This is a genomic window from Cellulomonas iranensis NBRC 101100 = JCM 18110 (assembly GCF_001552375.1).
In the GTDB taxonomy this organism is placed as follows: Bacteria; Actinomycetota; Actinomycetes; order Actinomycetales; family Cellulomonadaceae; genus Cellulomonas; species Cellulomonas iranensis.
The window spans coordinates 1-57671 of sequence record NZ_BCRB01000013.1 but is presented as its reverse complement, the minus strand read 5'-3'; the positions used below and the strand labels follow the sequence as shown (position 1 = coordinate 57671).

At 75.0% G+C, this 57671-nt stretch carries 50 protein-coding genes (1 of these 50 running past the window's edge); 32 read left to right on the top strand and 18 right to left on the bottom strand.

Translation table 11 applies throughout. From position 1 onward, the window contains the following. The 5 genes from trxB to CS2_RS04345 all read right to left on the bottom strand — a co-directional run. Positions 1-397, bottom strand: the 5' portion of a protein-coding gene (gene trxB / locus CS2_RS04365) for a thioredoxin-disulfide reductase (protein WP_070319032.1). It extends 620 nt beyond the left edge of the window; the window shows 397 of its 1017 coding nt (coding positions 1-397); the start codon lies at positions 395-397; its stop codon lies beyond the left edge, outside the window. A 148-nt stretch (positions 398-545) separates the two neighbouring features. Continuing rightward, the gene (locus tag CS2_RS04360) at positions 546-2342 is read right to left on the bottom strand and encodes a protein kinase family protein (RefSeq protein WP_070319031.1); all 1797 of its coding nucleotides are present in this window, start codon (positions 2340-2342) and stop codon (positions 546-548) included. Between the two features lie 73 nt (positions 2343-2415). Next, positions 2416-4104, bottom strand: coding sequence for a murein biosynthesis integral membrane protein MurJ (gene murJ, locus CS2_RS04355; RefSeq protein ID WP_082739860.1), 1689 nt, complete (start codon positions 4102-4104; stop codon positions 2416-2418). Continuing rightward, positions 4101-6239, bottom strand: coding sequence for a DUF6049 family protein (locus tag CS2_RS04350; protein WP_156441989.1), 2139 nt, complete (start codon positions 6237-6239; stop codon positions 4101-4103). The genes murJ and CS2_RS04350 overlap by 4 nt, the downstream gene beginning before the upstream one ends. Next, positions 6236-6787: an NUDIX hydrolase gene (locus CS2_RS04345; protein WP_082739858.1), complete on the bottom strand. Its 552-nt coding sequence runs from the start codon at positions 6785-6787 to the stop codon at positions 6236-6238. The genes CS2_RS04350 and CS2_RS04345 overlap by 4 nt, the downstream gene beginning before the upstream one ends. Positions 6788-6929: 142 nt before the next feature. Between CS2_RS04345 and CS2_RS04340 the strand changes: the two genes are divergently transcribed. Further along, a complete protein-coding gene (locus CS2_RS04340) occupies positions 6930-8423 on the top strand; it encodes a CCA tRNA nucleotidyltransferase (RefSeq protein ID WP_070319029.1) in 1494 nt (497 codons plus the stop codon). Positions 8424-8469: 46 nt separating this feature from the next. Here the strand turns inward: CS2_RS04340 and CS2_RS04335 are convergent, their stop codons facing one another. Beyond that, a complete protein-coding gene (locus tag CS2_RS04335; protein ID WP_233421062.1) occupies positions 8470-10230 on the bottom strand; it encodes a SpoIIE family protein phosphatase in 1761 nt (586 codons plus the stop codon). After that, entirely contained in the window at positions 10227-11537 is a 1311-nt protein-coding gene (locus tag CS2_RS04330; protein WP_070319028.1) for an MFS transporter, read from the bottom strand. The genes CS2_RS04335 and CS2_RS04330 overlap by 4 nt, the downstream gene beginning before the upstream one ends. A gap of 153 nt (positions 11538-11690) precedes the next feature. On the opposite strand from CS2_RS04330, the gene CS2_RS04325 reads away from it, so the two are divergent. Continuing rightward, positions 11691-12257, top strand: a complete 567-nt coding sequence (locus tag CS2_RS04325; RefSeq protein WP_070319027.1) for a sigma-70 family RNA polymerase sigma factor — start codon at positions 11691-11693, stop codon at positions 12255-12257. Then, a complete protein-coding gene (locus tag CS2_RS04320; protein WP_070319026.1) occupies positions 12247-13698 on the top strand; it encodes a hypothetical protein in 1452 nt (483 codons plus the stop codon). Before CS2_RS04325 ends, CS2_RS04320 begins: the two co-directional genes overlap by 11 nt. Positions 13699-13852: 154 nt before the next feature. Here CS2_RS04320 and CS2_RS04315 read toward each other — a convergent pair whose 3' ends face one another. The 3 genes from CS2_RS04315 to CS2_RS04305 all read right to left on the bottom strand — a co-directional run bounded on the left by CS2_RS04315 (position 13853) and on the right by CS2_RS04305 (position 16839). Next, positions 13853-14782, bottom strand: a complete 930-nt coding sequence (locus CS2_RS04315; RefSeq protein WP_369691417.1) for a type IV toxin-antitoxin system AbiEi family antitoxin domain-containing protein — start codon at positions 14780-14782, stop codon at positions 13853-13855. 327 nt (positions 14783-15109) lie between these two features. Beyond that, positions 15110-16204: an inositol-3-phosphate synthase gene (locus tag CS2_RS04310; RefSeq protein WP_070319024.1), complete on the bottom strand. Its 1095-nt coding sequence runs from the start codon at positions 16202-16204 to the stop codon at positions 15110-15112. Further along, positions 16201-16839: a PadR family transcriptional regulator gene (locus tag CS2_RS04305; protein ID WP_046529661.1), complete on the bottom strand. Its 639-nt coding sequence runs from the start codon at positions 16837-16839 to the stop codon at positions 16201-16203. Before CS2_RS04305 ends, CS2_RS04310 begins: the two co-directional genes overlap by 4 nt. 328 nt (positions 16840-17167) lie before the next feature. Here CS2_RS04305 and CS2_RS04300 point away from each other — a divergent pair, with 328 nt between their 5' ends. The 7 genes from CS2_RS04300 (at position 17168) to CS2_RS04270 (ending at position 22402) form a co-directional block, all read left to right on the top strand. Next, entirely contained in the window at positions 17168-19618 is a 2451-nt protein-coding gene (locus tag CS2_RS04300; protein ID WP_070319023.1) for a transglycosylase domain-containing protein, read from the top strand. A 215-nt stretch (positions 19619-19833) separates the two neighbouring features. Next, positions 19834-20127: a 30S ribosomal protein S6 gene (gene rpsF / locus CS2_RS04295; RefSeq protein ID WP_046529659.1), complete on the top strand. Its 294-nt coding sequence runs from the start codon at positions 19834-19836 to the stop codon at positions 20125-20127. A gap of 94 nt (positions 20128-20221) precedes the next feature. Then, a complete protein-coding gene (locus CS2_RS04290; protein WP_046529658.1) occupies positions 20222-20755 on the top strand; it encodes a single-stranded DNA-binding protein in 534 nt (177 codons plus the stop codon). Between the two features lie 74 nt (positions 20756-20829). Beyond that, positions 20830-21066 carry a 30S ribosomal protein S18 gene (gene rpsR / locus CS2_RS04285; protein WP_013118893.1) on the top strand — a complete coding sequence of 79 codons (237 nt, stop codon included), beginning with the start codon at positions 20830-20832 and terminating at the stop codon, positions 21064-21066. A gap of 14 nt (positions 21067-21080) precedes the next feature. Beyond that, positions 21081-21530, top strand: coding sequence for a 50S ribosomal protein L9 (gene rplI / locus CS2_RS04280; RefSeq protein ID WP_046529657.1), 450 nt, complete (start codon positions 21081-21083; stop codon positions 21528-21530). Between the two features lie 246 nt (positions 21531-21776). Beyond that, entirely contained in the window at positions 21777-22052 is a 276-nt protein-coding gene (locus tag CS2_RS04275) for a hypothetical protein (RefSeq protein ID WP_046529656.1), read from the top strand. After that, positions 22049-22402: a hypothetical protein gene (locus CS2_RS04270; RefSeq protein ID WP_070319022.1), complete on the top strand. Its 354-nt coding sequence runs from the start codon at positions 22049-22051 to the stop codon at positions 22400-22402. The genes CS2_RS04275 and CS2_RS04270 overlap by 4 nt, the downstream gene beginning before the upstream one ends. A 20-nt stretch (positions 22403-22422) precedes the next feature. Here CS2_RS04270 and CS2_RS04265 read toward each other — a convergent pair whose 3' ends face one another. Next, on the bottom strand, positions 22423-23775 hold the full coding sequence (locus CS2_RS04265) for an MATE family efflux transporter (RefSeq protein WP_070319021.1): 1353 nt from the start codon (positions 23773-23775) through the stop codon (positions 22423-22425). Positions 23776-24122: 347 nt separating this feature from the next. Between CS2_RS04265 and CS2_RS04260 the strand changes: the two genes are divergently transcribed. From CS2_RS04260 to CS2_RS04245, 3 genes are all read left to right on the top strand, one after another. After that, positions 24123-26780, top strand: coding sequence for a replicative DNA helicase (locus CS2_RS04260; protein WP_082739872.1), 2658 nt, complete (start codon positions 24123-24125; stop codon positions 26778-26780). Positions 26781-27157: 377 nt separating this feature from the next. Further along, positions 27158-28753, top strand: a complete 1596-nt coding sequence (locus CS2_RS04255) for a TROVE domain-containing protein (protein ID WP_070319020.1) — start codon at positions 27158-27160, stop codon at positions 28751-28753. A 470-nt stretch (positions 28754-29223) separates the two neighbouring features. Continuing rightward, positions 29224-30057, top strand: a complete 834-nt coding sequence (locus CS2_RS04245) for a hypothetical protein (RefSeq protein WP_070319018.1) — start codon at positions 29224-29226, stop codon at positions 30055-30057. Between the two features lie 66 nt (positions 30058-30123). Here the strand turns inward: CS2_RS04245 and CS2_RS04240 are convergent, their stop codons facing one another. Genes CS2_RS04240 through CS2_RS04225 form a run of 4 tightly spaced genes read right to left on the bottom strand, consistent with a single transcriptional unit; the run spans position 30124 to position 33252 of the window. Next, a complete protein-coding gene (locus tag CS2_RS04240; protein WP_070319017.1) occupies positions 30124-30570 on the bottom strand; it encodes a YkvA family protein in 447 nt (148 codons plus the stop codon). 37 nt (positions 30571-30607) lie between these two features. Next, on the bottom strand, positions 30608-31363 hold the full coding sequence (locus tag CS2_RS04235) for a phosphotransferase (RefSeq protein ID WP_070319016.1): 756 nt from the start codon (positions 31361-31363) through the stop codon (positions 30608-30610). Between the two features lie 60 nt (positions 31364-31423). Continuing rightward, the gene (locus tag CS2_RS04230; protein WP_070319015.1) at positions 31424-32026 is read right to left on the bottom strand and encodes a response regulator transcription factor; all 603 of its coding nucleotides are present in this window, start codon (positions 32024-32026) and stop codon (positions 31424-31426) included. Then, on the bottom strand, positions 32023-33252 hold the full coding sequence (locus CS2_RS04225; RefSeq protein ID WP_167748887.1) for a sensor histidine kinase: 1230 nt from the start codon (positions 33250-33252) through the stop codon (positions 32023-32025). The genes CS2_RS04230 and CS2_RS04225 overlap by 4 nt, the downstream gene beginning before the upstream one ends. A 91-nt stretch (positions 33253-33343) precedes the next feature. Here CS2_RS04225 and CS2_RS04220 point away from each other — a divergent pair, with 91 nt between their 5' ends. The 18 genes from CS2_RS04220 to CS2_RS04135 all read left to right on the top strand — a co-directional run bounded on the left by CS2_RS04220 (position 33344) and on the right by CS2_RS04135 (position 54837). Then, the gene (locus tag CS2_RS04220; protein ID WP_046529646.1) at positions 33344-34432 is read left to right on the top strand and encodes a serine hydrolase domain-containing protein; all 1089 of its coding nucleotides are present in this window, start codon (positions 33344-33346) and stop codon (positions 34430-34432) included. Further along, positions 34429-34794, top strand: coding sequence for a hypothetical protein (locus tag CS2_RS04215; RefSeq protein WP_070319013.1), 366 nt, complete (start codon positions 34429-34431; stop codon positions 34792-34794). Before CS2_RS04220 ends, CS2_RS04215 begins: the two co-directional genes overlap by 4 nt. 401 nt (positions 34795-35195) lie before the next feature. Further along, positions 35196-37070: an ABC transporter ATP-binding protein gene (locus CS2_RS04210; RefSeq protein ID WP_152667320.1), complete on the top strand. Its 1875-nt coding sequence runs from the start codon at positions 35196-35198 to the stop codon at positions 37068-37070. Next, entirely contained in the window at positions 37067-38848 is a 1782-nt protein-coding gene (locus tag CS2_RS04205) for an ABC transporter ATP-binding protein (RefSeq protein ID WP_046529644.1), read from the top strand. The genes CS2_RS04210 and CS2_RS04205 overlap by 4 nt, the downstream gene beginning before the upstream one ends. Before the next feature lie 309 nt (positions 38849-39157). Continuing rightward, on the top strand, positions 39158-40519 hold the full coding sequence (locus CS2_RS04200; protein ID WP_070319012.1) for a condensation domain-containing protein: 1362 nt from the start codon (positions 39158-39160) through the stop codon (positions 40517-40519). Between the two features lie 46 nt (positions 40520-40565). Continuing rightward, complete coding sequence (locus CS2_RS04195) at positions 40566-41042, top strand: hypothetical protein (RefSeq protein WP_046529642.1); 477 nt, start codon at positions 40566-40568, stop codon at positions 41040-41042. Continuing rightward, on the top strand, positions 41039-41512 hold the full coding sequence (locus CS2_RS04190; protein ID WP_070319011.1) for a GNAT family N-acetyltransferase: 474 nt from the start codon (positions 41039-41041) through the stop codon (positions 41510-41512). Before CS2_RS04195 ends, CS2_RS04190 begins: the two co-directional genes overlap by 4 nt. After that, complete coding sequence (locus tag CS2_RS04185) at positions 41509-43149, top strand: amino acid adenylation domain-containing protein (RefSeq protein WP_070319010.1); 1641 nt, start codon at positions 41509-41511, stop codon at positions 43147-43149. Before CS2_RS04190 ends, CS2_RS04185 begins: the two co-directional genes overlap by 4 nt. Further along, the gene (locus tag CS2_RS04180) at positions 43142-44098 is read left to right on the top strand and encodes an alpha/beta hydrolase fold domain-containing protein (protein WP_217997357.1); all 957 of its coding nucleotides are present in this window, start codon (positions 43142-43144) and stop codon (positions 44096-44098) included. Before CS2_RS04185 ends, CS2_RS04180 begins: the two co-directional genes overlap by 8 nt. After that, positions 44095-44808 (top strand): rhodanese-like domain-containing protein, encoded by a 714-nt coding sequence (locus CS2_RS18445; RefSeq protein ID WP_082739852.1) that lies wholly within the window; start codon positions 44095-44097, stop codon positions 44806-44808. The genes CS2_RS04180 and CS2_RS18445 overlap by 4 nt, the downstream gene beginning before the upstream one ends. Before the next feature lie 73 nt (positions 44809-44881). Then, on the top strand, positions 44882-46135 hold the full coding sequence (locus CS2_RS04170; protein WP_070319009.1) for an NAD(P)/FAD-dependent oxidoreductase: 1254 nt from the start codon (positions 44882-44884) through the stop codon (positions 46133-46135). Positions 46136-46217: 82 nt separating this feature from the next. Then, the gene (locus tag CS2_RS04165) at positions 46218-46772 is read left to right on the top strand and encodes a DUF3291 domain-containing protein (RefSeq protein ID WP_046529638.1); all 555 of its coding nucleotides are present in this window, start codon (positions 46218-46220) and stop codon (positions 46770-46772) included. Between the two features lie 69 nt (positions 46773-46841). Then, on the top strand, positions 46842-48809 hold the full coding sequence (locus CS2_RS04160; RefSeq protein WP_217997356.1) for a class I tRNA ligase family protein: 1968 nt from the start codon (positions 46842-46844) through the stop codon (positions 48807-48809). Continuing rightward, positions 48806-49981 (top strand): FAD-dependent oxidoreductase, encoded by a 1176-nt coding sequence (locus CS2_RS04155; RefSeq protein WP_082739848.1) that lies wholly within the window; start codon positions 48806-48808, stop codon positions 49979-49981. Before CS2_RS04160 ends, CS2_RS04155 begins: the two co-directional genes overlap by 4 nt. Beyond that, positions 49960-51261: a lysine N(6)-hydroxylase/L-ornithine N(5)-oxygenase family protein gene (locus CS2_RS04150; RefSeq protein ID WP_046529636.1), complete on the top strand. Its 1302-nt coding sequence runs from the start codon at positions 49960-49962 to the stop codon at positions 51259-51261. The genes CS2_RS04155 and CS2_RS04150 overlap by 22 nt, the downstream gene beginning before the upstream one ends. Next, positions 51261-52451: a hypothetical protein gene (locus CS2_RS04145; RefSeq protein WP_070319008.1), complete on the top strand. Its 1191-nt coding sequence runs from the start codon at positions 51261-51263 to the stop codon at positions 52449-52451. The genes CS2_RS04150 and CS2_RS04145 overlap by 1 nt, the downstream gene beginning before the upstream one ends. Before the next feature lie 73 nt (positions 52452-52524). After that, on the top strand, positions 52525-53781 hold the full coding sequence (gene ectB, locus CS2_RS04140; protein ID WP_070319007.1) for a diaminobutyrate--2-oxoglutarate transaminase: 1257 nt from the start codon (positions 52525-52527) through the stop codon (positions 53779-53781). An 81-nt stretch (positions 53782-53862) separates the two neighbouring features. Beyond that, positions 53863-54837 carry a DMT family transporter gene (locus CS2_RS04135; protein WP_046529634.1) on the top strand — a complete coding sequence of 325 codons (975 nt, stop codon included), beginning with the start codon at positions 53863-53865 and terminating at the stop codon, positions 54835-54837. Between the two features lie 32 nt (positions 54838-54869). Here CS2_RS04135 and CS2_RS04130 read toward each other — a convergent pair whose 3' ends face one another. After that, complete coding sequence (locus CS2_RS04130; RefSeq protein ID WP_134851594.1) at positions 54870-55079, bottom strand: hypothetical protein; 210 nt, start codon at positions 55077-55079, stop codon at positions 54870-54872. A 170-nt stretch (positions 55080-55249) separates the two neighbouring features. On the opposite strand from CS2_RS04130, the gene CS2_RS04125 reads away from it, so the two are divergent. Then, a complete protein-coding gene (locus CS2_RS04125; protein ID WP_156441986.1) occupies positions 55250-55798 on the top strand; it encodes a hypothetical protein in 549 nt (182 codons plus the stop codon). A 12-nt stretch (positions 55799-55810) separates the two neighbouring features. On the opposite strand, the gene CS2_RS04120 is transcribed toward CS2_RS04125, so the two are convergent. Beyond that, on the bottom strand, positions 55811-56758 hold the full coding sequence (locus tag CS2_RS04120; protein WP_070319038.1) for a pseudouridine synthase: 948 nt from the start codon (positions 56756-56758) through the stop codon (positions 55811-55813). Positions 56759-56897: 139 nt separating this feature from the next. Continuing rightward, a partial coding sequence (locus tag CS2_RS04115) for an endo-1,4-beta-xylanase (RefSeq protein ID WP_176573218.1) occupies positions 56898-57671 on the bottom strand: 774 nt, incomplete at its 5' end.

The window sequence follows — 57671 nt, the reverse complement described above, 5'->3', positions numbered from 1 at the left end:
CGTCGGGCAGCCCCAGCTCGCGGTACGCGGAGCCGGTCGCGAGGATCACCGCGCGGGCCCGGAACACGTCGCCGCTGCCGGTCGTGACGACCTTGACGTCACCCGTGAGGTCGAGCGACGTCGCGTCGTCCCACAGCACCTCGGCGCCGAACTTCTCGGCCTGCTTCTGCATCGAGTCCATGAGCTCGGGGCCCTGGATCCCGTCGGGGAAGCCGGGGAAGTTCTCGACCTCGGTGGTGTTCATGAGGGCGCCGCCCGCGGTCACGGAGCCGGCGACGACGACGGGCGACAGGCCCGCGCGCGCGGCGTAGATCGCGGCGGTGTACCCGGCCGGGCCGGACCCCACGATGACGAGGTCGCGCACGTCGGAGATGGGCTGGGCGGCGGGTTCGGTCACGGGGTGCCTCGCTGTGTCGGTCGGCGTCGCGGGCGGGCGACGGGGCCGCTGGGCGGCCCTGATGACGGCTCGTGCAACCGATCGTAGGGCGCGGTTGTTCCCGTCGCGCCGCGTGTCCGCACCGGGGGCGGCCCGGGCGCGGACCCGGTCAGGAGACGGTGATCTCGGTGATCTCGAGCCGGAACTGCCCGGCCGCGTTGGTGGGCAGCTCGGTGAACCACAGCACGAGCGAGCCCGTGCGGACCGGCTCGGCGAACGTCAGGTCGGTGGTGGGGCCGAGCGTCCCGGACGCGAGGACGTCGCCCTGCGTCGGGGCGTCCCCGGTGGTCGACCGGACCTCCACGCCGCCGCCGGTGCCGTTCACGGCGAGGGTCACGCCGCTGACGGTGGTCTCCTCGGCGAGGCGGACCTCGATGCCGATGCCCTCCTTCAGACCGCCGAAGTCGGGGCGGTTGTACGTGTAGGAGAACCAGAACGTCGACGGGTCGCCGTCGATCGCGCGCTCGGTGTTCTCGACGCGCTCGCCCTCGGGGTTGGTCGGGTCGAGCGTGCGGATGCCGGCGATCGCGGGCGGCGGACCGGCCGGGGGTTCCTCCGCGGGCGGCTCCTCGGGAGCCGCGGCCCCGCCGTCGGACGGGTCGCCACCGGGGGTGGGCGTCGCCTCGGTCTGCGTCCCCGTGCCGGCCTCGCCGCGGTCCGGCTGGACGAACAGCGCGCGTGCGGCGACGACGAGCCCGACGAGGACGGCCACGCCGACGACCACGAGCACGAGCGCGGTCGGGTCGAACCGGCGTCGCGGCGCCTCGTCCTCCTCGACGAACGCGAACGGGTCCTCGGTGAAGCCGAGGCCGCCGTCCCAGCCCGGTTCCTGCGCGGGGGCCGCGGGGGCCTGGTGCACGGGCGGGAGCGACGCGGGGAGCGTCGGCGTCGCGGCGGCGGCCGCGGTGGGCTGCGCGGACGTGCGCGCCGGGGGGATCGCGCTCGACCGCGTCGGCGCCGCCGGCGGGGGCGTGCCGGGGCGCGAGACGCCCTGCGGGAGCTCGTCGAAGGCCGAGCGCACGGACTGCCGTGCCACGCGCACCGGCTCGGCGGGCACCTCGGGCGCGGTGGCCGCGGCCGCCGCGGCGACAGCGCCGCCCGCGCCCGCGTCGTCGCGGTCGTCGACCGACCGCCCGATGCGGATCTCGCCCCACGGCTCGAGCTCGTGCACCAGGTCGCCCGGCGAGTGCGGGCCGTCCTCGTGCGGGCCGAGGGTCACCGAGCACAGCGTGTCGAGGTCGTTGGGCACACCCGCCTCGAGCTCGGCGGGCGGCACGACCGTCCCGTCGAGGACGGGTGCGGCCGGGACGCGCGGCGACACCGTGTCGTCGTCGGCCGCCGGCCACCGACCGGTGAGGCCCGTGTACAGCAGGCGCACCAGGTCGACGGCGTCGCGCCGGCTGGTCTCGCGCGCGTCGGTCGGTGCGATGCCCAGCAGCGCGGCGTCGATCGCGAGCCCCGAGACCACGACGCGTCCGTCGGAGGACACGTGGACGACGGACGGGCGCAGCGCGAGGTGGTGCACACCGCGACGCCGCGCGACCTCGAGCGCGGCGGCGGCCTCGCCGACGACGGCACGCGCCTGGTCCGGGGTGAGCGCGCCGCGCTCCACGAGCTGCGCGAGCGACGCCCCGGTGATCTGCTCGGACACGACGTAGCCGACGCCCTCGTGGGTGCCGACGTCGAGGACGCGCACGAGGCGCGCGTCCGTCACGAGCGCGGCGCGGCGCGCGGCGTCGAGAGCGGGCGCGACAGCGCCCGAGCGCAGGACGCGGACACGGACGGGTCGGTCGAGGATCTGGTCGGTGGCCTGCCACACGGACACGCCCTCGAGGTCCGACGGCAGCGGGTCGACCACCCGGTAGCGCCCCGCGAGCACCGTGCCCGGCCCGACCTGCTCCGTCACCGTGCCACCTCCGAGACGTACGTCGGCGGGACGCGCGGCCGCGCGTCCCGTGAGCATGCTAGACGGCCCGCCGTCAGCGCCGCCCCCGCAGGCGCCGGACGAGCGGCCCCACGAGCTGGTCCAGCTCGCGCACGCGCAGCAGCTTCAGCCCGCCGACGTACACCAGCACCATCACCGTCCCGACGACCGCGCACTGCACCAGGGCGCCGACGACGCCGCCCGGGCCGACGACCTGCACGACGAGCAGCACGGCGACGCCCACCGCGGCCGCCGCGACCGTCGCGAGACCGGCGCGGGCGTGCGTGCGCAGCACGTGGGCGCCGTCGACGTCACCCCCGAGCCGTCGGCGCAGGGCCCGCATCGCCATGAGCGTCCCGAGCAGGTACGACGCACTCATCGACAGGCCCGCGCCGGCCACCCACGCGCTGTGGGGGAGCACCGCCTGCCCGAGCAGCGTCCCGGCGACGACGACGCCCGCCATCGCGGCCTGGACGGGGACCATGCCCTTGGCGTCCTCGTACGCGTAGTAGACGCGCTGGCACATCGACCAGGCGCCGAACGCCGGCAGCCCGACGGCCATCGCGACGACGACGCCCGCGACGGCGCTCACGGCCGCCTCGGAGGACGAGACGAGGATGAGCCGCACGACGGGCCGCGCGAGGACCGTCAGCCCGGCACCCGCGATCAGGGTGAACAGCCCGACGACGCGCAGACCCGTCGAGAGGTCCGCGCGCACGCCTGCGACGTCGCCGTCGTGCGCGCGTGCCGACAGCCGCGTGAACAGGGCGGTCGCGAGTGACACCGTGACAAGCGAGTGCGGCAGCATGAAGAGCATGAAGGCGTAGTCGTAGGCCGCGTTGCCGGCGATGTCGGACGTCGCGACGCAGGCCGCGCCGGGGGCCGCCGATGCCACGCGCGAGACCACGACGTAGCCGAGCTGGCCGATGGCCAGGCCGATGAACGTCCAGGTCGCGACCTTGCCGGCTCGTCCCAGACCCGAGCCCCGCAGCCCCCAGCGCCACCGGTAGCCGACGCCGGCGCGACGCAGGGCCGGCACGAGGACCAGCGCCTGCGCGACGACGCCGAGCGTCGCCGAGCCGGCGAACACCGCGATCTGCGGGGTGCCCCAGGTGACGTCTGCCGACGCCCCGCCGAACACCGCCATGAAGACGCCGAACCCGGCGATCGACACGAGGTTGTTCACGACCGGCGCCCACATGTACGGCCCGAACGACCCTCGTGCGTTGAGCACCTGGCCCAGCAGGGCGTAGACGCCGTAGAAGAAGAGCTGGGGGATGCACCAGTAGGCGAAGGTCGTCGCGAGCGCGAGCTGCGTGGTGCTGCACGGGTCGGCGTACAGCCGCACCAGCAGCGGGGCGGCCAGCGTGAGGACCACCGACACGCCCGCCAGCAGCGCGAAGCCGAACGACAGCAGGCGGTCGACGTACTCCTGCCCGCCGTCGCGCTTGTAGGCGCGGACGACCTGCGGCACGAGCACGGCGTTGAGAACGCCACCCGCGAGCAGCATGTACAGCACGTTGGGGAGCTTGTTGGCGACCGAGAACGCGTCGGCCGCCTGGCCCGTGGCACCGATCGCGGCCGCGAGCACCATGGCGCGCAGGAACCCCAGCAGGCGGGACACGGCGGTCCCGCTCGCCATCAGCGCCGCCCCGCGCCGGAGGCCGCCCTGAGGCGCCTCGTCCGGGACGTCCCCCGGGTCGCCCGGCGTCGCGGGGTCGCGGGGCGGGGGCGTCGCGGTCACTGGTCCTCCTCCGGGGCGCCGCCCAGCACCGGCAGCGGGCGCGTGCCCTCCTCGCCCTCGACGCGGTGCGCGCCGCGCCGCGCGCTCTGGCCGCGGCGGACGGTCCGCACGACGCCCAGCACGAGCCCGACCGCGAGCAGCGCGCCGACGACGAGAGTGCCGACCGACTCGATGGTCGGCGACGCACGCACCACGAACGTCACGGGTGCGGCCAGGGCGGTGCCGTCGGCGCCGGTGAGCACGGCCTCGACCACGACCTCGCAGTTGGCGATCGCGTGCACGGCGACGGGCACGACCTCGTCGCTGCCCGCCGGGACGACCACGACGTCGCTCGGGTCGACGTCGAGGCACGCCTTGCGCGGCGTGACCTGCACGCGGACCGACGCCGCGGCGGGCAGCTCGTTGCGGACCGAGAACCGGACCTCGCTGTCGGCGCTGATGAGGTTCTGCGTGCTCGTGGGGGCGAGCGTGAGACCGGTGCGCCGGGCGTCCACGTCCGCCACGACCGCGTCGACGAGCCGGGCGCGTGCGTCGGGGTCGGCGCGCCACGCGGTCGAGAGCGGTGCGAGCACCTCGGCGTCGACGCCGCGCAGGACCGTCGCGGGGTCGTCGGTGACGCCAGCGAACGCGACGGTCGCGGACCGCGCGTCGGCCAGCCGCGTGACCTGCTCGGGCGCGAGCGCCGCGGGGACGTCGGTCTGCGCCGGGAGCGTGTCGCGCGGCGCGGCCGCGTCGGTGGCGCCCAGCAGCGCGGTCAGGGGCGCCGAGCGCGACCACGGCGCACCCTGGACCGCGGTCAGCGCGGCGTCGACCAGCGCGACGTCGGGCGTCGCCGTGCGGGGCAGCGCGACGAGCACGTGCTGCGGCCCGTCGGTCGACGCGCGCGCGAGCACCGCGAGCTCGGCGAGGACGCGCTGCACGACGGTCGCGCGGGTCGCCGCCGGGTCGAGCGACGTCGGGTCGACCAGCAGCGTCGTGAGCGTCGCGTCGGGCACGAGCCCGGTGACGGTGCCGTCGTCGGTGGGCAGCACCGTGCGCGCGCCGGCGGCGTCGACGTCGGTCGTGAGGTCCCCGGGAGCGAGGACGAGCGTCGACGCCCCGGCCGCCGCGGCGAGGTCGACGGTCGCGCGGTCGGTGGTCGGGCCGGGCGCCCACAGCACGTCGGTGCGCGCGGCGAACGGGCTGCCGTCGGTGACGTCCGTCGCGGCCGCGCGCGCGGACGCGTCCAGCGCCGCCGTCAGGAGGTCGGGCTGGTCGGCGTGCGCGAGCGCGACGAGGTCGGGGTCCGACCACGGCAGCGCGACGACGTCGCGGCCGCTGCTCGCGGCCACGAGCGCGTCGGCCCACGTCGCGACGGGGCCGGACTCGGCACGCGCGGCGGTGAGCAGCGCCGGGTCGACCGCGAGCGCGACGTCGGGGTGGCGGCGCGTGAGGTCGAGCACGGCCGCGAGCCTGCCGCCGCCGCGCACGAGCTCGTCGAGGGCGGGTTCCGGCGCCGTCACGTCGACGCCGGCGGGCACGGGCGCCGGGCCGACCACGGGTGCGAGCACCGACAGCCGCGCCTGGGCGACGTCACCCTCGGTCGCCCAGAGCGCGAACGTGCGCTGCAGGCCGAGCCGTGCGCTGCGCCCGCCGGTCGCCTCGACCGCGAGCCCGCGCGGCCCCCACGTGTCGGGGCGGTCCAGCAGCCCGACGCCGTCCGCGGGCACCCGCGCCTCGACGTCCGCCGACGCGCCGGGGGCGAGCGGCTCCTCGAGGGCGACCGTCGCGACGACCGTGCCGACGCGGGCGCGGGCGTCGGCCGTGCCGGGCTCGAGCCACGTCGCGAGGTCGGCCCGCGACCCCGGGCGGATGCGTTCGAGGCGCACACGCGCACGGAGGTTCGCGATCTCCTCGTCGGTCGTGTTGGTCAGGCGGGCCTGCACGACCAGGTCGTCGCCGGGGCGCAGCACGTTCGGCGTGACCTGCGTGATCTGCACGCGAACCGGGTCGAGGTCGGCGGCGGGGGTGCTCGCGCCCCGGCTCGTCGTCGGGGAGGGAGCCGGGGTCGCCGACGCCGCGGCCGGGGTCACGAGCGCGAGCAGCACCAGGAGCGTGGCGAGCAGCGTGGGCACGGCTCGGCGGGCAGCGCTCATCCGTCGGTGAGGACGCTGAGGGCCATGCCTGCCAGGCGTCGCTCGTTCGGGTAGGCGAGCCGGCCGGACAGGTCGACCACGCGCACCCACTCGACGTCCTCGGCCTCCCCGTCGGGGTCGTTCTCGACCGTGAGGTCGCCGTGCAGCGCGCCGAGCAGGAAGTGGTGCACGACCTTGTGCACGCGGTGCTCGTCGCCCGAGAACCAGTAGTCGATGACGCCGAGGCGGCGCAGCACGCGCCCGGTGATGCCCGTCTCCTCGGCGATCTCGCGGACGGCGGCCTCCTCGGGCGTCTCGTCGCCCTCGAGGTGCCCCTTGGGCAGGCACCACTCGAGGCGCCCGGCGCGGTTGCGCCGGGCGATCACCGCCGCGGCGTAGTGGTCGCCCTGCCGGGTGACGACGAGCCCGCCGGCGGACGTCTCGTCGACCACGGGCAGCGTCGCGGGCGCCTGACGGGGCGTGGTGCGCGCGGGGTCGATGCGCAGCGCGTGCCCGCCGGGCGGGGCCGGCACACGCCCGGGGCGGGGCGGGTGGGCGGCGGTGGACATGCCGACACTGTAACGACTCGGCATCACCGCACCACGCACGGTCGCGACGCGCGGTCACGTGGAGATCACGTGAGAGTCATCGGCACGTCATGCGCAGCACACCCGCGGACGTGTCACGCGTGACCTCTGGCAGGCTTGTCCGGTGCCCGACGCCCCCGCCCAGCCCGACGCCGCCGCCGTGCAGCAGCTGCGCCGCCGTGCCCTGGAGTCCCTCGCCGCGATGGCGCCCGACGCGCTCGACCTGGGGACGCGGTTCCGCGCGGCCGGGTACGAGCTCGCGCTCGTCGGCGGCCCCGTGCGCGACGCGTTCCTCGGCCGGCCCAGCCACGACCTCGACCTGACCACGTCCGCGACGCCGGACGAGGCGGAGCCGCTCCTCGCGGCGTGGGGCGACGCGCACTGGGACATCGGGCGCGAGTTCGGCACGATCGGCGCGCGCCGGTTCGCCGGCCGGCACGGCGCGGGGTCGCAGGACGTCGTCGTCGAGGTCACGACGTACCGGACCGACGCGTACGACCCGACGTCGCGCAAGCCGCTCGTCGCGTTCGGCGACACCCTCGAGGGCGACCTGTCGCGGCGCGACTTCACGGTCAACGCGATGGCCGTGCGCGTGCCCGACCTGCAGTTCGTCGACCCGTTCGACGGCCTGGGTGACCTCGCGCGGCGCGTGCTCCGCACGCCCATCGACCCGCGCCGGTCGTTCGACGACGACCCGTTGCGCATGATGCGCGCGGCGCGGTTCGTCGCGCAGCTCGGCTTCCGGCTCGACGACGACGCGCGCGCGGCGATCGTCGACATGGCGTCCCGCATCTCGATCGTCTCCGCCGAGCGCGTGCGCGACGAGCTGACGAAGCTGCTGCTCGCGCCGCACCCGCGCGCGGGCCTCGAGGTGCTCGTCGACACGGGCCTGGCGGACCACGTGCTGCCCGAACTCCCGGCGCTGCGCCTCGAGATCGACGAGCACCACCGCCACAAGGACGTGTACCAGCACTCGCTCATGGTGCTGGAGAAGGCGATCGCGCTCGAGACCGGGCCGGACGGCGCCGTGCCCGGTCCCGACCTCGTGCTGCGCCTCGCCGCGCTGCTGCACGACATCGGCAAGCCGCGCACGCGACGGTTCGAGGACGGCGGGGGCGTGAGCTTCCACCACCACGAGGTCGTCGGCGCCAAGATGGCCGCCAAGCGGCTCAAGGCCCTGCGCTTCGACAAGCAGACCGTGCAGGACGTCGCGCGGCTCACCGAGCTGCACCTGCGGTTCCACGGCTACGGCGACGGCGAGTGGACCGACTCCGCGGTGCGCCGCTACGTGACCGACGCGGGCCCGCTGCTCGAGCGGCTGCACCGGCTGACGCGCTCGGACTCGACGACCCGCAACCAGCGCAAGGCCGCGCGCCTCAAGGCCGCGTACGACTCGCTGGAGGACCGGATCGCGACGCTGCGGGAGGCCGAGGAGCTCGCGGCGATCCGCCCCGACCTCGACGGCACGCAGATCATGGACGTGCTCGGCATCCGGCCCGGCCGCGACGTCGGGGAGGCGTACCGCTACCTGCTGGACCAGCGCCTGGAGCACGGGCCGCTGGGGGAGGAGCGCGCGCGCGAGGTGCTGCTCGCGTGGTGGGCGCAGCGCTCGTCCTGAGCTCGGCGGCCGCGCGCCGGACGCAGCCCGCGGGTCACCGCGGGGGTCAGTCGACCCGCACCACCAGCACGCACACGTCGTCCTCCTGCCCGCCGTCGACCACGTCGGCGACGAGCGCGTCGCGGACCGTGGTCGCGTCGGCGTCCGGCGGCAGGGTCGCGAGGTGCGCCTCGAGCGCCTCGATGCCCTCGCGCAGCCCACGGTCGCGGCGCTCGACGAGCCCGTCGGAGTAGAGCACCACGACGGACCCGCGCGGCAGCTCGCGCGACGCCTCGGGCGCGGTGCGCGACTGCGGCGAGGGCAGGCCGACCGGGGTGCGTCGGCCACCGTCGAGCCGCTCGACCGTGCCGTCCGGCAGCCGCACGAGACCCGGCGGGTGCCCGGCCGAGGACCACGTGACGTGGGCACCGTCGCGCGTGCGGCGCCACCGCAGCAGCACGCAGGTCGCGACGTCCCCGAGGTCGAGCGCGCCCACCAGGCCGTCGAGCCGGCGCAGCGCCGCACCGGGGCTGTCGCCGCGCCACACCGCGGTGCGCAGCAGCGTGCGCAGCTGCCCCATCGACGCCGCGGCCCGCAGGTCGTGGCCCACGACGTCGCCGACCGTGAGGCTCGTGCTGCCGTCGGGGAGCACGTACGCGTCGAACCAGTCGCCGCCGACCTCGGCCCGCCGCCCCGACGGCAGGTACGACGCCGCGACGTCGAGCCCGCCCACGTCGCCCAGCACGGGCAGCAGCGAGTGCTGCAGCGTGAGGGCCGCGTCCCGCTCCGCCAGGTAGAGGCGCACGTTCTCCAGCAGGACGCCCGCGCGCCGGCCCAGGTGCGCGGCGGTCACGACGGCCTCGCGGTCGAACCCGTCGACGTCCTCGTGCACGAGGCACAGCACGCCCAGCACGCGCCCGCGCCCCGTGACCGGCACGAGCATCGCGCTGCCCAGGCCCAGCTCGTGCAGCAGGCGCAGCTCGTCGGGCGTCGTGCGGCCGGGCAGCGAGGCGACGTCGACCGGCAGCGTCACGGGCACGTGCGTCGCGTCCGCCGCGAGCGTCTCCGCGACGCGCGGCGAGCGCAGCAGCCACGACGTGCCCTGCGAGCCCAGCGCGTGCGCCGCGGCCCGCCGGGCGGGGTCCGTCGCGACGACGTGCACGCGCTCGAACCGGCCGCCCTCCGAGACCATCGCGACGAAGCCCCACGTCGCCATGCGCGGCACGACGGTGTCGGCGAGCGCGGCCACGGCCGCGTCGTAGTCGAGGTGCCGGGACAGCTCGTCGCCCACCGTCGCGAGCAGCTCGAGCCGGTCGGCCGTGCGGTGCATGAGCGTCAGCTCGAGCGTGCGCGCCGCGTCGCCGACCGTCTCGGCGGTGACGTCCACCTGCACGCCCACGCGGTACATCACGTGCCCGCCCGCGTCGCGCACGTGCGCGACCGCGAGCTGGTTCCAGAACTGCGACCCGTCCTTGCGCGCGTTGAGCAGCGTCTCGCGCAGGTCCTCGCCCGCGGCCAGCGCGGCGCGGACCCGGTCGACGGCCGCGGGGTCCGTGTCCGCCGACTGCAGGAACCGGCAGTTGCGACCCACGACCTCGTCCGCGGCGTACCCCGTGAGCTCTGTGAACGCCGTGTTGCACCACACGACCGGGTCGTCGGGCAGGTTCGGGTCGGACACGGTCATGGCGTGCGGGCCCGCCTCCAGCACGAGCCGCGCGAGCGCGCCGTCCAACGGCCAGCCGCCCGCCGCGGGGCGTGCGGCGCCGTCGAGCGTGCTGCCGTCGGTGCGGTCGTCGGTCGCGTCGGCGCCGGGCGTCTGCACGCTCACGTACGGACCGTCGCGGGCGCCGCCGGCACGTCCACGGGCTCGCGCGGGCCCGCCGCGAACACGAGCGCCCCCACCAGGTACACGCCCGCGATCACCGCGAACACGGCGCGCGACCAGCCGGTGTCGGGCAGCGCGACCGCGGCGAGCGCCGCCGCCCCGACGAACGCCGCGTTGTAGAGGACGTCGTACAGCGAGAACGCCCGCCCCCGGTACGCGTCGGCGGTGTCGCGCTGCACGATCGTGTCGACGGCGATCTTCGCGCCCTGCGCCGCGAGCCCCAGCGCCACGGCCGTCGCGAGCACCGCGGCACGCGCGACGGTCACGACGAGTACGAGCTGGCTGACGACGGCGAGCAGCATGCACGCGACGATCCACACGTGCGCGCCCACGCGCGGCACCAGCAGCGGCGTCAGCACGACCGCGAGGGCGAACCCGACGGCGCTCGCGGCCAGGACCGTGCCGAACGTGCGCAGGCCCGCGCCGGCGTCGGCCGGGTCGGACAGCAGGTTGCGCGAGATGAGGATGCTCGCGATGAAGACCGCGCCGTAGCAGAACCGGTGCAGCGCCATGACGCCGAGCGCGTACCCCGGGGTCCGGCGCGCGACCAGGTACCGCGCGCCCGCCACCAGGCCGTGCGCGAGGCTCGCGAGCGCCGCCTTCATCTCGGAGGTGTCAACGCGCTCGTCCGGCCCGAGCTGGTCGGGGCCGAGGCGCGCCGCCAGCGCCGACGCGCACGCCATCACCGCCGCCGCCACGAGCAGCGAGACCGCGTCCCGCAGGCGGCCGTCCGGCAGCAGCAGACCCAGCACGAAGCCCACGAGCGCCCCCACGCCCGCCGACGCCGCCCCCAGCGTCGGCGTCAGCGAGTTGGCGGTGAGCAGCAGGGGCCCGTCGACGACCTTCGGCAGCGACGCCGACAGCGCCGCGAGCAGGAACCGGTTCACCGACAGCGTCACGAGCGCGAGCACGTACACCAGCGGCCCCACGCCCTGCGTGAGCATGACCACCGCGATCGTCGCGGTCAGCGCGACCCGCACGAGGTTGCCGTACAGCAGCACCTGGCGGCGGCGCCACCGGTCCAGCAGCACGCCGGCCCACGGCCCCACGATCGTGAACGGCAGCAGGAGGACCGCGAACGCGGCGGCGACGCCCGTGGCGGTCGACGCGTTCTCGGGCGAGAAGAAGAACAGCGTGGCCAGCCCGACCTGGAACATGCCGTCGGATGACTGGCTCACCAGCCGCACGGCGAACAGGCGCCGGAAGCCGGTCAGCGGCCAGAGCGCCCGAAGGTCGGAGATCACCTGCACCGCCTCAGGCTACGTGCCGCCGCCGACCACGCCCGCCGGGCCGCCGCACGTCACCCCCGACGTGCCGCACAACCTGGCGCGGACCTGCGTCGTTGTGGTGGCGACAGGATGGTCCGGGACCGATGCGAGGGCGGCGACGATGGTGAGGACGACGTGAGCCGGGACGGGGCAGCGATGCTCGACCGGCTCGTGGCGGAGCGGTACGGCGGGCTCGTCGCGTACGCGACGGTGCTGACGGGGGACCGGCACGAGGCGCAGGACGTCCTGCACGACGCGCTGGTCTCGACGTTCTCGGCGCGCGCGTCGTTCGGGTCGGTGCCGCAGGCCGAGGCGTACGTGCGCCGCGCCGTCGCGTCACGGTTCGTGGACCGTGCGCGCCGGCGGGGCCGCGAGCGGGCCGCGGTCGTGCGGCTCGCGGGCCGCGAGGCGGTCAGCACCGAGCTGCGGTCGGACCTGCTGGACGCCGACGTGGCCGCCGCGCTCGCGGCGCTGCCGCCGCAGCAGCGCGCCTGCGTCGTGCTGCGGCACCTGGACGACCTGTCCGTGCGGGACACCGCCCGCCTGCTCGGCATCAGCGAGGGCGCGGTCAAGCGTTACGTGTCCGACGCGGTCGCGACGCTCGACGCGGCGCTGGGCACGACCACCACGGGCGGCGAGCGGCTGCCCGTCACGCTCGTCGACTCGACCCGCGACACCCCGGAGGTGCGCCGTGAGCGGTGACCTGAGCGCGCGGCTCGACGCCGCGCTGCGTCGTCAGGAGCAGCACGAGGAGGGCACCCGGCCGGACGCCGCGACCCTCGCGGACCTGCACGCCCGCGTGGCGCGCGCCCGGCGCGGACGCGCCGTGTCGTACGCCGCGGTCGCCGCGGCGGCGGCCGGGCTCCTGGGGGTGGCCGGGTGGTTCGGCCTGCACCGGGCGCCCGCCCCGCAGCCCGCCCACACCCCGACGCCGACGTCCACGGCGACGCCGTCGCCGACGCCCTCGCCGAGCGGGGACGCCGCACCGACGGCGCCAGCGGCGCCCGAGGTGCCCCTCGTCGAGGTCGAGCGCACCGGGGCGCCCGTGCTCCACGCGCTGCCCCCTGGTGTCCTCGAGGCGGCGACCACCGGGTGGACCCTCGCCCAGTACGGTCCCGTCGACCAGGTCGGCCTCCGTGACGTCGCCGGTCTGCTCGCGCTCCTGTCGCCGACGGGGACCGCGTACCTCGTCGCGGACCTCGACGTCCCCGGCCTGTGGGTCGTCGGCTGGGAGCCGGGCTCGACCGTCGCGACGGTCGTCATCCCCACGTCGGACCGGCTGGGCTACGAGCGAGGTCGCATCGACCTGCTCACCGGCGCGGTCACCCGCGAGCCCGCGGGCCTCGGGACGCTCGGCGATGCCGACGCGTACGTCGGGCTGAGGGACGACGGTGCCGAGCTCTGGTGGACGACTGTCGCCGACTACCGACTCGAGCTGGTCGCCGTGACGGTCGGTCGTCCGGTCGGGAGCCTCGGCGTCCGGGTGAGGTCGGGCGAGCACCGGGGGGCCACCATGTCGCCGGACGGCCGTCGCCTGGCGCTGCCCACCTTCTCGGAGAGGTACGACGCGCTCGGCGGCTACCTGGGCGACTCGACGCTGCTCGTCGACCTGCACACGGGGGCCACGAGCGACCTTCTGCTCGACCAGGACGCCGGCGAGTGCGCCGTCGTGACCTGGACGGACGCGCGCACCGTGCTGGCGAGCTGCTCCAGGCACGCCGACGTCGCCGACCCTGACTCCGACGCCGCCGACGTGCTCGCCACCTGGTGGGCAGAGGTCACCCTCGACGGTGACGTGCGGGTCCTCGACGCACCCGGGGGAGCGGGCACCGCGGCGACGAGTGGGGGGCGGACGGTGGTCGTGCTGCCTGCGGGCGAGGGCGGTGGCGTCGTCGTCAAGCCGTGGCAGCCAGGAACGGGGCCCGGCCCCGTCGCCGTGAGCCTGGACGGTCCGCGGGTCGCCCTCGCGGTGCACGCCGCCGGCGCGGGTCGGGTCGCCGTGCAGCTCGGCATCGCGCCCGAGGACCCGGCGCCCGTCGAGCTGTGGCTGCTCGACGCCACGACCGGTGGGACCGTGCTCGTGGGTCCCGCGGGAGACGGACCGCGCGCGCTCGCGGTCACGGCGGCGCTCGTCGCCCCCTGACGCGCGCCACCGGGTCGTGAAGGGTTGCGGCCGCGGACCGGCAGCACCCTCACGACCCGCCCCGGCCACCGGGGCGCCGCGGCTCGTCGCCCGAGCCGCGCCCTGAGCCTGACGCGAGCGTGAGGGGTTGCCGTCGCCACGTGACGGCAACCCCTCACAGTCCACATGTCACGCCGCACCTGCGCGGCGCGCCACGCCATCCGCGGCGGCTCAGCGCCGCGGCGAGCTGGGATGCGATCGCGCAGGGCGACGTGACCACGTGCCGCCACCGGTAACGCAGGGTGATGTCACCGCTCTCGACGCGGACGACGTTGTCACGCCACGCGTCCGCGTCGGCCCGACCGTCGTGCGCGAGCCGGCCGTCGAGCTCCACGCGCACCCCGAGCTCCCGGTAACGCCGGTCCGCTCGTATCCATCCGGCGCCCACCCGCTCGCGGACCTGGGCCGACGAGCGCGGCAGGCCGTGCGCGTACTCGACGTCGCGGTCGAACCTCAGCTCGAGCGGCGACTCCACCCGGGCGTCAGCGTCGCCGAGGAGGTCGGCGACCATCCTGCGATGGCGCAGGACCGGCCGTCGGGCGAGCGTCGACAGCAGCAGCGGTCGCGGTACCCCCGATCGAGCCGCGTCGCACAGCAGGCCGACGACCTCGTCCTCGCGCCGGGCGTCCGCGACCAGGTCGAGCACGGTGTCGGCCACGTCGACGCACCGGAGGGCGCCGGCTGCGGGCGGCATGGACCGTCGGCGGCGGACCACGAGTCCCGGTCGCGTGCCCGGCGTGCGCTCTAGCGGCACGCTGACGACCATCTCGGGCGCGGGCGTCGCCACCAGTCCGTGAGCGAACCCGGCCGACCGGTGCGAGAGCGCCGCACCGGGTCCGGCGGCCAGGACCGCGCCCTGCGCGAGCTGGCGCCACGACGGCGGGCCGGACTGCAGCAGGACCACGCCCCGGTGCAGTCGTCGCCAGTGACCCTGACGGACCCGGCGGGACACCACGGTGTCGCTGACGCCGGCGCTCGCGAGCAATGCGGTGGTTGCCACGCCGTCGTGACGCCGCACCACCCGGCGTGCGGACGAGGGCAGCATCTCGAGAGCGGGGAGCCCGCTCACGTCGACCGGTCGCGCCGCCGCAGGTCCGCCCATCCGACGAGCGTCGCCGATCGGGGGCCGCTGCGTGGCGACTCCCGCGAACCTGTGGACGACGCGACAGAGGTGTGCGGGGTTGCCGCCGCTGGACGACGGCAACCCCGCACACCTCGTGACTCGGGCCGAGGCCTGACGCTGCGCGCCAGGCCTCGGCCTCCGGTCAGCTCCGGCTCAGCGCTTCGACCTGCTGGTCGCGCTGAGCCTGCGCCCGCCTCCGGCCGGGGTCTGATGCTGCGCGCCGGACCCCGACCTCCAGCGTGCTCCGGCTCAGCGCTCGACCTCGCCGCGGATGAAGGCCTCGAGCTGCGCCCGGCCCTTCGTGTCCTCCATCTGCACCGGCGGGGACTTCATGAAGTACGTCGACGCCGACAGGATCGGGCCGCCGACGCCGCGGTCCTTCGCGATCTTCGCGGCGCGGACGGCGTCGATGATGATGCCCGCCGAGTTGGGGGAGTCCCACACCTCGAGCTTGTACTCGAGGTTCAGGGGCACCTCGCCGAACGCGCGGCCCTCGAGGCGCACGTACGCCCACTTGCGGTCGTCGAGCCACGCGACGTAGTCCGACGGGCCGATGTGGACGTTGCGGTCGTCCTTCTTGCCGGACAGCGGGCCGTCCTCGAGGTTCGACGTGACGGCCTGCGTCTTCGAGATCTTCTTCGACTCCAGGCGCTCGCGCTCGAGCATGTTCTTGAAGTCCATGTTGCCGCCGACGTTCAGCTGGTACGTGCGGTCCAGGATGACGCCGCGGTCCTCGAAGAGGCGCGCGAGCACGCGGTGCGTGATGGTCGCACCGACCTGCGACTTGATGTCGTCGCCGACGATCGGGACACCGGCGGCCTCGAACTTCGCGGCCCACTCGGGGTCCGACGCGATGAAGACGGGCAGCGCGTTGACGAACGCGACGCCCGCGTCGATGGCGCACTGCGCGTAGAACTTCGCGGCGGCCTCCGACCCGACGGGCAGGTAGCAGACGAGCACGTCGACCTGCTGGTCCTTGAGGGTCTGCACGACGTCGACCGGCTCGGCGTCCGACTCCTCGATGGTCTGGGAGTAGTACTTGCCCAGGCCGTCGAGCGTGTGGCCGCGCTGCACCGTGACGCCCAGCGGCGGGACGTCGGAGATCTTGATGGTGTTGTTCTCGGAGTTGAAGATCGCCTCCGACAGGTCGAAGCCGACCTTCTTGGCGTCCACGTCGAACGCGGCGACGAACTCGAGGTCGCGCACGTGGTAGTCGCCGAACTGGACGTGCATGAGGCCGGGGACCTTGCCCGCCGGGTCGGCGTCCCGGTAGTAGTGCACGCCCTGGACAAGCGACGCGGCGCAGTTGCCGACGCCGACGATGGCGACGCGGATGGAGGTCATCCTCGCTCCTTCTCGATTCGCGCCTCGGATGAGCCCTCGGCGTCGTCTGCAGCGGCGGCCGGTCGGCCACCGCCCTCGGGGCGAGCGCGACGGACGCCGCGCTCGTTGTCGATGAGGTCGTCCAGCCAGCGGACCTCGCGCTCGACCTGCTCGAGGCCGTGGCGCTGGAGCTCGAGCGTGTACTCGTCCATGCGCTCGCGGGTCCGGGCGAACGACTGACGGAACGTCTCGAGCCGCTCGGTCAGCCGGGAACGGCGACCTTCGAGGATGCGCAGCCGCGTCTCGGCGTCCGTCTGGCCGAAGAACGCGAAGCGCACGTCGAAGTTCTCGTCCTCCCAGGCCGCCGGCCCGGACGTCGAGAGCACCTGCTGCAGGTGCTCCTTGCCGTCGGCGGTCAGCTCGTACACGATCCGTGCGCGCTTGCTGGCGACCGTGCGGTCGCCGGGCGAGTCCGTGCCGGCGATCAGCCCGCGGTCCACGAGCCCCTTGAGGCACGGGTACAGCGAGCCGTACGACAGCGCACGGAACGAGCCGAGCACGAGGTTGAGGCGCTTGCGCAGCTCGTACCCGTGCATGGGCGACCCGGCGAGCAGCCCGAGGATCGCCGGCTCGAGCACGTCGGAACGTCCGCGCACCTGGCCTCCTCGTGCCGTCGGGGACCGGGACCGGGCGGTCGCCCGATCTCGATGTATCAACTCGATACATCCGGAGAATATGTCGCGCGCGTGCCCGACGACAACAGGTCGCCCACCACGTCGTGTGCGCGGGCGCGCCGGATCGCGTCGCGACAGGGTGCCGATCGTGTGAAGTCCCGCCCAGAACGGGACGTCCCGGGCGCCCTGCGCGAGCCACCGCCCAAGTCGGTCGTCCATACTGACGTCGGCAGCGCCCCCACCGACGCGCCCCCACGCGGGCCGCGGCGGAGCGTCCGCCAGCACCGTCGTCGGCACGAGAGGTCCCCCGTTGGCAGGCAGCACACGCCGTGCGGCGCCCACGCGCGCACGCCGCGGCACGCGTCGCGCGTCGACCCGGGCGACCCCGCCGGAGAAGCGGAAGTTCTGGAACTACCCCCGCCGCGAGCACCGTGGCGTGCGTCGCTGGCTCCCGTCGTGGCGGGTCGTGCTCGGCACGTTCATCGGCGGGATCTTCCTGCTGCTCGGTGCCGGTGCGGCGGCGTTCGCGTTCATCAACCCGCCCGACGCGCTCGCCGAGGTCCAGTTCCAGACCACCACCGTGTACTTCGCGGGGGCCGAACCCGGTCAGCCGGGCGAGGTCATGGGGACGTTCGCGAAGCAGAAGCGCGAGATCGTCGAGTACTCGACGCTGCCCGAGTACGTCGGCCAGGCGGTCGCGGCCGGCGAGGACAAGACGTTCTTCACCAACCGGGGCGTGTCGATCACCGGCATGGCCCGCGCCTTCATCAACAACGTCCAGGGCAAGCCGACGCAGGGCGGGTCGACGCTGACCCAGCAGTACGTCGAGCGGTACTACCAGAACACCACCAAGGACTACTGGGGCAAGGCGAAGGAGGCGATCCTCGCCGTCAAGCTGTCCCAGAGCGAGTCCAAGGAACAGATCATGGGCCGCTACCTCAACACGATCTACTTCGGTCGTGACTCCTACGGGATCGAGGCGGCGTCCAAGTCGTACTTCGGCAAGCCCGCGGCCGAGATGTCGGTCTCCGAGGCGGCCCTGCTCGCGGCGCTGATCCCGTCGCCGAACAACTGGGACCCGGCCGTGAGCCCGGAGAAGTCGCAGCAGCGCTGGGGCATCGTCCTCGACTCGATGGTCGACTCCGGATGGCTCAGCGCGAGCGACCGCGCCGCGCAGGTCTTCCCGACGACGATCGAGTACGTCAAGTCCGAGACGTACCGCGGCCCGAACGGGTACCTGCTCGAGATGGTCGAGAACGAGCTGCTCGCGACCAACCTGTGGACCTCGGGCGAGCTGCGCACCAAGGGCCTGAAGATCGTCACGACGATCGACCAGTCGGTGCAGCAGGCCGCGGTCGAGTCGGCCGAGGGGCTGCGCTCCGGCGCGCTCTCGGACGGCGCCGTGCCCAACGAGCGGCTGCGTGTCTCGGTCGTCTCGGTCGACCCCGCCACGGGTGGCATCGTCGCGCTCTACGGCGGCCCCGACTACCTCGCGGACCAGAAGAACACCGCGACGTTCGACAAGGTCCAGGCCGGGTCGACGTTCAAGCCGTTCGCCCTGGTCGCCGGGCTGCAGGAGGGCATCGGCCTGTCGACGAGGTTCGACGGCAACTCGCCGCAGCGCTTCCCCGAGTGGGAGGGCGGTACCAAGGACGTCCGCAACTTCGGCCGCGGCAACGGTCAGAGCTTCGGCCAGATCGACCTGGTCAAGGCGACCGCGGACTCGGTGAACACCGTGTACGCGGCGCTCAACATCAAGGTCGGCCCCGAGAACACCGCGCGCGTCGCCACCGAGGCGGGCATCACGACGCCGCTGACGAGCGTGCCCTCGAACGTCCTGGGCTCCGACCTCGTCCACCCGCTCGACATGACGGGCGCGTACGCGACGTTCGCGGCGCAGGGCGTGCAGCGGACGCCGCACATCCTCCAGGTCGTCGAGAACAACGACGGGACCGTCGCCTGGCAGCCCGACACGGCCGGCCGGCCGGTCTTCGCGGCGGACGTCATGGCGGACGCCACCTACGCGATGACCCAGGTCGTCGAGCAGGGCTCGGGCAAGGCGCAGATCGCGCGCCTCGGCCGCCCGATCGCAGGCAAGACGGGTACCTCGACCGACAACAAGTCGGCGTGGTTCATCGGCTACGTCCCGCAGCTCGCGACGGCGGTCGCGCTGTCCCAGCAGGCGCAGGACGGCCGCGGACTCGACTCGATCGAGGCCTGGGGCGACTACAGCCAGATCACCGGGTCGTCGTACCCCGCCGTGCTGTGGGCCGACTACATGGGCAAGGTCTTCGCGAACCCCAGGTTCGCCCAGGTCGAGAACTTCCCGCCGCGCGCGAACGTGGGCGGCAGGCCGACGCCGACCGCCACCGCGACCGAGGAGCCGACCGAGGCGCCGCCCGAGGAGCCCGAGGAGCCTGCCCAGGTGCAGGTGCCCGGCGGCCTCGTGGGTCGCACCGAGGCCGACGCCACGGGCGTGCTGCAGGGTGCGGGGCTCGTGGCGAGCGTGCGCTCCGAGCAGTCGGCGTCCGTCCCCGCGGGGCGCGTCATCCGCGCCGAACCCGGTGAGGGGTCGACGGTCGACTCGGGCGCCACCGTCACGCTCGTCGTGTCGTCGGGAGCCCCGTCCCCGTCGCCGACCCCCGCACCGACGCAGCCGACACCCGCGCCGACCGAGGAGCCGCCGCCGGGTGACGGCGGCGGTGCCGGGGGCGGTGGTGGCCAGGCCGGTGCGGTGCCGCTGCCCACGCAACGTCCCTGACGCCGCCGCGCCGCGGCCGACCCGACCGCCCGACCGCTCGGTCGGGGGATTCGGTCGCGGGGTCGTGAGCGGGTAGTCTGGGCGATCGCCGTCCCTCGCGGACGGTTCGTCGTGCCTGCACCCCTGACGCCTCGTCGGTGGTGCGTCACGGCGAGACGCACGAGAACCCTCCTGTCACGGACCGACCGTGACCGCGAAGACCAGAGGAGGTGGGTATGAGCCTGCGTCAGTACGAGATCATGATCATCCTCGACCCCGAGATCGAGGAGCGCACCGTCGCCCCGTCGCTCGACAAGTACCTGTCGGTCGTCAAGACCGACGGTGGCACGGTCGACAAGGTGGACGTCTGGGGCCGTCGTCGCCTCGCGTACGACATCAAGAAGAAGGCCGAGGGCATCTACGCCGTCGTCGACTTCACCGCGGAGCCCGCGACCGCCAAGGAGCTGGACCGTCAGCTCGGCCTCAACGAGGTCGTCCTGCGCACGAAGGTCCTGCGCCGCGAGGCGTGATCCTGCCCGTGTGGGTGCCCGTCGCTAGCGTCGGGCGCCAGCACCCGCGGCACCACGCCGCAGCCGAACCGTACGAACGAGCGAGGAGGCCGTCATGGCCGGCGAGACCACCATCACGGTGATCGGGAACCTGACCGGGGACCCGGAGCTGCGCTTCACCCCGTCGGGCGCCGCGGTCGCGAACTTCACCGTCGCGTCCACGCCCCGCACGTTCGACCGCCAGTCCAACGAGTGGAAGGACGGCGAGACGCTGTTCCTCCGGTGCTCGATCTGGCGGGAGGCGGCCGAGTCCGTCGCCGAGTCCCTCACCAAGGGCACCCGCGTCATCGTGCAGGGCCGCCTCGTGCAGCGCTCGTACGAGACCCGCGAGGGCGAGAAGCGCACCGTGTACGAGCTGCAGGTCGACGAGGTCGGCCCGTCGCTGCGGTACGCGACCGCGAAGGTCACCAAGACCCAGCGGTCCGGCGGTGGCGGCTTCGGCGGTGGCGGCGGCGGTGGCAGCTACGGCGGTGGCGGCGGCTTCAGCGGCGGGGGTCAGTCCTCCGGTGGCGGCGGCCAGACCGACGACCCGTGGGCGACGCCCGCGGGCGGGTCCGGCGGCGGCTACTCCGACGAGCCCCCGTTCTGATCGGCGCCTCGCACACCTGATTCTCATCCCCGAGCACGGCAACGCTCGGGGCTCCACAGACAAGGAGCACCACGATGGCCAAGCCCGTCGTCCGCAAGCCCAAGAAGAAGCAGAACCCCCTCAAGGCCGCCAAGATCGAGACGGTCGACTACAAGGACACGGCTCTGCTCCGCAAGTTCATCTCCGACCGCGGCAAGATCCGCGCGCGTCGCGTGACCGGCGTCTCCGTCCAGGAGCAGCGCCAGATCGCCCGTGCGGTCAAGAACGCCCGCGAGATGGCCCTCCTGCCGTACTCGTCGTCGGCCCGCTGAGAAAGGACTGACCCATGGCGAAGATCATCCTGACCCACGAGGTCACCGGTCTCGGTGCCCCCGGCGACGTCGTCGAGGTGAAGGACGGGTACGCCCGTAACTACCTCGTCCCGCGCAACCTGGCCACGCCGTGGACCAAGGGTGCCGAGAAGGACGTCTCGGCGATCCGTCGTGCCCGCAAGGCGCGCGAGATCGCGACGCTCGACGACGCGAAGGCCGTGCGCGACTCGCTCCAGGCGAACGCCGTCACGGTGTCGGCCAAGGCCGGCGAGTCGGGCCGTCTGTTCGGTGCCGTCACCACGGCCGAGATCGCCGAGGCGATCAAGGCCGTCGGCGGCCCGTCGGTCGACAAGCGCAAGATCGAGGTCGCCCAGGCGATCAAGACGCTCGGCGAGTACGCGGTGCAGGTTCGTCTGCACCCCGAGGTCTCGGCCAAGGTGACCGTCAAGGTCGTCGCCGCCTGACCTGCTCCCACGCGAGCTCGCGAGGCCCCGTACCGCTCCGGCGGTGCGGGGCCTCGTCGCGTCCGGCGTCGGCGCCGGGGGCGTCCGTTCGTCCCGCACCTCGTCCGCCAGGCGCAGGACCCGCGGTGCGTGCGCCGTCGTCTCCGCCTCCGGACGGAGCGGGAGGATCGGTCGCGGGGCGGTGGGACGCGACCACCGTGCTGCCTAGGCTCGTCGCAGAGGTCAGGACGAACCAGGAGGCACGACATGAGCACGCAGAAGCGCACCACGGACGCGCAGGCCACGACCACGGCGGCCCCGACGCAGCAGGCCGCCGTCGGCGGGACGATGTTCGCGGTGGGTGCGCCGCTGCTCGCCCTCGGCGCGGTGTTCACGGCGCTGGGTCGCACGGTGCTCGGGCTCACGTTCCTGGCGGTGGGCGTCGTGCTGACCGCGGTGGCCGCGGGCTACCTGGGCACGTACGTGCGCCGCTCGCGCGCGGTGCAGGTCACGGGGAGCGTCACGGGTCAGGACGACCGGTGAGGGACACGCCGCGGAAGGGCGGCGGGACGTCGTCGAAGCGCGCGCAGAACGGGGCGTTCCTCGCGATCGGGGTGACGTTCTTCGTCCTCGGGATCACGCAGATGGCGGGCGACTCCGACGGCGGCGGCATCGCGTTCTTCACGATCGGCATCGTCTTCATGGCCATGTCGACGGGCTGGTTCTCGTCCCCGGGCGGCGACGAGAAGCGTGAGGACGCCGCCGGCGGCGCCGCGGCAGGTGCTGACGGCACCCGGGAGAGCGGCGACGACGCGGCGCACGACGCGGGACCGGGCGACGCGGGCGCGGGGGCCGGCGGTGACGGTGGCGACGGCGGTGGCGGAGGCGACTGAGGTCGCCCCGGGGCGGACGCTCAGGCGCCGACGACCATCCACCGGGTGCCGCGTGCGCGCAGCCCGGTGCTGATCGCCCGGGCAGCCATGAAGACCACGGCGAACGCGACCCACAGCCACGCGAGGCCGGCCGCTCCGGGCGGCGCCCACGCGTGCACCGCGAGGGCGGCGGGCACGTAGGCGACGAGCGTCGCGACACCCGCCCACGCGAGGAACGGGCCGTCACCGGCGCCGATGAGCACGCCGTCGAGCACGAACACCCAGCCGGCCATGGGCAGCGCGACGGCCGCGACCACGAGCCCGACGACGGCGGCGCGCTGCACGTCGGGGTCGGGGGAGAAGACCCGCACGTACAGCGGAGCGAGCGCGCCGACGAGCACGCCGAGCACAGCCCCGGCGCCGACGCCCCACTGCAGCGTGCGCCGCAGCAGGGCGCGCGTGCGGGCGACGTCGCGCGCACCGAGCGCGTGCCCCACGAGCGCCTGCGCGGCGATGGCGAGCGCGTCGAGCGCGAACGCCGTCAGGCCCCACACGGCGTTGACCACCTGGTGCCCGGCCAGCGCGGCGGCGCCGAGCCCGGTGGCGGTCCACACGGTCAGCAGGATCGCCAGGCGCAGCGTCGCGGTGCGGACCAGCAGCGGGACCCCGGCGCGTGCGTTGGCCCAGATGCCGCCGGCGGCGGGCGTGAGCCGTGCCCCGGAGCCGCGCGCGCCGCGCACCACGACGACGACGAGCCACACGCCCATGCCGAGCTGCGCGATCGCGGTGCCGAGGCCCGACCCGGCGATCCCGAGCCCGGCGCCGTAGATGAGCGTCGCGTTGAGCGCGGCGTTCGCGACGGCGCCGGAGGCGGCGACGACGAGGGGTGTGCGGGTGTCCTGCAGGCCGCGCAGCGCGCCCGTGGCCGCCAGGACGAGCAGCATGCCCGGCAGGCCGGGGACGGACCACCGCAGGTACGTGACGGCCTGCACGGCGACCTCGCCGCGCGCGCCGAGCGCCGCGAGCACCCACGGCGCGGTGACCCACGCGAGCCCGGCGAGCAGGACCCCGAGGCCGAGCGCGAGCCACATGCCGTCGACGCCGGTCTGCAGCGCGCCCTGCCGGTCGCCCGCTCCGAGGCGCCGGGCGACCGCGGCGGTCGTGGCGTACGCGAGGAAGACGCACAGGCCGATGACGGTCACGAGGACGGTCGACGCGAGCGCGAGCCCGGCGAGCGCGTCGGTGCCGAGGTGGCCGACCATCGCGGAGTCGACGAGCACGAACAGCGGCTCGGCGACGAGGGCGCCGAGGGCGGGGACGGCGAGCGCGAGGATCTGCCGGTCGACGCCGGGCGGGCGCGGCGCGGGGGTCGAGGGGTCGTCGTGGGCGTCCACGGGGCGGCTCAGGCGTCCACCTGGTGAACGTGGGTCGAAGAGTTGTCGCTCCACAGCACGTGCACAGCGTATGCGCCGGTCGCGGCGGGTGGACGGAGCTCTCACCCGCTCTGTCCACAGGTGTGTCCCCAGCCTGTGCACACAGGCGTGAAGGGACTGTCCACAGGCTGTCCACCGGTCTGTGCACACACCCGTTTGGGTCCGCGACGGCCGGGGCCTAGCCTCGCGAGGACAGGTCCGGTACCGGCTGCGTCGCCCGCCGTGCGGGGCGCGTCCGCGGGGACTGTCGGTGGGTCCCGGTAGGACAGGTGTCCGTCGGGTGCGGGCGAGCTGGAGTGGGTGACGGGTTGACCATCGAGGACCTCGAGTACGGCGCGCCGCCGGACAGCGGGAACCGGGGCGGCGGCGGGTTCGACCGCACGCCCCCGCAGGACCTCGATGCCGAGCGGTCGGTGCTCGGCGGCATGATGATCAGCAAGGACGCGATCGCCGACGTCATCGAGCAGGTGCGTGGCACGGACTTCTACCGTCCCGCGCACGAGGCGATCTACGACGCGATCATCGACCTGTACGGCCGCGGCGAGCCCGCCGACGCCATCACGGTGTCGGACGAGCTGACGAAGCGCGGCGACATCGCGCGCATCGGCGGCGCGGCGTACCTGCACACGCTCATCGCGTCGGTCCCCACGGCGGCGAACGCGGGCTTCTACGCGCGGATCGTGCGCGAGCGGTCGATCCTGCGCAAGCTCGTCGAGGCGGGCACGCGCATCGTGCAGCTCGGGTACGCGACCGACGGCGGCGACGTCGACGAGCTCGTCAACAACGCGCAGGCCGAGGTCTACGCCGTCACCGAGCGCCGCGCGTCCGAGGACTACCTGCCGCTGTCGGAGATCATCGGCGGCACGGTCGACGAGATCGAGGCCGCGGGTCACCGCGGCGAGGGCATGATCGGCGTGCCCACCGGGTTCTCGGACCTGGACCGGTTGACCAACGGCCTGCACCCCGGGCAGATGATCGTCATCGCGGCGAGGCCTGCCATCGGTAAGTCAACGGTGGGAATTGACATCGTCCGGTCGGCCGCGATCAAGCACGACATGGCCGCCGTCGTGTTCTCGCTCGAGATGAGCCGCAACGAGATCACGATGCGTCTGCTGTCCGCCGAGGCGCGCGTGCACCTGCAGAAGCTGCGCACCGGTCAGATGGGCGAGGAGGACTGGGCGAAGATCGCCGCGACCATGGGCCGCATCAGCGAGGCCCCGCTGTTCATCGACGACTCCCCGAACATGTCGCTCATGGAGATCCGCGCCAAGTGCCGGCGCCTCAAGCAGCGGCACGACCTCAAGCTCGTCGTCATCGACTACCTGCAGCTCATGACGTCGGGCAAGCGCGTCGAGTCCCGCCAGCAGGAGGTCTCGGAGTTCTCGCGTGCGCTCAAGCTGCTCGCCAAGGAGCTCGAGGTCCCCGTCATCGCGATCTCGCAGCTGAACCGTGGGCCCGAGCAGCGCACGGACAAGCGGCCTGCGATGAGCGACCTGCGTGAGTCCGGCTGCCTCACCGAGGACACCCGCGTGCTGCGCGCCGACACCGGCGCCGAGACGACGCTGGGGGAGATGTACGCGCTCGGGCACAAGGACGTGCCGATCTGGGCGCTCGACGACCGTCTCCAGTACGTGCGGCGCCACCTGACGCACGTCTTCCCGACGGGTGTGAAGCCCGTGTACCGGCTGCGGCTCGCGTCGGGCAAGGAGGTGACGGCCACGGCCAACCACCCCTTCCTGACGTACGAGGGGTGGACGCCGCTCGGCGAGCTGGAGGTCGGGTCGCGGCTGGGCGTCCCGCGGCACGTGCCCGGGCCGGAGATGTCCGCGGCGTGGGACGACCGCAAGGTCGTGATGCTGGCGCACCTCATCGGCGACGGATCCTTCGTGAAGCGGCAGCCCATCAGGTATGCGTCGATCGACGAGGCGAACCTGCAGGCCGTCTCCGAGGCGGCGGGGGTCTTCGGCATCACGCCGATCAGGGACGACTACGCGGCCGCGCGCGTCACCACCCTGCGTCTGCCGGCGCCGTACCGGTTGGCACGCGGCAAGCGGAACCCCGTGGCTGAGTGGCTCGACGACTTCGGTCTGTTCGGCGCCCGGAGCCACGAGAAGTTCGTGCCTACGTCCGTCTTCCACCTGCCCAAGCCACAGATCGCCCTCTTCCTCCGGCACATCTGGGCCACCGACGGATCGGTCACGGTCAACGCCAACGGTCGCTCCGGACGGGTGTACTACGCCTCGACGTCGCGACGGCTGGTCGACGACCTGTCGCGCCTGCTGCTGCGGTTCGGCATCTCGACCCGGATCCGTGCCACCTCGAAGGCCGGTTACCGCGGCGGCTGGACGCTCGACGTGTCCGGGGTCGACGACCAGCGGCGGTTCCTGCAGGAGATCGGCGTCCACGGGGCGCGTGGTGTCCTCGCCGACCGACTGCTGCAGATCATCCGCGACACGCGCGCGAACACGAATGTCGACACCGTGCCACGCCAGGTGTGGGACGACGTGCGGGAGCTGCTCGTGGAGCGTGGCATGACGCACCGGCAGTTCGCTGAGGCGATCGGGACGCAGTTCTGCGGATCGACCATGTGGAAGCACTCGCCGTCGCGGCAGCGTCTCGGTCGCATCGCCGAGGTCCTCGAGTCGGAGGACCTGGAGATCATGGCGGTCAACGACCTGCTCTGGGACGAGGTCGTGGCCATCGAGCCCGCGGGTGAGCAGGCCGTCTACGACGCGACGGTGGTCGGCACCCACAACTTCATCGCCAACGGCATCGCGGTCCACAACAGCATCGAGCAGGACGCCGACATGGTGATCCTGCTGCACCGTGAGGACGCGTACGAGAAGGAGTCCCCGCGCGCAGGGGAGGCCGACCTCATCGTCGCCAAGCACCGTAACGGCCCCACCGACACCATCACCGTCGCGTTCCAGGGGCACTACTCGCGGTTCGTGGACATGCAGATGTAGCTCGAATAATCCCTTCTGGTCGTGCTGTGTAGACCCCTACAGTCCTCGACGACAACAGCACACGGGAAGACTCGGGTGGGCCGGCGACCGTCGGTTACCACTGTCACTGGCCAGGTCGCGGGTTCGAGTCCCGCCGTCATCTCGGATGACGTAGCTCAGACGGGAGAGCAGGACTCCGGCGTCATCACACGCCCACCCGAACCTCCCCTGAGCGTGTCTGCTCCACCCCACGTCGGGGCGGTGGCGGGCCGGAGCGCATCGGTTCTCTCTCTCCCAGTGGGGCCCTCGTGAGGAGGGCACCCCGGTTCGCCGGGGATCCACCCGGTGCGCACAACACGCCCGCCACCGCCTCGGCGACCGACCGAGAGGAACGACCGATGGACGTGCTGCGCACGCTCGGGCTGCGGCGCACGCCGCAGGGCGAGCGCGCCGACACCCGCCAGGAACTGAACGCCGCCGGTGGCTACGCGTTCGTGCTCGACGACGTCGCCCGGCTGCGGCGCTTCCTGACCCTCGGCGTGGACGGCGGCACCTACTACGCCGCACCGCGCGAGCTGGCGCGGGAGAACGCCGAGGTCGTCGGGCGGATGGCCCACGAGGACCCCGAGACGCTGGTCGGCACCATCGTCGACGTGTCCGTCCGTGGCGCCGCCCCGCGCCAGAACCCCGCGCTGTTCGCCCTGGCGTACGCCGCGTCGGTGCCGGAGTCGGCACCGCTCGCGCTCGCGGCGCTGCCGGCCGTGGCCCGGACCGGTACGCACCTGTTCCTGTTCGCGGGCTACGTCGAGCAGTTCCGCGGCTGGGGTCGGGGTCTGCGCCGCGCCGTCGCTGGCTGGTACACGTCCAAGGACGCCGACGCGCTCGCGTACCAGGCGGTCAAGTACCGCCAGCGCGAGGGCTGGTCGCACCGCGACCTGCTGCGCCTGGCGCACCCGACGACGGCCTCGCCGGAGCTGCGGGCGACGTTCGACTGGATCGTCCGTGGTGCGGTCGGCGACGCGACGCCCACGCTCGTGGAGGGCTTCGTGGCGGCGCAGGCCGCCACGGACACCGCGACGTGGGTCGACCTGGTCCGGCGGCACCGGCTGTCGTGGGAGATGCTCCCCGACGCGGCGCTGGGCGAGGTCGCGGTCTGGGACGCGCTGCTCGACGTCGGCGTGCCGCAGACGGCGCTGATGCGTCAGCTGCCCCGGCTCACGCGGCTCGGCGTGCTCCCGGACCTCGGCGGCCGGACCGACGAGGTCGTCGCCCAGCTGGTCGACTCCGACCGGCTGCGGTCGGCGCGCGTCCACCCGGTCAGCGTGCTCGTGGCGCAGCGGACGTACGCCTCCGGTCGGTCGGCCCGTGGTGCGGGCGAGTGGACGCCGACCCGGAAGGTGACGGACGCCCTCGACGCCGCGTTCTACGCGGCGTTCGGTGCCGTCGAGCCCTCCGGGAAGCGCACGCTGCTCGCGGTCGACGTCTCGGGCTCGATGGGCGACACGATCTCGGGCATGCCGATCACGGCACGCGAGGCGTCGGCCGCGCTGGCCCTGGTGCAGCTCGCGACCGAGCCGGCGGCCACCGCCGTCGGCTTCACCACGGGCCAGGGCGGCGGGTGGTACGACAGCGCGCTGCGGCCGCTCGCGATCTCGCCGCGGCAGCGGCTCGACGACGCCCTGCGCGTGGTCGACGCGATGCCGATGTCCGGCACGGACTGCGCGCTGCCGATGGTGTGGGCGACCGAGCAGGGCGCCGAGGTCGACACGTTCGTGGTCTACACGGACAACGAGACCTGGGCCGGCGACGTGCACCCGCACCAGGCGCTCGCCGAGTACCGGCGGCGGTCGGGGATCGACGCGCGGCTCGTGGTCGTCGGCATGACGGCGACGGGCTTCTCGATCGCCGACCCGTCGGACGCGGGGATGCTCGACGTCGTCGGCTTCGACGGCGCGGTGCCCTCGCTGATCACGGAGTTCGCGCGTGGCCTCTAGGGGCTCACGCGGGCCCGACGCGCCGGCCGGGGGCGGTCCCGATCACGGGGCCGCTCCGCGGCCGACCCGTCGGGGCACCTCGGACCCCCGGGCCGCCCGCGCCCGCGAGCTCCACCGCAAGGCCGCCGAGGCGGACGAGGTCGCCGCGCGGTACCGCCAGGAGCGCGACCGCCTCGTGCTCCAGCTCCGCGCCGACGACCCCGCGCGGTGGAGCTACTCCGCGATCGCGGACGCGCTGGGCTGCAGCCCGGAGCTCGTCGCCCTCGTCGTGCGTCGCTCCCGCTGACGGCGGTCCGGCCGGGCGTGTGCCGTCCTCCCGGGCGATACCGGGACCTCGGACCCCTCAAGCCCGGCGCGGGCGTGTCCGATCCAGCGGGGTGGACGGCGTCGCGCCGGCTCGGGCGACGACCGCTTCACTCGGGGAGCGAGCTCTCCGGCCACCAGACACCAGCATGCACAGGGGAGCCCTCATGTCCGACACCTACGCACCGCCTCCGCCGCCGCCGAGCCCGCAGCCGGTCGCCCCCAAGGCGGGGAACGGCCTCGCGACCGCCGGCTTCGTGGTCGCGCTGCTCGGCTTCCTCGGGTCCTTCATCCCGGTGATCAACATCGGCGGCATCGTCCTGGGCGTCGTGGGAGCGGTCCTGGCGGTCGTGGGGCTGGTGAAGAGCAGGACGACCGGCTCGGGGAAGGGTCTCGCCATCGCCGGCCTCGTGCTCGGGGCGCTCGCCGTGGTCGTCGGGATCATCGTCAACGTCGCGTTCGTCAGCGCGGTCGACGACGCGCTGAACGAGGCGACCGGCACCACCGTCGAGACGCCTGCGGCGACGACGGACGACACCGCCCCCGCCGCCGACGACGACGCGGACGAGGCGGCGCCCGCCGAGCTCGGGACGTCCCGCGACAACCCCGCCCCGCTCGGCTCGGCCGTCACGGGTGGTGACTGGACGGTGACGATCAACTCGGTGACCCCGGTCGAGGCCGACTCCCTGGGGCAGACGGCCGCCCCGGGCTCGGCGCTGATCGCGGTCAACCTGACGGCCACGTACAACGGTGACGACCCCCAGGGCGCCACGTCCTGGGCGACCGTCAAGCTCGTCACGGCGGACGGCACGACGATCGACGGCCTCGACGGATCCACGGTGTTCATCTCCGAGAACCCGTTCGACTCGCTCTCGACGGTGTACGGGGGCGGGACCGTGACGGGGGACCAGCTGCTCGAGGTGCCCGCCGAGTGGCAGTCCGGTGTCCTCGCCGTCTCGCCCGACATCGCGTCGAACGACACCTTCGTGGCGGTGCAGTAGTCCGACCCACGTGCGGCACGCGGCGGTGGTCCCCAGGGGCCACCGCCGCGCAGCTCGGCTCCGAGGTCAGGGGCCCGAGCCGGCCGGCGCGCTCGCCCCGTCGCCGCGCCGACGTGACCGGGCGATCCTGAGCACCGCCTCGCAGCCATCGGACGTCCCCGGCCAGTGGGCGCGGATCGGGCCCTCGCCGGCCACGCGCAGCACGCTGCGCAGGACCCACACGACGACGATGACGTCGTCGGCGTAGCCCAGGACGGGCACGACGTCGGGGATGAGGTCGAGCGGGAACGCCAGGTAGGCGACGAGCAGGCCCAGGCGGACGCGGAGGGACCGCGGCAGCGTCCTGTCCCGGGCCAGGCGCGCGACGAGCCGCAGCAGGTCGGGCAGGAGCCGCAGCGCCTCGGTGAGCGTGCGGCCGCCGGGCCGGCCGACGAGCAGCGCCACGACCAGCGCGAGCCACGCGACCAGCAGACCGGCCAGCACGCCGAGCGCGACCTGCCAGGCCTCGCTCACCTGGCCCCGCCCGTCGACACCCGCGCCCGGTCGCAGGTCACGCGCGACCCGCCGCCACCCGCTCCGCGTCGCGCCGGTACATCGCGGCGTGCTCCAGCAGCTGCGGGCGGCCGGTGGTGCGCGCGTGCGCGTCCGTCCAGTCCGCGAGGTCGTGCAGCCGCACCACCATCGTCCCCAGCACGTCGTCGACCGTCGGGGCGGCGTCCGCGCCGTAGGCGGCGAGCAGGTCCGCGAGGCGCTCGGCGGGCGCGGCGTCGTCGGGCGCGGGCGTGTCCTCGCACCAGCCGCACAGCCGGTACGCGAGGTACGCGAGGTCCCACGCGCGCGGGCCGGGGGAGGCCATGTCGACGTCGATCAGGCCGACGAGCTCGGTGCCGTCGAACACCATGTTGTACGGCGCGACGTCGTTGAGGCACACCACCTCGGCGGGGGCGTGCGCGGGGGAGCGCCAGACGGCGCCCGCGAGGTCGAACCCGACCGTCGCGTCGTGCACGGCGCGCAGCGTCGCGCCCGCCTGCGCGCGGGTGCGGGCGTCCCACAGCCACGCCGGTGCGGGCCACCCGACGACGTCGCCCGGCACCCAGCCCAGGACCTCGCGGCCCTCGTCGTCCCGGCCGAGCGGCGCGGGCAGGCACGTGACGCCGCGCGCCCGCACCCAGGCGAGCAGCGCGTGCACGGTCGGGGTCCACGGGCCGGCCGACCGTCGGACGGTGTCGCCGACCCGCACGACGGCGTTGACGTTGCCGCCGTCGAGCGTCTGCTCGGCGACGTCCTGCGGACCGGCGCGTTCCATGACGCGATCGTCCCACCCCGGCCCCGCGGGCCGCCGCGGCGTCGGGCCTCGGGCCTCGGGTCAGATCCAGCCGCGGTCCCACGCGACGGCCGCCGCGGCGTGCCCGGAGTCCGCGTGCAGCTTCGCGATCGCGGACGACGTGTGGTTGCGCACGGTGCCGGGCGCGAGTCCCAGCTCGCGCGCGATCTTCTTGGACGGCAGGCCCGAGCGGATCAGCCGCAGCACGTCGACCTCGCGGGGCGTCAGCGGGCTCTCCGCCTCGGTGAGCGCCGCGGCTGCGAGCTGCGCGTCGACGTACCGCTGGCCGGCGGCCACGAGCCGGATGATGCGCGCGAGCTCCGCGGCCGGCGTGGACTTGGGCACGAACCCGCGCACGCCGGCGGCCAGCGCGCGCCTGAGCGCACCGGGGCGCGCGTGCCGCGTCACGATCACGACGGGCGTCACGACGCGCCGCCGCAGCCGGTCCGCGACCTCGATGCCGTCGAGCCCGGGCATCTCGAGGTCGAGCAGCGCGACGTCCGGCACCAGGGCCACGACCTCGGCGAGCGCGGCCTCGCCGTCGGCGACGTCGGCGACGACCTCGATGTCCGGCTCGAGCCCCAGCAGCGCCGTGAGGGCGCCGCGCAGCAGCTCCTCGTCGTCGGCGAGCAGGACGCGGATCACGACGCACCCGCCGTGCGTCGCGCCGGCCGGCCGACGGGCCGCGGCGGCACCGTCACCACGAGCGTGAACGCGTCGTCGTCGCGGTGCGTCTCGACCGTGCCGCGCTGCGTCGCTAGCCGTTCGCGCAGCCCCACGAGCCCCGTGCCGGGCTCGCCCGCGGGGTCCGGGCGGTCGTTGGTCACGGTCAGGCGGTACCCGCCGCCCTGGTCCTGCACGAGCACGATCGTGGCCTCCTGCGCCGCGCTGTGCCGCAGCACGTTGGTCGCGGCCTCGCGGACGGCCACGGCCAGCACGCCGCCGACGTCCGCGGGCAGGCCGGGTGCGTCGACGTGCGTCGCGCAGCGGATGCCCGCCGAGCCGAGCACCGCCGCCGCGTTGCGCACCTCGGCGTCGACGGTGACCGTGCGGTACCCGTGCACGACCGCGCGGGTGTCCTCGATGGCGGTGCGCGCCGCCTCCCGGATGTCGGCGAGCTCGCGCGCGGCGTCGGCCGGGCGGTCGGGGAGCAGCCGCTCGGCCAGCTCGCTCTTGAGCGCGATGACGTGCAGGTGGTGCCCCTGCAGGTCGTGCAGGTCGGTCGCGAACCGCAGGCGCTCGCGGGCCACCGCGAGCTCGTCGGCGAGGCGCCGCGCGTCGTCGAGCCGGACGACGACCTGCAGGACCCACACGATGCTCAGCGGCATCACGACGAACAGCGCGACGACGCTGACGACGATCGCGGTCCCCAGCGCGCCGTCGACCTGCCCCGCCGCCGGGGCGTCCCGCGACGCGGCCTCCGACAGCACCCCGCCGAGACCGATCACCACGCACGTGCCGAGCAGCACGGCGAGCCGACGTCGCCCGTGCACGACGCACGCCGCCGCACCGCCCGCGTACGCGACGAGGAACGCCCACCCCCACCCCGCGAACGGCGGGACGAGCGCGACGCCCCACGTCGCGCAGGCCAGCACGACCGTGAGCACCACGGTCGTCACGAGCGTGCGCGACGGCGCGTCGCCCGCCGCGACCTCGACCGTCCCGCCGATCGCCGCGAACGCCAGCACGAGGCACAGCACCGTCGTGACCACCAGGGTGATCGAGCGGGCGTCCACCGGGGCGTCGACCGCGAGCAGCAGCGGCATGAGCCCCGCGACCACGACGGCGACGCCCAACGACGCGGCCGTCAGACCGCGCACGGCCCGCAGGTCGGGCGTCACCGGTGCCCCCGGCGGCCGAGGTCGGCTCACGTCGCGGAGCGTAGCAACCGGGACAGATGTCACGGTCGCCGGTGACATCACGGCACTTCTGGCGCCGCGCGCCCGCCGCTGGGATGGGTGCATGACCAGGAACACGACGCTCCCGCGGGTGGTCGCGGCGGTGACGGCGGCCGCCGTGCTGACCGTCGGCCTCACGACCCTCCCGCCGTCCCCGCACCTGCAGCCGCACACGAGCGGCGACGCCGCACTGGCGCGCGCGGTCGAGCGGACGGCCCGCGACCAGGGCGCCCTCGACCGCGTCGCCCTCGCCTACGTCGACCTCGCGGACGGCCCCGACGGCACCGTCACGACCGGCTTCGGCGCGGACGACACCACCGAGTTCGAGATCGGCTCGCTCACCAAGACGTTCACGGGCAACCTCCTGCAGGTCGCGGTCGAGCGCGGCGAGGTGACGCCCGACCAGACCCTCGGCGGCGTCCTGACCGAGCTGGCCGGCACGCCCGCCGGGGGCGTGACCCTCGAGACGCTGTCGAACCACACGTCGGGCCTGCCCGGTGCGCCCGTCGAGATGCTGCCGTCGCTGTACGTCGCCGTCACGACCAACCGCGACCCCTACGAGGCGTCGCTCGACGAGCTGCTGGCGATGGCCGGACGGCAGGAGCTCGTCTCGCCCGGGCGCTACGTGTACTCGAACCTCGGCATGTCGCTGCTGGGGCACGCCCTCGCGCGCGTCGCCGGCACCACGTACGTCGACCTGCTGCAGGACCGGATGCTCGACCCGTTGGGCATGACGCGCACCCGGGTCGTGCTGGAGGACGCCGACCTCGACGACCCGACCAGCGGGTGGTCCGCGTCCGGTGTCGCGCAGCAGCCGTGGTCGCTCGCGGCGTTCGCGCCCGCGGGCGGCATCCGCTCGACGGTCGGCGACATGGCCCGGTACGTGCGCGCGCTGCTCGACGGCACCGCCCCCGGCGCCGCGGCGATGGACCCGCACCTGGAGGGCGAGCTCGGTGCCGTCGCGTACGCGTGGCTCGTGCTCGAGCAGGACGACGCCCCGACGCTCACGCTCCACAACGGCCAGACCGGCGGCTTCGCGTCCTACCTGGCCCTCGACCGCGCGGGCGGCCGCGGTGCCGTCGTCCTGTCGAACACCGCCTCCCAGCTGCCCGACGTCGCCGTGGGCCTCGTCGAGAACGGATACGACCGATGACCGCCACGACCTCCCTGACCGTCGCCCTCGCGCTCGTCGCGTTCGCCGCGCTGTACGTCGCCCGGGCCTGGGGGCCCGAGCGCCTGCGTCTGAAGGACCGCACGGGTGCGGTCGCCGAGAGCGTCGGGCTGCTCACGCTGTTCGTGCTGTCGCGGACGTTCGTCGGCTGGGCGGGGGTGCCGGTGCTGCTGTGGGTCGCGGCCGTCGCGCTCGCGGCCGTCGGCGCCGCCGGTGCCGTGCTGCGGTGGGGGAGCGTGCCCGGGTGGCGGCCGCGCCGCCGGGCGTGGTTCCGCGTGCTGCGGCTCGGCGGGGCCGCGCTCGTGTGCGGCACGGTGCTCGTCCTCGGGGCCGCGGCGTTCTGACGCCGGTGCGACCGGGCGCCGGGGCACGGGCGCCGGGGCACGGGCGCCGGCCGCCGGGCCCACCGGGACGACGCGGCACGCGTGGCGTCGTCCGGGAACGCGGGCGGCGCGCTGGACGTGCGTCCGATTTCTCCGCAGGGCGGCGATTCCCGACGCGGCGGCGAGGAAATGCGGCCGCTGCTCGTCGTGCGCCGGGCGGGTCGTATCGGCTCCTGAGCAGGAATGTCGTGCGCGGCGCGCGACGACGGGTCGGGGCGCGCGGTTGTCAACGACGACCGCCCGAGGGTGAGTCAGGCCTTGACTCGCGGCCCGTGGTCGTCTTTCCGCCGGTGCTCGACATTCGAGACGAGGACGAAAGATGGTTGACGCCGCCCCTGTGGACGCTGCCAGGATCACCGATCGTGACGCATGGGGGAGCGGGGCGCCTGCCGGATCTGGTGCGCGAGCGGGTGCACCGCCGCCGCGCGGCCGCACGTCAGATGCTCGAGCTCGTGCCGTACGCCGGCGCCGGGCTCGTGGCCGGCACGCTCGCCGTGCACGTCGTGGCCGGCGTCGCGCCCGTGGTCTTCCTCGTCGGCACCGCGCTCGCGCTGCCCCAGGTCGTCTCGGGAGCGCTGCCACCCGCGCTCTGGGTCGCCATCGCCGCCTTCCTGCTGCAGCAGGTGCTGGCCCCGCTCCAGCTCGTGCTGTCGCGCGAGATCGCGCGCCGCGTCGACGCCGCGTGCATCGAGCGCCTCACGCGCTTCACCCTCGACGAGGCGACGCTGGCCGGCCTCGAGCGGCCCGACGTGGCCGACCGTCTCACGCAGGTCGACGAGGCCTTCGAGCAGTGGACCTGGACGCCCGGGACCGCGCTCGAGGGCGGACTCGCGCTCACGGCGCGCTACGTGCAGCTCGGTGGTGCCGTCGTCCTGCTCGGCTGGGCGGCGGGCCCCTGGGCGGCGCTCGCGGGCGCCGTCGCGGCGCTCGTCGCCCGTCAGGGGCAGGCCGAGGCGTTCCACCGCTGGGGCGCGCTGTGGGAGTCGTTCCAGCCGGCCCGTCGCCGCGTCGCGTACGTGCGCGAGCTCGCGACCAGCACGCGCGCGGCCAAGGAGATCCGCACCCTGGGGCTCGTCGGCTGGTTGCAGGACCGGTTCGCGACGGAGACCCGGAGCTGGCTGGAGCCGCTGTGGACGTGGCGCCGACGCGTGTACGGCGCGCCGTTCGTCGGGCACGCGATCGCGGCCCTGCTGGGCTCGGCGGTCGCGCTGCTCCTCGTCGTCGACGGCGGCACCGACGGCGCGTCGCGGCTCGTGGCGGTCAGCGTCGCGGTCCAGGCCGTGGTGCTGTGCGCCCGCTTCGGCGTCATGTTCCCCGAGTCGGACATCAAGCTGGTCTACGGGAGGGCCGCGTACACGGCTCTGCAGGAGCTCGAGGCGACCATCCGCGAGCAGGCGGGCGCGACCGCCGACCGGGTCGAGGCGCCCGCCCCCGCGCGCGACGTCACGTTCTCCGGCGTCACGTTCTCCTACCGGCCGGGCCGGCCCGTGCTCGACGGCGTCGACCTCACCCTCCCCGTCGGGACCTCGACGGCCCTCATCGGCGTCAACGGCGCCGGGAAGTCCACGCTCGTCAAGGTCCTCGCCGGGATCTACGCGCCCGACGGCGGGTCGGTCACGGTCGACGGCGTCGACCTGGCGACGTTCGAGCCGCGCAGCTGGCAGCGGCACTTCGCCGTGACGTTCCAGGACTTCCTGCGCTACGAGCTCGACCTCCGCGACAACGTCGCGATGGGAGCGATCTCACACCGGGACGACGACGAGGGCGTCGTCGCCGCGCTCGCGCAGGTCGGGCTCGGGGGCCTGCTCGACGAGCTGCCGCTGGGGCTCGACTCGCCCCTGACGCGCGCCGTCGAGGGCGGTCGTGAGCTGTCCGGCGGGCAGTGGCAGCGCATCGCGCTCGCGCGGGCGCTGTTCGCCGTCCGCCACGGGGCGTCGGTGCTCGTCCTCGACGAGCCCACGTCGCAGCTCGACGCGCGGGGCGAGGCGGAGTTCTACGACACGTTCCTCGAGCTCACGCGCGGCGTGACCAGCCTGGTCATCTCGCACCGGTTCTCGACCGTCCGCAACGCGGACCGCATCGTCGTCCTCGACGGCGGCGGCATCACCGAGGCCGGCACGCACGACGAGCTGGTCGCCGCGGGCGGCGTGTACGCGCAGATGTTCGACGTGCAGGCGCGGCGGTTCGCCGACGACGGCGCCCCGCACGTCCCCGACCTCAAGGGGGCCACGCTGTGAGGGACGTGCTGTTCTGCCTGCGTCGGCTCTTCGCGATCGCGTGGGCGCTCGACCGGCGCCGCTTCGCCACGGGCGCGACGCTGCTGCTGCTGGGCGCGGTCGCGACGCCCGTCGTCGGCCTCGCGGCCGGCGGCGTGGTCGACGGCGTCGACGCGGGCGCCCCGCGCAGCGCCACCGCGTGGGGTGTCACGCTCGCCGTCGCGCTCGCGGGCGAGCTGATGCTCGCGCACTTCGCGCACCTCTACTACTTCGAGCTCGCGGAGCTCACCGAGGAGCGTCTCAACCGCGACCTCGTGCGCCTCGTCAACGGATCCGCCCACCTCGACCGCAGCGACGACCCCGCGCACGCCGACCGCGTCGACCTGCTCCGGCAGGACGTGCTGCAGATGCGGGAGACCGTCCAGTCGGGCCTGCAGCTCGGTGCGACGGCCGTGCAGGTGCTGCTGACCGCCGCGGTGCTCGTGACGCTCTCGCCGTGGTTCCTGCTGCTCATCGCCGCCGCCGTGGTGCCCGTCGTCGCGGGGCGGCGCGCGGAGACGCAGTTCCAGGAGACCCGCGAGGCGCAGTCGACGACCACCCGCGGCGTGCGGCACCTGCGCCGCCTGGCCACGAGCCCCGGGTCGCAGAAGGAGATCCGGCTCTCGGGCGGTGGCGACTACCTGCTGCGGCGGCAGCGGGACCTGCTCGGCGGCTACCGGTCCGCCATGGCCCGTGCGGACCGGCGGTACGCGCTGCGACGAGGGCTCGGACAGCTCGCGTTCGGCGTCGCCTACGTGGGGGCCGTCGTGTGGGCGTTCGAGCTCGTGCGGCAGGGGCGTGCCAGCGCCGGCGACGTCGTGCTGACGGTGGTGCTCGCGACGCAGCTCGCGACCCAGATGGCGACGGGCATCGAGCTGCTCGGCACCGTGCACCGCGCCGCTGCGGGCCTGCGGCGCTTCGCGGCGCTGGAGGCCGAGCAGACGGCGGAGGCCCTGCCCACGGCGGGCCTGCCGCCCGCCGCCGCGACCGACCGCGGCCTGCGGCTCGAGGGGCTGCGCTTCCGCTACCCGGGTGCCGACGAGGACACCCTGCGCGGCATCGACCTCGACCTGCCGGGAGGTACCTCCGTCGCCGTCGTCGGCGAGAACGGTGCGGGCAAGAGCACGCTGCTCAAGCTGCTGACGGGCCTCTACCCGCCCACCGGTGGGCGGATCCTCGTGGGCGGCACCGACCTCGCGGAGGTCGCGCCCGACGCCTGGCGCGAGCGCACCGCCGCGTTGCACCAGGACTTCGCTCGCGTCGAGCTCGGGCTGCGCGAGAGCGTCGGCATCGGCCACCTGCCGGCCGGGTTCGCGCACGAGGCGGTCGGGGCCGCGCTCGACCGTGCGCGCGCCGACGGCCTGGGGGAGCAGGTCGGGCTCGACGGCGTGCTCGGCACGGGCTACGCGGACGGGCGTGACCTGTCCGGCGGGCAGTGGCAGGCGGTCGGGTTCGCGCGGACGCTCATGCGCCCGGACCCGCTCCTGCTGGTCCTGGACGAGCCCGGGTCGGCGCTCGACGCGCTCGCGGAGCAGCGGCTCGTCGACGCGTACCAGGAGACCGCCCGCGAGGTCGCGGCCACCGTCGGCGGCGTCACCGTGTTCGTCACGCACCGGCTGTCGACCGTGCAGCTCGCCGACCACATCGTCGTCCTCGAGGGCGGCCGGGTGGTCGAGCAGGGCACCCACGGCCAGCTCCTGGTCGCGGGCGGGCGCTACGCGGACCTGTGGGGGCTCCAGGCGCGCGCGTACGCGCGCTGACGGCGCCTCGCGGCCGCCCGCGACGCTCGGGCCCGCCCTTTTCCTTCGGTGAGGGCGGGCTTCGGCGCGCCATTTTTATCGCCCGAACAATCGTGTCAAAGAAGAGTGCCAGCACTGTTGACAACGGCGATCGTGCTCCTGCTAGCGTCATTTTTGCGACACAGGGGGTCGCCGTGTCAGGGGGAATTGCGTGATGGTGCGTGAAGAAGAGAAATGCTCGTCGTGCCCGGGGTTCGCGTCGCGTGCCCCGCGCCGAGGTGGCGCGTCGGACGCCGGCGCCCGGCCGCACGAGGCCGCGGGCGGTGGACGATGGAGCTGACCTCGACGGCCGAGCGCCGCTCGACCCGCAGCGTCACGTTCACGGGCGCCGGCGAGCGCACGGGTGCGATGACCTGGGGCCAGGCCTCCATCTACTCGTCGATCCGCTGGCTCGGCGACGACGCCTCGTACTTCAACCTCGTGCGGGTGGTCGACGTCCCCGCCGGGGTCGACGAGGGCACGGTCCTCGGCGCCGTCCAGCACCTGCTCGTGCGGCACGAAGGGCTCCGCAGCCTGTTCCACGAGACGCCGGAGGGCTGGACGCAGCACGTCCGCCCGCAGGGCGAGCTCACGGTGCACGTCGCCGACGCGGACGGTGCGGCCGACACGGCCGCCGCCCGCGCGTTCGCGTCCGAGCTCGCCGGCCACACGTTCCGTCACGACGTCGAGCTGCCCCTGAGCGTGGGGGTGCTGCGCGACCACGGGCGCGCCACGCACGTCGTGGTCGCGGCCTCCCACCTCGCGGTCGACGGGTGGGCCGCCGACCTGGTGGCGCAGGACCTGCGGCGGCTCCTGGCCGGCGAGGTCGCCGACGCACCGACCTGGCAGCCCCTCGACCAGGCCGCGCACGAGGCCGGCGAGGCCGGTGCCGCGCGCGGCGAGGCCGCGCTCGCGTACTGGCGCCGGACCCTCGCGGCCGCGCCCCGTCCGTTGTTCCCGCCGGCCGACCCCGCACCCGCGCCGGGACGCTTCGTCCGCCTCGCGCTCGAGTCGCGTGCGCTCGCCGTCGCGGCGACCCTCGTCTCGACCCGCTGCGCCGTGAGCACCGGCACGGTCCTGCTCGCGGCGGCCTCGGTCGTCCTCGGGCGGCTCGTCGGGCAGGACCGCGTGGTCCTCCAGCTGATCGCCAGCAACCGCCTCGACGAGCGCAGCCGCAGCCTCGTGGCGCCGCTCGCCGAGAACGCGCTGTTCGCGATCGACGTCTCGGGGGCCGACGCGCCGGGCGGGTTCGCCACGACGGCGCGCCGCGCGTTCGCGTCGGGTCTCAACGCGTACCGCCACGCGCAGTACGACCCGCGCGCGCGGGACGAGCTCGTCGCGCAGGAGCGTGCGCGAGACGCGGACCTCGACCTCGGCTGCTTCTTCAACGACATGCGGATCGGGCGGGACTGGGGCGTGGACGTCGACGCGTACCCCGACGTGGACGCGGTCCGGGCGCTGCGCGACGGCACGCGCGTGCGGCACGTCGGCTCGTGGGACCGGCAGGACGCCACGTGCTTCGTCGGCGTCGACGACGCGGACGGCGCGTGCGTGCTGTACCTCATGGCGGACACGGCGCTCGTGCCCGAGCCGCGCGTCGAGGCGCTGCTGCGCGAGATGGAGTCCGTCGTGGTCGAGGCGGTGGCACCGTGAGGGCCGCCGCGCACGACGGCGTCGACCGCGTCGCCCGGAGGCGGCGGTGAACCCGCTCGCCTACGCGCCGCGCCTCGTGCGGACGCTCCCACCGGTGCGCGTCCACGGGCGCGTGCTCAAGGCGTACGCGATGTTCGCCCGTCCCGCCGAGCGCGACCGCCTGCCGAGCCCCGCGTGGCTCGAGGAGCAGGCGGCCACGGTGCTCGAGGGCCCCGCGGGGCCGGGCGACCACGAGGCCGGCTTCCTCATCCTGCACGCGGGCATGGAGCGGGACTACCTGCTGGTCAGCCAGTGGTACGACGCCGACATGCTCAAGCACTGGGTGCGGGGCGTCGAGGTGGACGCCGAGGGCCGCACGACGCTCGTGCCGCTCGAGCAGCGCCAGCTGGTCGCGTGCGTGTGGGAGCTCGAGGTCGTCGCGTTCGAGCGGGACGCCTGGGTCACGACCGTGATGCTGCGGGGCCGGCTGGACCGCGAGACGCTCGACGACTACCTCGCGACGACGTTCGAGGGGTGGGTGTGAGCGGCGCGCTCGCGGTCGTGCCGCTGCCGACGGACCGGCTCGACGAGCTGCTGGAGCTGTGCCGCGAGCACGCCGCGTACGAGCGGGCCGAGTTCCGCGAGGACGGTCAGGTGGACCGCTGGCGGGCCGCGTTGGGCGCGGACGTGCCGGCGCTGCACGCGTGGGCCGCGCTCGACGGGGACCGCATGTGCGGGTTCATGACGGCGACGACCGACTTCGCCACGTGGAGCGCCCGGCGGTTCGCGTACCTGGACTGCCTGTACCTGCGGGCCGAGCACCGCGGGCGCGGGTTCGGGCGCATGTTCTTCGACCGGCTCGTCGCGTTCGCGCACGAGCAGGGGTGCGGGTGGCTGGAGTGGCAGACGCCGGTGGACAACGCCACCGGCATCGGGTTCTACGAGCACCTCGGCGCCCGGTCGCGCGCCAAGCAGCGGTTCACCTACGAGGTCGAGGGGCGTGAGGCACGGTGACGACGAGCGAGCTGCAGGAGTCGCTGGCCCCGTGGTCGGTGGACGCGGACGACCGCGCGTGCACGGCCCCGCCGCTCGGCGACCTGGTCCGGGTGGCGGCGGCGCGTTGGCCCACCCGCACGGCCGTGGACGACGGCACCGTGAGCCTCACCTTCGGTGCGTTCGAGGAGCGGGCCCAGACGCTCGCGCGGCACCTGGCGGCGGGAGGTGTGCGCGCGGGGGACCGGGTCGTGGTGCTGACGGAGAAGAGCGCGCTCGTGCCGGTGGTCGCCGTCGCCGCGTGGAAGTGCGGCGCCGTCTACGTGCCGCTGGACGGCACGGCACCGCCCGAGCGGCTGCGTCGGATGCTCGCGCGCCTCGCCGCCCGCGCCGTCGTCGCGCTCGACGACCGTCCGGCCCTCGTCGACGACGTCCCGTGGACGGGTCGTCGTGCGCTCGACGCGCTGCTCGACGGCCCCGTGCGCACCTGGCGCACGGTGCCCCACCGGCCCGACGACAGCGCCTACGTGATCTTCACGTCGGGCTCGACCGGCGAGCCCAAGGGCGTGGACGTCACGGTCGCGAACCTCACGGCGTACTTCGCGGCGCACAACGAGGTGCTGCGGTTCACGCCGGCGTCGCGCGTGCTCAGCCTGTCGCCGTTCCACTTCGACGTGTCCGTCGAGGACACGCTGCTGCCGCTCTCGCTCGGCGCGTACGTCCACCAGTTCCGGGGCGTGCCCGCCGGTCCGATGCTGCGCGGCGCGATCCGCCGGCAGCGCATCACGCACCTCATCGCGGTGTCGACCCTGCTCACGATCATCACGCAGGACGGGCGCCAGGTGACGCGCGAGACGTTCCCGGACCTCGAGATGGTCATGACGGGGGCGGAGGTGTGCGACCCGAAGGTCATCAACCTGTGGAAGACGCGCCTGCCCGGCACGCGCGTGCTGAACGTCTACGGGCCCACCGAGGCGACCATCGTGTGCCTCGCCTACGAGGTCCGCGACGTCGACCCCGACCGGGTGGGCTCCTACCCGATCGGCACGCCGCTCAGGGGCGTCGAGGTCCGGCTCGTCGACGACGCGGGCGCACCGGTCGGCCCGGGCGAGGTCGGGGAGCTCTGGGTGGGCGGCCCCCAGGTGATGCGCGGGTACGTCGACCAGCCCGACGAGACCGCGCGCCGCGTGGTCGTGGTCGACGGCGTCCGCTACTACCGGACCGGCGACCTGTGCAGCTACGACGACGACGGCCAGCTCGTGTTCCGCGGCCGCGACGACGACGAGGTGAAGCTCGCCGGCCGCCGGATCCACCTCGGCGAGATCCGCGAGACCGCGCTCAGCTGCCCCGCGGTCGAGCGCGCGGCCGTCGCCGTGGTGCCGCGCGACGGGCACGACGTCATCGCGCTGCTCGTCGTGGCGCCCGACCCGGACGTGCTCGACGTCGTCGAGGCGCGCCTCGACGAGCTGCTGCCCACGTACATGCGCCCCACGCTGCTGGGCTGGTCGCCGTCGCTCGCGGTCGCGTCGACCGGCAAGACCGACGAGAAGGACCTCGTGCGACGCCTCGCGGACGCCGCCGCGGGGACCGCCCGGACCCGGTTCCTGCTGGGCGCGGCGGACGCGGCGCCCGTGCCGGACGGAGCGGTCCGTGCGTGAGGGGGCCGTGGCGGCGCTCGACGCCGACTTCGCCCGCCTCGCGGTCGCGCGGGCGCTCATGGTCGGCCCCGTCCGCCCCGACCGGCCGCTGGTCGAGGACCGGCGGGTGGCCGAGCGGTGGGTCGCACGGTTCGGCGCGGGACCGGCGGGCGCCGAGGTGCGGGGCGAGCGCACGTCGGCCGGCTCGCTCGTCGTGCGGCCGTCGGGCGCCGCCGGGGCCCGGGACGACGTGCGGGTGGTCTACCTGCACGGCGGGGGGATGGTCTACTACTCGACCGCGGTCTTCGCGCCGTTCCTGCAGGTCCTCGCGGACGAGGTCGGGGCGCCGGTCGAGTGCTTCGACTACGCGAAGGCCCCCGAGCGCGCGGTCGGGGAGTCGGTGGACGACCTCGCGCGGCGCGTGCGGGAGCGCTGCCACACGCTCGCGCCGCGTCGTCTGCTCCTGCTGGGCGACAGCGTCGGCGGGCTGCTGGGGCTCCACCTGGCCCTGCGCGTGTGCCCGGGCGCCTTCGAGCGCGTCGGGCTGCTCTACCCCGTGCTCGACCTGCACGGCGAGCGCGGCTCGTACGACGAGTTCGGCGAGGGGTACTTCCTCGACCGCGACCGGATGCGCCTGTTCCGCGGACTGCTGCGCCCGGCGCTCGCCGAGCGCGACCTGGACCCGATGCACCTCACCGACGTCGACCTCGCGCGGCTGGGCTCGCCGCTGGTCGTGACCGCCGGCTGCGACGTGCTGCGCGACGAGGGGCACGCGTGGGTCGACGGGCTGCGCGCGCGCGGCGTCGCCGTCGAGCACCAGGTGTTCCCCGCGCTGCCGCACGACTTCTGCCTCTACGCGCCGCGGCTGCCGGCCGCTCGCGACGCGGTCCGGTCGATCGCGACCGGACTCACCCGCACGCTCCGGACCCCCGCGGGGGACGGGGGCACGACACCTGGGAGGACGACATGACCACCGCACTGCACGACACCGTGAGGGACAAGGTCGCCGGCTACCTCGAGGCGGCCCTCGGCCGCCCCGTCGACGTCGCGGCCGTCCCCGAGAGCACCGCCTTGAGCGAGCTCGGGCTCGACTCGCTCCTGACCATCAGCGTCATCGTCAGCCTGCTCGACGACGCCGGGGTCGACATGTTCGAGCACTCCGACTCGCTCGTCACGCCCAGCACCCTCGCCGACCTCCACGCCCTCGCCGCACGATTCCACCAGGGAGACGACACCGTGACCACCAGCACCGCCACGACGACCGACGAGCTGCGCGACCAGCAGGCGCACTACAGCGCCAAGCTCGCCTACGAGATGGACTCCTTCGACCTCGCGCAGGCCCTCGAGGACGGCCAGGACGTGGTCGTCGTCGACGGGCGGAGCGCCGCCGCGTACGAGGCCGAGCACATCCGCGGCGCCGTCAGCATCCCGCACCGCTCGATGTCCGCCGACTCGCTGGCCGACCTCTCGCGCGAGCCGCTGTACGTCGCGTACTGCGACGGCATCGGCTGCAACGCGTCCACCAAGGCGGCCCTCAAGCTCTCGACCGCCGGGTTCCGCGTCCGTGAGCTCATCGGCGGTCTCGACTGGTGGAAGCGCGACGGCCACCCGACCGAGGGCTCGTCCGTCGCGTGCCGCGTCGACGCGAGCCACTCCTCGTCGTGCGGGTGCGAGGGATGAGCCCCGCCGACCGCCCGCGCCGGACCGGTCCGCGCGCGTGCGGGCACCGTCGCCGCGCCCGGAGGTGGGGGCGGTGACCGGCCCGCGGGACGTCGTGTGCGAGGTCCTCGTCGTGGGCGGGAGCCTCGCCGGCTGCGCGACCGCGATCCGGCTCGCCGCGGCGGGCCACGACGTCGTCGTGGTCGACAAGCGGTCGCTCGACGACGGCCACTACAAGCAGCTCTGCACGCACTTCCTGCAGCCGCACGCCGTGCCGCTGCTCGACACGCTGGGCCTGTCGGAGCTGCGGGGGCGGCCGCACGCCGTGCCGACGAAGGCGGTCTTCGTCACGGTCGGCGGCGTCGTCGACTCTCCGGGGCCGGGCTACGACCCGGCCCGGCCGGACTCGTACGCGCTGAACGTCGAGCGGCGCGTGCTCGACCCGGCGCTGCGGCGCCGCGCGCACGAGGTCGGTGCCCGGTTCCTCGACGGCACCGCGCTCGAGGGCCTGGTGCGTGACGACGAGGGGTGGTCGGTCGAGCTCCGGGACGCCGCGGGCCCGCGGCGGGCGCGCGCTCGCCTCGTCGTGGCGGCGGACGGCCGCCGGTCGCGCGTCGCCGGCCTGCTCGGCAACGACGCGGTGGTCCGGCCCAACGAGCGGGCGGCGGTGTTCGGGTACTTCCGGGGGATCCCGGCGCCCGACCAGGACCGGTCGGTCTTCGTCCGGAAGGACGGCGACCTCGCCTGCGTGTACCCGCTGGTCGGCGGTCGCACCGAGCTCGTGCTGTTCTCGCACCCGTCGCGCGTGCAGGGATGGCGCGGGGACGGTCACGGCGGTGAGCTCGTGCGGTACTTCGCCGCGCTCGACGCCGCCCCCGACATGACGCACGCGACGCTCGACTCGCCGGTGCTGGGCTACACCGACTACCCCAACCAGGTGCGCCGTCCCGTCGTGGGCGGCGTGCCGTTCGTGGGCGACGCGGTCGTGTCGCTCGACGCGATGAGCGGGACGGGCTGCGGGTTCTCCCTGCTGTCCGCCGACCTGCTGGCGAGTGCGCTCGCGGGCCGGTCGTGGGACCCGGACGACGTCGCGGCGGGGCTCGCGCTGTACGCGTCGCGGCACGACGCGCAGATCGTGCCGCACGTCGACGGGATCTGCGCGGACTCGCTGGTCGGCCGGGGCGAGGAGTCGGAGCGCCGGACCTTCGGGACCGTGTGCGCCGACCCGGGGCTGAGCGCCGACTACCTGCGGCTCACGGGCCGCATGACCGCCCCCGCCGAGTTCCAGGCCGCGTTCATGCGCGCCGTGCTGTCCGCGCGGCGCCGCCCCGCGGCGACGCCCGCGTGACGAGCCCGCGGGGGTTTCCCCGCAGGTCCGACGCCCGGACCGACCACCTGCCACCGTCCCCGACGCCGAAGGAGAGAGGCCGATGCCCCGTGTCGCCTTCACGACGTTCGCGATCCTGAAGAGGCCCTACGGCGACCCCGTGGTGCAGGGGTTCGACGACCTGACGCCGCCGACGTTCGCGCAGGCCGAGGGCAGCCCGGGCTTCGTCGCCCGCGCCAAGGAGAGCCCCGACCAGAGCCACCTGACCAACTTCTCGCGCGACTGGGGGGAGTGGGGTCGGTTCGAGGTGCCGCGCTTCTACACCGGGGGGCGCACCGACGACACCGACAGCCGTGCGTCGACGCTGTCGCTGTGGACCGACCTCGAGTCCGTCTTCGCGTTCGTGTACTCCGGCACGCACCGCACCGCCCTCGCGCAGCGGCACGCGTGGTTCCTCAAGCCCGAGTGGCCGACCTACGCCGTGTGGTGGGTCGGCGACGACGAGATCCCGACGTGGGCCGACGCGTGCGCCCGCCTCGAGCACCTCCACGAGCACGGGCCCACGCCGTCCGCGTTCACGCTGCGCACCGCGTTCGCCGCCGACGGCACGCCCGTGCGGGTCCGCGGCCTCGCCGAGAGCCGCAGCACCGGCGCCTGACGCCGCACCTCCCGTCCCACCTCCCAAGGAGCGAGCCGAGTGTTCACCCGCGCGTTCGACCGATCGGCCATGAGCTGGTCCTACGAGATGCACCTGCAGCCCCTGCTGTCCGCCGAGGACGTGCCCGGCGTCCCCTTCGGCTCCGTCTTCGGCAGCGTCCCGCCCCGCACGGTGTCCAAGCGGCACGCGCACCAGGACGGGGAGATGTTCCTCGTGCTCGCGGGGCGTGCGACCGTCCTGGTGGGGGACGAGGTCACCGAGCTGGCGCCCGGCGGCACGGTGCTCATCCCGCCGTTCCACGCCCACGAGATCCGCAACGACGGCGACGAGCCGTTCGACCTCGTCTCCGTCTACTGGGAGCACATCCCGAGCGCGGTCGACGCGCTCGCCCAGCGCCCCCCGGCGACGCGCGCCGCTGACCGGACGCTCGTGTTCTGCCCGCCGCCCACGCCCAACGGCGGGCTCCACCTGGGGCACCTCGCGGGACCGTACGTCCGTGCCGACGTGCTCGTGCGCGCCCTGCGGAGCCAGGGCCGCGACGCGCGTCTCGTCACCGGCACCGACGACCACCAGTCGTACGTCGCGACCGCCGCGCGCCGGCGGGGCGCCGCGCCGGCGGACGTCGCGCGCGAGGCCGGCGACGCCGTCGTCGCGACGCTCGCGCGGGCGGAGGTCGGCGTCGACCGTCTCACGCGGCCGCTGACCGACCCCGGGCACCACGACCGCACGCGCGCGCTGCTGGACCGGGTCGCGGCGTCGCCGTCGGTCACCGTCCAGGAGCGGCCCACCGCCGCCTGCGACGCGTGCGGCACGTCGCTGCACCAGGCGTTCGCCCGCGGCCGCTGCGCGCACTGCGACGCGTCGAGCGACGGGGAGATCTGCGAGGCGTGCGGGCGCCCGGGCGAGGCGCGCGACCTGCGGGACGTGCGCTGCGTCGGGTGCGGGGCGCCCGCGACGTCGCGCGTCGAGCGCGGGCTGTGGATCGACCTCGCGGCGCACGGCGACGAGCTGCGGCGCTACCTGCGCACCGTGCACGCGTCGCCCGACCTCGCACGCCTCGTCGAGCGGCTCCTCGACGAGGGGCTGGAGCCGTACCGGCTGACGCGCACGAGCGACTGGGGCGTGCCGCTCGGCGACGGTCAGGTCGTCGACCCGTGGGTCGACCTCGCCCTGACGTACCTCGAGGCCGCGCGCTCGGAGGTCGAGGCGGGCGGCGAGGCCGAGCGCGTGCTGCTGCTCGGCTACGACAACAGCTACTACTACGCGGTCCTGCTGCCGGCGCTCGCGTTCGCGGCGGGCCTGGGCGACCACCTGCCGACCGCGTTCGTCACCAACCAGTTCCTGCACCTCGGCGACGAGAAGTTCTCGACGAGCCGCGGGCACGCCGTGTGGGCGGACGACGCGCTGCGCGACGCCGGGGCCGACGCGGTGCGCGTCGCTCTCCTGCGGGACGCGCCCGAGGGGCGCGTCACGCGGATCGACGAGGACCGCGCGGCGCGGCACGCCGACGACCCGCTGCACCGCGCGCTGCGCGACTGGCTGCGCGGCTTCGCCGACGTCGGCCCGTCGGGCGTCGTCCCCGGCACGGGGGCGTGGACGGACGCGCACCGCGAGCTGTACCGGTTCCTCGACCTCGCGACGCAGCAGCTCGACGGCCTGCTGCTGCCCGCGTCGTTCAGCGCGCGCGGCTACGTCCGGCTGCTGGAGTCGGTCGTCGCGCGCTGCGTCGAGTTCCGCGCCACCGAGGTCGTCGCGCGCGACGTCGCGGCCCTGGCCGAGGAGTCGCGCACGAGCCTGGCGCTGGAGTACCTCGCGGCGAAGGTGGTGGCGGCGCTCGCGTGGCCCGTCGCGCCCGTGACGGCGCAGCGCGTGTGGGACTGGCTGGGCCTCGCGGGCGAGCCGACGCGCGAGACCGGCTGGACCTTCCTGCCGTCCGGCACCCGGTGCAGCGCGCCCGCCCCCGTGCTCGACGACGCGCCGGTGGTCGACGCCGCCGTGCCCGTCCCCGACGCCGTGCCCGTGGGCTCGCCCGCATGAGCGGGCACGCGGCGGACGCCGCCGTCGACCTCGTGGTCGTCGGGGCGGGGATCGTCGGCGCGGCGGTGGCGGCGCACGCGGCCGAGCGGGGCGCGGACGTCGTGGTGCTCGACCGCTCGACTGTCGTCGCGGCCGGTGCCACGGGCAGGTCCGGGGGCATGGTGCGCGCGTACGACCCCGACCCCGCGACCGCCGAGCTGGCGGCCGCGAGCCTCGCGGCGTACCGCGACCCCGCGCGCTGGCCGGGCGGCACGTCGCCCCTGCGGTCGGTCGGCGCCGTGACCGTCGTCGACCCGGCCCACGAGGACGCGCTGCGCGCGGCCGTGCCGCAGCTGCGGGAGCGGTCCGGCGCGGCGGCGCACGTCGTGTCGGGCCGCGACGAGGTCGCGGGCCTGCGGCTGGCGGGCGGGGTCGCGCTCGTCGAGCCCGACGCGGGGTGGGTGGACCCCGTCGAGGTCACGACGCTGTGGCTGCGCCGCGCGGTGGCGGCGGGCGCGCGGGTCCGTCGGGGCGTGCGCGTCGTCGGCGTCGAGGACGTCGGCGACCGTGCGCGCGTGCGCACCGACGGCGGCCACGTCCTCGCGCGGGACGTCGTGCTCGCCGTCGGGCCGTGGGGGCCGCGGTCGGTCGAGGGCGTCCGCACGTCCGCGCCCGTCCGCGCCCGGTCGATCCAGGTGAGCGTCGTCGACGGCCGGCCACCGGGGCCCGACCACGCGACGCTGCTCGACCTGCGGACCGGCGTCTACGCCCGGCCGTACGGCCCGGGGCGCACGCTCATCGGGATGCCGCACGTCGTGTGGGACTCCGCGGTGGACGCGCCGCCCGACCCCGACCACGCGCGCGCCACGTTCGCGGCGCTCACCGCGCACCTGCCCTGGCTCCCCACCGCCCACGTCACGACGACCGTGCGGTCGGCCGACGCCTACGTCGTGGCCGCCGACGCCGACGCACCGGTCGCGCTCCTGTCGGCCACGGGCGTGCCACGCGTGCACGCCGTCCGCGGCTGGGACGGCGGCGGCGTCAAGGTCGCGCCCGAGGCGGGGCGCCGCATCGCCGACGCCGTGCTCGCCGGGCACGCCGCCGGACCGCTCCGCCGAGGGGCCGCCCCGGCGGCCGCGGCACCCGTCACCACCTCGACCCAGGGAGAACCGTGGCTCACCTTCACGACGTGATCGGCATCGGCTACGGCCCTGCCAACATCGCCCTCGCCGTCGCCCTCGAGGAGGAGGCGTACGACCTCGACGTCCGCTACCTCGAGGCGCGGCCCTCGCCGTCGTGGCAGGCGGCCATGATGCTCGACGGCTCGGACATCCAGAACCACCCCGTGCGGGACCTCGTGTCGCTGCGCAACCCGCGCAGCCGGTACACGTTCGTCAACTACCTGTTCGAGAACGGGCGCCTGCTGGAGCACCTCAACGTCCCGCAGGAGTTCCCGCTGCGCAAGGAGTACGCCCGGTACGTGAGCTGGGTGGCCGAGCAGGTCCCCGCGACCGTCGACTACGGCGTGCGGGTCGTCGCGGTGGCGCGCGCGCAGGACCCCGGTGGTGAGCCGTGCTACCGCGTGACCACGTCGCGCGGCGACGAGCTGCTCGCGCGCTCCCTCGTGGTGGGCACGGGTCGCACGCCCTACGTCCCCGAGCCGTTCGACGGCGTGCGGTCGCCGCGCGTGTTCCACCTGACCGACTACCTGCCGGCGCTGCGCCGGGTCGAGGAGCTCGTCGCCGACGGCGGCACGGCCGCCGCGCCGCGGTCGGTGACCGTCGTGGGCGGCAGCCAGAGCGCGGTCGAGCTGACGCTCGACGTCGCGCGCCGCTACCCGCACGCGCAGGTCACCACGCTCGTCCGGTCGCTGACCCTGCGCCAGAAGGACACGAGCCCCTTCAGCGAGGAGGGGTACTTCCCGGAGTTCACGGAGTACTACTACCGCGCGCCGCGCGCCCGCAAGCGTGAGATCGACGCGTTCATGCGCCTGACGAACTACTCGTCGGCCGACGGCGACGTGCTGCGCGAGCTGTACCGGCTCGTCCACGAGCAGCGCCTGGACGGCGAGCAGCGGGTGTTCGTGCGCGGCAGCCGCCAGGTGCGTGCGGTCGAGGCGCACGACGACGGCGTCGTGCTCCGCGTCGAGGAGCTCAACACGGGTGAGGTCGAGGAGCTGCGGACCGACGTCGTGGTCCTGGCGACCGGGTTCCGCGACCTGGGGCCCGGTCCGCACCAGGAGCGGGTGCCCGCCCTGGTGCGCGACGTCGCGGACGCCTTCCGGTTCGACGCGGACGGCTACCTCGAGGTGGAGCCGCACTACGAGGTGCGGACGACCGACCCCGCGACGCCGCCCGTGTTCCTCAACGGGCTGTGCGAGTCCACGCACGGCATCGGCGACGCCGGGTCGTTCAGCCTGCTGTCGCTGCGGGCCAGGGCGATCTCCGAGAACCTGTGGAAGCGGCTGGCCTAGTGGGAGCCCGTCGCGCCGTCGGCGCCCCCGGTGCACCGCCGCACGAGAGCGCGCCCGCGCGCACGCGTGCGTCCGGCGACGACGTGCGGACGGTCGCCCGGCACGTCGTCGGCGGGGTCCTCGGGGCGGGCGTGCTCGTGGTGCCGCCGGTGGTCGCGACCCTCGCCGGCGGTGCCGACCTGCTGCTCTGGGCGGGCCACGTGCTGCTGGGCGGCACCGTGGGCGTGCTGCTCGGCGTGCACGCGGCGCGCACCGGCCGGCGTCCGCTGCCGGTCTCCGCGGTGGTCGGCGCGACGTGGGGGGAGGGCGCCCGCCGGTGCGTCGACGTCACCTACGCGGTCGCCTTCGCGGCGGGCCAGGCCGCGATCGTGTGGTTCGCGGTCGTCGGGGTCCGTGCCGCCGTCCCGGTGAGCTCGGGTCCGTTCCCGGCGGTGGCGCCGCTCGCGCTGCTCGCCGCTGCGGCCGCCGTCGCGGCGAGCCCCGTGCGGGTCCCGCTCGCGCTGCTGCGGGTCCGCCCGTGGGTCGCCGGCGCCCTCGCCGCCGCGTGGGGTGCGATCGGGTGGCCCGACCCCGGTGCGGGCGGCGCGTTCGCGCCCGACGGCGTCACCGGGGCGGGTGCGCTGTGGCTCGCGGGCGCGGCGCTGCTGTTCGCCGGGATCGGGTGGGAGGGCGTGACGCGCGCGGGAGGACCGGCCGGACCCCCGGCCCGCGACACGGCGCGGGGCGTCGTCGTGGCCGCGGTCGCCGTCGGAGCCGTGTACCTCGCGCTCGCCGCCGTCGGGCGCACCCGGCCGCTGGTCGGCACCGGCGCCGACCTGCCGGCGGTGCACGCGGCGGTGGCCGCGGCGTCGGCGCTCGTCCTCGCGTCCTACGTCGTCACGAACCTGCGGACCGCGGCGTCGATCGCGGCGCGCGTGCGCGCGGTCCCGACGGCGGGCCGCGGGCCCGCGCGCGGCCTGGTGCTGGCGGTCGCGGCGCTCTCGGGCGTGCTCGTCGTCCTCGGGGACCGTGACGGGGCCGTGCCCCTGCTCCTGCTGGGTCCCGCCGCGGCCGCGACCCTGGCCTACGCGCTCGCCGCCGCCGCGGCGACCCGCGACGGCGGTCGCGCCGCCCGCTGGGCCGGCGGTGCGGTCGTCGTCCTGCTCGTCACCGCCACCGCGTGCGCGGCACCCGCCCTGCGCGCCGTCTGACCGTCCCGCACCGCACCGCACCGCATCCGTCCCGCACCGCACCGCACCGCACCGAGCATCCAGGGGGAGCACCGTGAGCGCAGCAGCCAGCACGATCGAGTCCGAGGTCCGCACCTACAGCCGCAGCTGGCCCGTCGTCTTCGTCAGCGGGCGCGGCAGCCGCCTGCACGACGACCGGGGCCGCGCCTACCTCGACTTCTTCACCGGTGCGAGCGCCCTGAACTACGGGCACAACCACCCGGTCCTCAAGCGCGCGCTGCTCGACTACCTCGAGGGCGACGGCGTGACGCACAGCCTCGACATGTTCACGAGCGCGCGCAGCGCGTTCCTCGCCGAGCTCGACGCCCGCGTGCTGCGGCCCCGGCACCTCGACTACCGCGTGCAGTTCCCCGGCCCGACCGGCACCAACAGCGTCGAGGCGGCGCTCAAGCTCGCGCGCAAGGTCACCGGGCGGCAGACCGTGGTCGCGTTCACGGGCGCGTTCCACGGCATGTCCCTGGGCGCGCTCGCGGTCACCGGCAACGCGGGCAAGCGCGCAGGCGCGGGCGTGCCGCTGGGCGCGACGTGGCGGCTGCCGTACGACGGGTTCGCGGGCGGCGACGTGTGCGGCCTGACGCTCCTGCGGACGATGCTCGACGACAGCAGCAGCGGGATGGACCTGCCCGCGGCGGTGATCGTCGAGACCGTGCAGGGCGAGGGCGGCGTCAACCCCGCGCGCTTCACGTGGCTCGCCGACCTCGCCGACCTGTGCCGCAGCCGCGGGATCCTGCTGATCGTGGACGACATCCAGATGGGCTGCGGCCGCACCGGTCCGTTCTTCAGCTTCGAGGGTGCGGGCGTCGTCCCCGACATCGTGTGCCTGTCGAAGTCCATCAGCGGCTACGGCCTGCCCATGGCGCTGACGCTCTTCCGGTCGGAGCTCGACGTCTGGCAGCCCGGCGAGCACAACGGGACGTTCCGCGGCCACAACCCGGCCTTCGTCACGGGCCGGGCCGCGCTCGAGGAGTTCTGGGCGGACGACATGCTCGAGAAGCAGACGAGGGTGCGCGAGCTGCTGATGCGTGAGCACCTGGGCGCGCTCGCGCGCGAGCACGCGCCGCACGTCGTGGACGTCCGGGGCCGCGGCCTGGTGTGGGGCGTGGGCTTCGCGGACCCGCGGCTCGCGCGCGCGGTCGCGGACGAGGCGTTCGCGCGGGGCCTGCTGGTGGAGACGGCCGGCTCCCGGGACGAGGTCGTCAAGCTCCTGCCGGCGCTCACCACGACCGACGACGAGCTCGCGGAAGGGCTCGACGTGCTGCGCGCCGCGATGCTGGCGGCCGTGCGTGCGTGACCGGGGGTGCGGGACCATGGCGGCGACGGCGGTGCGGCCCCGCCGCGCGGACGGCGCGGCGGGCGCGACGGAGGGGGACGCGTGACGACGAGGTCCGCGGGGCCGTGGGTCGGGGTGCTGTGCGGCGTGGGCGCGAACCTCGTGTGGGGGCTCGCGTTCCTGGTGCCCGTCGTGCTGCCCGGCGTGCCGTCGCTGGCGCTCGCCCTGGGGCGCTACCTGTGCTTCGGGGCGGTGTCGGTGGTGCTGCTCGCGGTGACGTGGCGCACGGCCCTCGCGGGCGTCGGGGCGCACGCGTGGCGCACCGCGGCGGTGTTCTCGGTGACCGGGCACCTGGGGTACTACGCGCTGCTGGTGCAGGCGATCCGGTGGGCGGGCGCCCCGATCGCGACGGTCATCATCGGCCTGCTGCCCGTCTCGATCGCGCTCACCGGGAACTGGGTGCGCCGCGAGCTGCCGTTCGCGCGCCTGGTGCTGCCGCTGGCGCTCATCGTGTGCGGCCTGACGCTCGTGTACGTCGTCGAGCTCGACTGGCAGAGCGTCGTGCAGGGGAGGTCGGGCGCCGACTGGGCGCTGGGGATCGCGGCCGCCGTCGGCGCGCTCGCGCTGTGGACGTCGTACGCGGTGCGCAACGCCCAGTTCCTGCGCGAGCACCCGCACGTCTCCTCGACCACGTGGTCGACCATGATGGGCGTCTGCACGTTCGGGCTGTCGCTCGTCGCGACGCCGCTCGTGCTCGCGAGCGGTGCGGTCCGCGTGGACGCCGCGGACCAGGTGGGTCCGCTCGTGCTCGCGAGCCTGCTGCTGGGCGTGGTGGTGTCGTGGTTCGGCACCGTGCTGTGGAGCCGGTCGTCGGCCCTGACGCCGATCTCGCTGGCGGGGCAGCTCGCGGTGGTGCAGGTCTGCGCCGGCCTGGCGTACGTGTTCGCGTGGGAGGGCCGGCTGCCGCCCCCGCTCGAGCTCGGGGGCTTCGTGCTGGTCGTGGCCGGGGTCGTGACGGTCATCCGCAGGGCCCGCACCGTCCCGGCGCCGCCCGCGCGGGTGGCCGTCCGGCCCTGACGCGCGAGACGCCGCCGGGGCCCCGACGCACGTCAGCGGGGTGCGGCGTCCGACGCCCTCTCGAGCCGCTCGATCCGCGCGTCGACCGCGTCGAGCCGGTCGTGCACGTCCCGGCGAGCGGCGTCCGCCCGGATCTCGGCGAGCCGGCGGCGGTGCTTCAGGACGGTGTCGACGACCGTCGCGGTGCCCCCGACGACGACGGCGAGCAGGGCGACCCAGACGAACCAGAGCACGGGATCCATGCATCTCACCCTCTCCCGGGCCTCCTGGGCGGGCAACCGCGTCGCGCGGGCCGGGCGGGCGCCGTGGCCGGGTCGCCCGGGCACGCGCCTCGCCCTAGCCTGGCGGGGGCAGGACGGCGGGTGGCGCCCGGCACGGGGCGACCGCCGCGGAGCGGCAGGGGGTGGTCGCGGTGCGACGACGGACGGGACGCGCGACGGCGCGCGGGGTGGGTGCGGCGGCGCTGCTGGTGGGCGCGGCGGCGGCCCTCACGGGGTGCGCGTCGAACGCCGCGATCACCGACTACGCGGGCGTGCCCGTGGTGCGCGTGCTCGAGACGCGCGAGGCGACGGCCGGCGGCCTCGAGGACGACGGCGACCAGGAGCCCGGCGAGGTCGAGGGTGCGCTCGAGAACGAGCAGGGCGACGTGCAGGACGTGCGCTTCGTCGAGCAGGAGCTCGAGGTCGAGCCCGGGCAGGCGGCGGCCACGTACCTGGAGAACGGCGTGAACCTCGCCGTGGTGCTGTGGGGCAGCTCGACGTGCCCGCCCGTGGGGGAGCGCCTGCACGTGCTGCCCGACGAGCCGAACGCGGTGCGCATCGACCTGCGCGAGATCCCGCCGGACCGCCCCTGCACGATGGACCTCGTGCCCCACACCACGGTGTTCGGGACGAAGACGAGCACGGTCGAGCCGCTCGTCATCCACGTGGGCGACGAGACGATCGAGCTGCCCGTCAAGTAGCCGCCCGGGCCGTCACGTCGCTCGGGTGTCCGTGTCCGGCACGTCACCCGTCAGCGGGACGTCGCGCACGCTGCGGAACTCGCGCCGCCGCCCGTCGACCGGGTCGTCGAACGCGAGCTCGGCGGCCAGCAGCTGCAGCGGGTGGCGGAAGTCGTCGAGGTCCACGTCGCGCTCGACGGGGTACAGGGGGTCCCCGACGATCGGGATCCCGAGCCCGGCCAGGTGCAGGCGCAGCTGGTGCGTGCGGCCCGTGCGGGGGTGCAGGCGGTAGACCCCGAGGCCGTCGTGCTCGCGCTCGAGCTCGACCGTCGTCTCGGCGTTGACGGGCGCGCCCGGCACCACCTCGGCCTGCACGGTGCCCCGCACCTTGCGGATGTGGTTCCGCACGACGACGGGCAGCGCGAGGTCGGGCCGCAGCGGTGCGAGCGCGCGGTACGTCTTGTCGACCGCGCGCCGCTCGAACGCCGTCTGGTACGGCGCGCGCCAGCGCTGCTCGGTCGCGAGCAGCAGGAGCCCCGACGTGCCGCGGTCGAGCCGGTGCAGCGGCGACAGCTCGGGCAGGCCCAGCTCGGCGCGCAGGCGCACGACGACGCTCTGCACGATGTGCCGGCCCCGGGGGATCGACGCGAGGAACGGCGGCTTGTCGACGACCACGAGCCGCTCGTCGCGGTGCACCACGTGGACCGTGCCGGGCACCACGGGCTCGTCGCGCAGCACGCGGTGGAACCACACGTGCCGCGCCGCCACGAACGGCTCGTCGTCGCGGACCGCGCGCCCGTCGGCGTCGACGAACTCGCCGGCCGCGAGCATGCCCGCGACGTCGACGTGCTCCGGCAGCCGGTCGCGCAGCCACGCGCCCATGGTCGGCCACGCGTCGGGCGTCCCGCGCCGCGGCGGCGGCGTGCACAGGTGCGCGGGGGCCAGGCCGTGGCGCGCCGGGAGCGGGGGACGGAGCGGCACGCGGTCGATCGTAGGTGCGGGGGCCGACGACGGTGGAGGCGCGCCCCCGCGGGGCACGACGACGGCGCCGCACCCGCGGGGGTGCGACGCCGTCGTGGTCACCGGTCGGGTCGTGCCCCGCCCGGTCAGGAGGGTGCGGTCAGGCGCAGCTCAGCGCGCCCGCCGCGGGGGCGTTGCCGTTGCCGATGAACCCGAAGGTCGTCGACTGGCCCGCGGCGACCGTGCCGTTGTACGGCGCGTTGCTCACGACGCCGCCGGACAGCACGCCGTTCCACACGTTGTTCGAGCTCACGCCGGACGGCAGCGTCACGCGCCACCCGGTGAGGCCCGCGGACCCGGCCGTCACGGTGACGGTGGCCTGGTAGCCGCCGCCCCACGAGTTCGCGATGGTCAGCGCCGCGGAGCACGCCCCGCCCGGGTTCTGCGTCGGGGTCGGCGTGGGCGTGGGGGTGACCGTGGGCGTCGGGGTGGGCGTCGGGGTCGTGGTGGGCGTGGGGGTCGGCGTGGGCGTGCCCGTGCCGCCCGCGTTCAGCGTGTTGAGCGTGGTCGTGTAGGCGGCCTTCTTGTTGCCCGAGCCGTCGAACAGCAGCGGCGTGCCGCTCGCGCGCCACGAGTCGGTGTCACGCACGCCCCACACCGTGATGCCCGTGCAGCGCGACACGTTGAGGCACGCCTGCACGACCTTGCGGTAGTTCTCGGCCTGCGCCGAGCCCGAGCCCTCGATGTCCAGCTCGGTGATCTGCACGTCCACGCCGAGCGCCGCGAAGCTCGAGAGCGTCGTCTGGTAGTTGTTCGGCACGGGGCTCTGCGGGTTGAAGTGCGACTGGAAGCCCACGCAGTCGATCGGGACGCCGCGGGCCTTGAAGTCGCGGACCATGGTGTAGACGGCCTGCGTCTTGGCGTGCGTCCAGTC

Coding starts and splice junctions, on each gene's coding strand:
- CS2_RS04350 (WP_156441989.1), bottom strand. CDS start 6,239: ATGAGCGCTGCCCGCCGAGCCGTGCCCACGCTGCTCGCCACGCTCCTG.
- CS2_RS04345 (WP_082739858.1), bottom strand. CDS start 6,787: ATGTCCACCGCCGCCCACCCGCCCCGCCCCGGGCGTGTGCCGGCCCCG.
- CS2_RS04315 (WP_369691417.1), bottom strand. CDS start 14,782: ATGCTGCCCTCGTCCGCACGCCGGGTGGTGCGGCGTCACGACGGCGTG.
- CS2_RS04310 (WP_070319024.1), bottom strand. CDS start 16,204: ATGACCTCCATCCGCGTCGCCATCGTCGGCGTCGGCAACTGCGCCGCG.
- rpsF (WP_046529659.1), top strand. CDS start 19,834: ATGAGCCTGCGTCAGTACGAGATCATGATCATCCTCGACCCCGAGATC.
- CS2_RS04290 (WP_046529658.1), top strand. CDS start 20,222: ATGGCCGGCGAGACCACCATCACGGTGATCGGGAACCTGACCGGGGAC.
- rpsR (WP_013118893.1), top strand. CDS start 20,830: ATGGCCAAGCCCGTCGTCCGCAAGCCCAAGAAGAAGCAGAACCCCCTC.
- rplI (WP_046529657.1), top strand. CDS start 21,081: ATGGCGAAGATCATCCTGACCCACGAGGTCACCGGTCTCGGTGCCCCC.
- CS2_RS04275 (WP_046529656.1), top strand. CDS start 21,777: ATGAGCACGCAGAAGCGCACCACGGACGCGCAGGCCACGACCACGGCG.
- CS2_RS04255 (WP_070319020.1), top strand. CDS start 27,158: ATGGACGTGCTGCGCACGCTCGGGCTGCGGCGCACGCCGCAGGGCGAG.
- CS2_RS04245 (WP_070319018.1), top strand. CDS start 29,224: ATGTCCGACACCTACGCACCGCCTCCGCCGCCGCCGAGCCCGCAGCCG.
- CS2_RS04235 (WP_070319016.1), bottom strand. CDS start 31,363: ATGGAACGCGCCGGTCCGCAGGACGTCGCCGAGCAGACGCTCGACGGC.
- CS2_RS04220 (WP_046529646.1), top strand. CDS start 33,344: ATGACCAGGAACACGACGCTCCCGCGGGTGGTCGCGGCGGTGACGGCG.
- CS2_RS04215 (WP_070319013.1), top strand. CDS start 34,429: ATGACCGCCACGACCTCCCTGACCGTCGCCCTCGCGCTCGTCGCGTTC.
- CS2_RS04200 (WP_070319012.1), top strand. CDS start 39,158: ATGGAGCTGACCTCGACGGCCGAGCGCCGCTCGACCCGCAGCGTCACG.
- CS2_RS18445 (WP_082739852.1), top strand. CDS start 44,095: ATGACCACCGCACTGCACGACACCGTGAGGGACAAGGTCGCCGGCTAC.
- CS2_RS04165 (WP_046529638.1), top strand. CDS start 46,218: ATGCCCCGTGTCGCCTTCACGACGTTCGCGATCCTGAAGAGGCCCTAC.
- CS2_RS04160 (WP_217997356.1), top strand. CDS start 46,842: ATGAGCTGGTCCTACGAGATGCACCTGCAGCCCCTGCTGTCCGCCGAG.
- CS2_RS04155 (WP_082739848.1), top strand. CDS start 48,806: ATGAGCGGGCACGCGGCGGACGCCGCCGTCGACCTCGTGGTCGTCGGG.
- CS2_RS04130 (WP_134851594.1), bottom strand. CDS start 55,079: ATGGATCCCGTGCTCTGGTTCGTCTGGGTCGCCCTGCTCGCCGTCGTC.